A 57671-nucleotide genomic window follows, 5' to 3' on the forward strand; every position below is an offset into this window, starting at 1 on the left:
TGGGAATAATATGGAAAAGAGCATCTTCCGGCTTGGGTTGCTCAATCTCGGAGCCGAGGAAGATGGGGTAATCGTTTTCTGGCTGCATCTGCATATCCTCTGGCGATGGGGCGCTTGCGCGGCCCGCCGCCCGTATCTGTCTGGGTTGGGTTGGACTCAGGAGAGACGATCCTTGAAGTCCTCGTAGCCGAAGCGTTTGATTATCTTCAGGTCGTCAGTATCCGAGTTCCACAGGGCGATGGCGGGCAGGGGGATGCCGTTGAAGGTGTTGGTTTTTACCATGGTGTAGTAGGCCATTTCCTCGAATACCAGGCGTTCCCCCACCTTGAGTGGATTGTGGAAACTGTACTCGCCGATGCTATCGCCGGCCAGGCAGCTCTGGCCGCCCAGGCGATAGGTGTGGGGCAGCTCGCCGGGGCGCGCGGCGCCGGTAATTTGCGGGCGGTAAGGCATTTCCAGTACATCCGGCATATGGCAGGTAGCGGAAGCGTCGAGAATGGCTTGGTTTTCGCCGTTCCAGGCGGTGTCCACCACTTCTGACACGAGAATGCCGGAGAATAGGGAGATAGCCTCGCCGGGCTCCAGGTAGACCTGCACATCGTATTTGCCGGCGAAAGCGCGCACGGCCTGGATCAGTTCTTCCACCTGGTAATCGCGGCGGGTAATGTGGTGGCCGCCACCGAAATTGATCCACTCCATCTGCGGAATCAGGTCGCCGAACTTCTCTTCCACCGCGGCGATGGTGCGCTGTAGCGGTTTGAAGTCCTGTTCACACAGGGTGTGGAAGTGCAGGCCACTGATGCCCTCGAGGGATTCGCCGGCAAACAGTGAGCGCACAATACCGAGGCGCGAGCAGGCTGCGCAGGGATCGTAGAGATCGGTGTGACCCTCGGAGTGCTCGGGGTTGATACGCAGGCCGAAGCGCAGCCCCGGGCGCTGCTTTTGCATCTCCAGGCACAGCGCCCGGTAGCGCTTCCACTGGGCGAAAGAGTTGAAAATCACATGCTGAGCGAATTGCAGAATCTCGCGTAATTCGTCTTCTTTATAGCCGGCGCTGAATACGTGTACTTCTTTGCCCTGATCGCGGCCGCCGTATTCCTCAAAGCCGAGTTTCGCCTCGAAGAGGCCGCTGGCGCAGGTGCCGGACAGGTACTCTGCGACGATATGACCGGTGCTGAACATGGAAAAGGCTTTGAGCGCCGCCAGCACCTTGGCACCAGAGCGCTTTTGCACATCGGCGAGTAGAGCGAGGTTGTCGCGCAGGGCCGTTTCGTCAACTACGAAACAGGGCGAGGGTACGCGGTAGGGGTCGAAGTGGCCGAAGTAGTCAACGCGGGGAGTGAGGTCCATGGGGGGCAATATATCCTGCTGCGCGGGATGGGCGCGGGGCCCATCCCGAGGGGTGGAAAAGTGCGGTGTTTACCGGAAGGGTTTATCCAGCCAGGTTTCCTGCCAAGGCAGGCCGTACTGGTTCAGATCGTCCATAAAGGGATCCGGATCCATCTGCTCCATATTCCATACACCCGGCTTCATCCACTTGCCTTCCAGCATCATCTTGGCGCCGATCATCGCGGGTACGCCGGTGGTGTAGGAGATCGCCTGGGACTGAACTTCTTGGTAACAATCCTGGTGATCGCAAGTGTTGTAGACGTAGTAGATCTTCTCTTCGCCGTCTTTGCTGCCGCGGATAATGTTGCCGATGCAGGTCTTGCCTTTGGTTAGCGGGCCCAGGCTGGCGGGGTCCGGCAGAAGTTCTTTGAGGAACTGAATGGGCACGATCTGCTGGCCCTGGAATTCCACTGGCTCAATGCCGGTCATGCCGACGTTTTGCAGGACCTCCAGGTGCTTCAGGTAACTGTCGCCAAAGGTCATCCAGAAGCGTGCACGCTCGATTTCTGGGAAGTGCTTGGACAGGGATTCCAGCTCCTCGTGGTACAGCAGGTAGATATCCTTGTCGCCGATACCCTCGGGGAAGTTGAAGACGCGCTTTTCTTCCATGGGCTTGGTGGTGATCCACTGGCCGTTTTCCCAGTAGCGACCGTTGGCGGTGATCTCGCGGATATTGATTTCCGGGTTGAAGTTGGTGGCGAACGGCAGGCCGTGGTCACCGGCGTTACAGTCGAGAATATCCAGGGTGTGGATACGATCGAAGTGGTGTTTCTTGGCGTAGGCGGTAAATACGCTGGTGACACCGGGGTCGAAACCGCTGCCGAGCAGGGCCATCAGGCCGGCTTTCTCGAACTTCTCCTGGTAGGCCCACTGCCACTTGTACTCGAACTTGGCCTCTTCCGGCGGCTCGTAGTTGGCGGTGTCCAGGTAGTGCACGCCGGTTTCCAGGCAGGCATCCATGATGTGCAGGTCCTGGTAGGGCAGGGCCACATTAATTACCAGGTCCGGCTTTACTTTCTCGATCAGCTTGACCAGTTCGGGTACGTTGTCCGCATCGACCTCGGCAGTATCGATTTTGCGCGGTAGCATTTCCGCAATTTTGTCGCACTTGCTCTTGGTGCGGCTGGCGAGGGTGATATGTTCAAATACTTCCTCAACCTGGGCGCACTTGTGTGCGACCACCTGGCCGACGCCGCCGGCGCCGATGATCAGTACGTTGGCCATAAAGATCTCCTTAGTCTGCGGCGTTGACCGCCGCTATCGTCTTAAAGGCGCTGGCGCCTAATTTTTAACTTATTTTTCAAAATAGGTGTAACCGCTCATGCTGGCGGTGTAAGTGTGCAGTATTTGCTTGCGCTGGGCCGCGGTAATCAGCCCCTGCTTCACGGCGCGTTCCGCCAGTTGGCGGAAGCGCTCAAACAGCGCTTTAGGTTGGTATTCTACGTAACTCAATACATCGGAAATACTGTCGCCGTGAATTTCACGGCTGAAGTCGATACTGCCGTCTTCCTGTATGCGCACGCTCACCACATTGGTGTCGCCGAACAGGTTGTGCAGATCGCCGAGGGTCTCCTGGTAGGCGCCCACCAGGAAGGTGCCGAGAATATAGTCCTCGCCCTTTTTAAGTTCGTGAAGGGGCAGGGTCTTTTGTTCTTTTTCATGGCCGATAAAACGGTCGATCTTGCCGTCGCAGTCGCAGGTAATGTCGGCAATGATGGCGGAGCGGGTCGGCGCCTCGTCCAGGCGGTGGATCGGCAGTAGTGGGAACACCTGGTCGATAGCCCACATGTCCGGGATCGATTGGAATACGCTCACATTGGCGTAGTAGATATCCGAAAGGACCTCCGGCAGCGCCTGCAGATCCGCGGGTATGGCCTCGGCCTCATCCAGCAGTGCCCGAATTTCCTGAGCGCCCTGCAGGAACAGGTTTTCCGCATTGGCGCGCTCGCGCAGGCTCACCTGGCCGTGCAGGTACAGGGAGCGCAATTCGTCGCGGTAGTAGAGGGCATCGTTATAGCTTTCCTGCAGGTTTTTCGGGGTGATACTGCGCACCGCGTCCTGCAGGTTGAGCAACATCTGGTGGTCGCCATCACTGATCTTGGTGTGCTCCAGCTCTACCGGTTCGAAGCGGGTGGTGTCGAGCACATCGAATAAAAGTACCGAGGAGTAAGCCACGGTGGCGCGACCGGACTCGGTAATAATGACCGGGTGGGCCACGCCCTCGCTGTCGAGGGTGCCCATAATGGCTTCCACCACATCCACGCAATACTCGTCTAAAGAGTAGTTTTTCGAGTGGGTATAGTTGGTTTTGGTGCCGTCGTAGTCCACCGCCAAGCCACCACCCAGGTCCAGGTACCCCATGGGAGCGCCCTCCTCTACCAGGTCGGCGTAGTAACGGCAGGCTTCCAATACGCCTGTGCGGATATCGCGAATATTCGGCACCTGTGAGCCCAGGTGGTAGTGCAGCAGTTTGAGGCAGTCGAGCATATCGTGACTGCGCAGCTGGTCGACCATGGCGATCAGGTCATTACTGCCCAGGCCGAAAATACTGCGGTCGCCACTGGTTGCGTTCCAGTACCCGCCGACTTTGGAGGCGAGCTTTACCCGCGCGCCGATATTGGGGCGCACCTGCTCGCGCTCGGCACAGCGAATAATGGTTTCCACCTCCGAGGGGGTCTCCACCACGAAGAAGATCTGTACACCCAGACGCTGGGCCTGTAGACCGAGGTTAATAAATTCCTCGTCCTTGTAGCCGTTACACACAATCAGGGATTCGGTGTTATCCAGAATGGAGAGTGCCGCGATGAGCTCGGCCTTGCTGCCTGCTTCCAGGCCATGATTAAAGCGTCGACCGGCACTGGCGATCTCTTCGATTACCTGGCACTGCTGGTTCACCTTTATGGGGAAAACCCCGCGAAACACGTTGCCGTAGCCGCAGTCGTCGATGGCGCGGGCAAAGGATTCATTGATGCGGGCGATCTGTTCGTCGAGCAGGTTCTCAATACGCAGTAACAGCGGCATGCCCAGGCCGCGCTCGGTGGCGCCTCGGGCGATTTCCATCAGGGATACGCTGTGGGATTTGCCGTTTGGGCCTTCTACCAGTACTGAGACTTCACCGTTTTCATTCAAGTCGAAATAGCCGGCGCCCCAGTTGCGGATGCCGTACAGTTCGGCTGAATCTTCGCAGGTCCAGTTTTTTACTTGTTGCTGTTTCATGGCGCCTTTCCGTTGATCTGTGGCGGGCGCGAATCTTGGGCCCAGCAGGGCTGGAAAGCAATAACTATAGATAAAAAAACGCTATTTTTTACCGGTTAAAAAACTAAATATTTATTCGGTTTTTTGTGGGTTTCCTCGCCCTTTCCCGCTATTGAGTTTTTGTTCAGATTTTAGCGAAGAAATAAAAAAGCGGTCCGAAGACCGCTGAAGCGAGGGGGGATAAGCGTTACAGCAGGCCGGGATTTGGCACCACCCGGTAGCCGCGTCGCGCCTGGTCCCACTGGTAGTAGGTGTCGTAGGCCACATAGTAGTTGTAGCCGCCGACAACCACAGTCAAGGCAGAAGCCGGTAAGCTGTGCACTATGGCGCCGTGGGGCGGCCGGGTTACCACATAGCCGTGGGACGCTGGGCGGTAAAAAATGCCTTCGCTGTAATAAAAACCTGCCGCGCCGATACTCACGCTGACAATATTTTGCGGTAGGTGACGCCAGCGGTAGCCGTAGCCGTAATGCGCCGGACGCCAGTGGGGTCGGTGCCCGCGGTGGCCGTGGCGATAGTGGGGGCGATGTACCGCGCGGTGTTCGTGCCGATGCCCCTTGCGGTGCCCGCGGTTGTAGCCTTTGGAATAGCCATCTTTATAGGCGTGGCGAACCTCACGACGGTGTTTGCGCTCTTGCCTGCGCTCTTGCCTGCGCTCTTCTCTACGCTCTTGCCGGCGCTCCTGCCTGCGTTCTTCTCTGCGCTCTTGCTTGCGAAGCTGTCTTTCGTGCTCGCGGTTGTGGTGCTTTTTGTGGTGTTTATCGTGACCGCGCTCGAAGTGGCGCTGCTCGCGCTGAGCTCTTCCCTGCCCGTGTTGATCGTGGTCTATTGCACGTTGGTATCCCCGGTGTGCTTCGGAGAGAGCGGGGGTAGCTAGTAATAGCAGGCCCGCGGTGGCGATGGCAGTAGTGAGTTGTCTCATGGCAGCGCTCCCGAGCGCGGATGGCTCTTTGATATTGTTTAAGGGCTTTGTCTATGTTGGCGGGCAGTTTGCCTTGGCGGGCATGAACACTTCCTGAACTCTTTGCGGCGATGGTTCGTGCTGGAAATGTGCCGTGCGGAAGTGATGGGGGTGACCGGCAATCCGGTGTGTGGGTGACCGCTGTGGGCTGCCGCCGGCCTAGGCTGCCGGGGGAAAACCAGGCGATAGTGGCAGTTTCACTATGTTGAGACACCCGGTCTCAGCGAGTATGATGCCGCGCTGATTCATAGTGAGCGGTAGAGCAATGCAAGTCTTCCACCACGTAGTAAGCCTGCGCGAAGCGCTGGCCCAGGCCCGCAAAGACGGCAAGTCGGTCGGTTTTGTGCCTACGATGGGCAATCTGCACGATGCCCATATCGAACTGGTTAAGTTGGCCCAGCAACATTGTGACTTGGTAGTGGTCTCGATTTTCGTCAACCGCCTGCAGTTTGGTTTGAATGAGGACTGGGACAAATACCCGCGCACTATGGAGCGTGACATCGCTAAATTGCGAGAAGCGGACTGTGATTTCCTGTTCCACCCGGACGAAAGTGAGATCTACCCCAATGGTATGGACCAGCAGACCCGTGTAGTTTGCCCTGCCATGACAGATGTACTCTGTGGTGCCAGTCGCCTAGGGCACTTCGAAGGGGTCACTACGGTGGTCTCCAAGCTGTTTAATATTGTGCAGCCGGACAAGGCGATATTCGGTATTAAGGATTTCCAACAGCTGGCGGTAATACGCCGTATGGTGGAAGACCTGTGTATGCCGGTGGATATCATTGCCGCACCTGTGCACCGCGAAGACGATGGCCTGGCCATGAGCTCGCGCAATGGCTACATCAGTGCGGGCGAACGGCCTAAAGTGGCTGTGCTTAATCAGTCGCTGAACTGGGTCAAGGATGAGATCCTAGCGGGGCGTAGGGATTTTTCCGATTTGGAAAAAGAGGCGCGCCGACGCATTGAGGACAGCGGTTTTCGTGTCGACTACTTCTCCATCTGCTACAGCAGGGACTTGCAGCCGGCCGCCGATGATGACAAGCAAATTACGATCCTCGGAGCGATGTACACCAGTGCCGCTCGCCTGATCGACAACGTATCCCTGGAACTTTGAGGGGCATCCAACCATGCAAATTGAAATGTTGAAGTGCAAACTGCATATGGCCGCGGTGACCCAGGCCGAACTTTGGTATGACGGCTCCTGCGCAATTGACGAGGATCTGGTAGAGCTGGCGGGGCTGCGCGAATTCGAGAAAATCGATATTTATAACGTGAGTAACGGCGAGCGCTTTCACACTTATGTGATCCTTGCAGAGCGCGGTTCCGGCATTATTTCTATGAACGGCGCCGCTGCCCGCAGAGTCCAGGTTGGCGATCGTATTATTATTGCGTCCTATGCCCAGATGACCGAGGAGCAGGCCGATAGCCACAAGCCCAAGCTGGTTTATCTGGATGAGAAAAACCAGGTAGAGCGCAGCACGAATACGATTTCGGTGCAGCTCGCTGAAGCTTAATTCCCCGACTACAGGGCTTACGGCCCTGTAGTATTCTGCCCAATCAAAATTTTTTCGCTTGCCCCTGAGCTTTCGCTCTAATGCACAAGCGACGTTTTCAATAGATTATTGATCCGAGAGAAATAGGACTTCCTGCTGGAATCTTTTTTCCAGGTAAGACTCATCCAGCGTGTAGTGCCACAAGCCCTGCTTTTGCCCCTTATGTAATGCGATTTCTCCAACTCTGCCTGGGTTGTATTTGAGCGGTTGGGGGAGCTGGTATTGGGCGATGGGATCCTGATAGGCTTCTTCTAGAGAGATTATCTCCCAGCCTTCCTGTCTTAAGCTTCGCACTAAATCCCCGATAAAAAGCGCGGAAATATCCATCTCGTGCAAGAGCAATATATGTTTGGGCGAACGATCAAGGTGCTTGATTGCCAGCTGGTCATAATAATTGATACTCTGCATCAGTACATCCACATACATTTCAGAAAGCTTTTGTAAGTTAACGGGTTTATCTTCTTTTAAAGCTTTCTGGAATAGTTCTTCGATATACCAGTCGTAATTATTCAGTGTTATGTAGGCATTTAGGTACTTATTTTCTTTTAGCAGATTGCTCATGCCGTCCCGTTTTTCGACGGTTTCCCCCTCTCGTAGATAGGGAAATCGAAAGTAGGGTATAAAATTGTCAAATTGTTGAAGTAATTGGTGTGCCTGTAAAAATTCCTCCTGGTACGTGGATAGCTCTGTTTCAAGGAAGTTTGGATGGCTGTGGGTGTGATTTCCAATAATATGCCCGGCTTCGTCGTAGAGACGCATCCTTTCCAGCCCCTCCTGGTCCAGAAATTGTGTGGTCGAAAAGAAAGCTACCTGGCCAATCTGATGTTTTTCCAGGTTCTCAATGAGTGTTTTAGCTCGGGTTGGCCCATCAAAATAACCATAGGCTTTACGAGGAGCATCATCAAAAGTAATTGCCAGTTGTTTGGCATTAAGTGCGGGGCTGATTATTAGGCAGATGATTAAAAGCAATATTGAATGTCGCATTTTTTCTGTCTCGAATAAATATATTTATGGATTTCTCGGTAAGCCTGAGGGGTTGGCCCAATGATTCCGACTTTCTGACTTAATTCGTTTTTCATGCAAGCCGAAAAATTGTGTCTTGGGAATTTCAATGATCCATGAACTTGTTATCCTATTGTGTCCACTTTAGGTGAAGGTGTATATGGAAAAATATTAGTAAGCTCTTGCCTTCTGGGATGTGCGGTGCGCTATAACGGTAGCGATATTGAGGTTATTAGCAAAGATTTTAATTGGCTCGTGGATACTCAGGGGATTGTTCCTCTCTGTCCGGAAGTGTCGGCAGGTTTATCTGTCCCCAGGGCGCCGGCAGAGATTTGCGGCGGTAGCGGAGCTGAGGTTTTAGTGGGTATGGCCAGAGTTATAGGAAGTGGCGGGGATGATTTGGCTGATCAATTTTTATTGGGGACGGATGTAGCCCTGCGCTTGTGTCGAGATTTGGATATCAAGTTCGCGGTGCTTATAGAAACAACCTATCCTGTGGCTCAAACTTTATTTACGATGGCAGTTTTTCAGGCGTGAAGAAAAAAGGGATTGGAATAGTGGCTACCCGTTTAAGAGAGTCGGGAGTATTGGTTTTTAGCCAGCATAGGGTTGGAAGCTTCAGAAACTTATTTGAGACCTCACGCTCGGTATGGTTTTTAACTTATAAGTGCTTTTTGCTTAGGAAAAAAGGATTAGGTGATGAGTCATAAAGTCATTAATTTTAAAGAGAAGCTGGGAAAGTTCACGGACCATTGGTCTCCTAAGGTCATCGCGGAAATGAATGACTACCAGTTCAAGCTGGTTAAGATTCAAGGAGCGTTTACCTGGCATGATCATCCCGATACGGATGAGGTTTTTATCGTTGTCTCAGGGCAAATGGAAATTGAGTTTCGGGATGATACGATCTGTTTGGGCCCTGGGGAGATGGTTGTGGTGCCCAAAGGCGTGGAGCACAAGCCAAGGGCTGAGCTGGAGTGCGAGATTTTACTGATCGAGCCCAGAGGCGTTGTGAATACTGGTGATGTCGGAGGTAAATTGACCGCGGATAATAATATCTGGATTTAATACCCGGTAAATTGCTCAGCGCTTATTCAATAATTTTCTGTTGTTAATCAATCCTCAGGCCCTTTGTTGTTTCGGCCGTCCCCGGTGGATAAGGGATAGGTGAATTCTCTTGTGCCGGTGTGAACTTTTCCTACTTTTCAACTCTGCCAAATGTGGGGGGATTGTTTCACCCTGGCAATACTATAAAGTGGGTTGAACAAAGCCCTAATAAGCTCAGATTTCTCTAGGCCATCATGCCAAGCTAATAATAAAGGAGAAGAAGATGTCAGAAGTGCATACCCGTCCCATACCTGCTGAGTTTGCCGCCAATGCCCTGATTGGCGCAGAAGATTACGAGAGGATGTATCATCAGTCGGTGCAAAATCCGGAGGCTTTCTGGGCGCAACAAGCAAAGGATTTCCTTCAGTGGGAAAAACCCTTTACCCAGGTGCTGGAAGAGGATATGCACCGAGGGCATTCGGCCTGGTTTGCTGATGGTCAGCTCAATGTCACGGTGAACTGTATCGATCGACACCTGGCTAGCCGAAGTGATCAAACGGCCATTTTATGGGAGGGGGACGACCCGGCGGATAGCGTGGCAATTACCTACCGCACCCTGTACGACAATGTATGTCGCCTGGGAAATCTGCTGAAATCCCGCGGGGTTAAAAAAGGGGATCGCGTTTGTATTTATATGCCTATGATTCCCGAGGCGGCCTACGCCATGCTGGCCTGCGCTCGTATTGGCGCGGTGCACTCGGTGGTGTTCGGTGGTTTCTCGCCAAGTGCCCTGAAGGACCGTATTCTCGATTCCGATTGTCATCTGGTTATTACAGCGGATGAGGCGGTTCGCGGTGGCAAACATATTCCTCTGAAAGCCAATGTGGATCAGGCCCTATCCGAATGTCCCAATGTGCATACAACCATTGTGGTAAAGCATATCGGCGCGCCGGTAGATTGGAATAGCAAGCGGGATATCTGGTATGCGGAATCCATCGCAGAGATGGATAGCGCATGCGCACCGGAAGTTATCAATGCGGAAGACCCGCTATTTATCCTGTACACCTCTGGCTCCACCGGAAAACCCAAGGGGGTGCTGCACACCACCGCCGGTTATTTGCTGATGGCCACCATGAGCTTCAAGTATGTATTTGATTACCGCGAGGGAGAGGTTTTTTGGTGTACCGCCGATGTCGGTTGGATTACCGGCCACAGCTATATTGTCTACGGCCCCCTTGCGGCCGGAGCTACCAGCTTGATGTTTGAGGGTGTCCCGACCTACCCGGATGCCTCGCGTTTTTGGCAAGTTGTGGATAAGCACAGGGTTAACAGTTTCTACACCGCCCCCACGGCGATTCGTGCCCTTATGGGCGCGGGCGATGAATTTGTGACGAGCACAGAGCGCAGTTCTCTGAGGTTACTGGGCACTGTGGGAGAACCGATCAACCCCGAGGCGTGGGAGTGGTACTTCAAGGTGGTCGGGCAGGAGCGCTGCCCCATTGTGGACACCTGGTGGCAGACGGAAACCGGCGCCCATATGATTACCCCTTTGCCGGGTGCGGTGGCACTCAAGCCGGGCTCAGCCACTAAACCTTTCTTTGGTGTACAGCCGGTATTACTGGATGGCGATGGTCGGGAAATTGATGGTCCGGGAGAGGGTGCCCTGGCCATAAAAAGAAGCTGGCCATCGATGATTCGCGATGTCTACGGCGATCGCCAGCGGATGATCGACACCTATTTCTCCACCTATCCCGGTTACTATTTTACCGGCGATGGGGCGCGCAGAGATGCCGATGGTTATTTCTGGATCACCGGGCGTATCGACGATGTGTTGAATGTTTCAGGCCACCGCCTGGGCACAGCCGAAATTGAAAGTGCCCTGGTTCTGCATTCGGATACCGCCGAGGCCGCCGTAGTAGGTTATCCCCACGATATTAAAGGGCAGGGCATTTATGCGTTTGTCACCCTGAAGTCGGGGCACCAACCCAGTGAAGCACTGCTGCGGGAATTAACCGCGCTCTGTGCCAGCGAGATTGGCCCTATAGCCAAGCCGGATAGGATTCAGTGGGCTCCTGGTCTGCCGAAAACCCGCTCGGGCAAAATCATGCGGCGTATCCTGCGCAAAATCGCCTGTAACGACCTGGATAATCTCGGCGATACTTCCACCCTGGCCGATCCCACTGTGGTTGACGATCTGCTGGCACATCGCGAAAATCGCTGACCTGAATTTAGCGAACAACCACTACTACCACGGAAAATTGCTGTTGGTATGGAGAAAAAGCCGGGCTCAGCCCGGCTTTTTTACTCGTGGCGGAAGAGCGGTTTGGCTATTTTCAGGCCTATTTTATCGAATTAAGGAGAATGAATTTGGAGCAGGGACGGTACCTTTGTGAGCACTATCGATTTGCCGCAGATCAGCGCCTCAAGGTGATTAATTTTTTTGTGATACTCACCATGTTTGTGGAGGGGGGGATTTTTACAGCGATGGAGAAAAATTTTCATCCTTTGATTCTCGCCCTGCTCGGTGGCTCTGTGGTGATTCTTGTAACCGTATTCTGGTTAATGGATATCCGCAGCCGGCAGTTGCTTAGGTTGGCGGTTCCGGCATTAAAAAATCTGGAGCAGGACTACCCCGAGGAGGCCAGGATTTTTTCCAATGATGCTATTCAGCGGGGCGGTGTGGCCCGCTATACCTTTGCCTATCGCGTGCTTTTGGTCGGCCAGCTTATTTTTGGGTTTGGCGTGGCGGCTTATGGATTACATCACTGGTATTTCCTGCCCTAATTTTGCCGGCATTGATGTAGTAACCCGGCAATGGATGTTGTGGGGTTGCTGAAGTTTTTTTGTGTCTCTCAGTGCTTATTCGCGCGGTAAAGCCCGTCACGACTTCAGCTCAGTCAAAGCTGAATCCATCCCCCTGAGCTATCTTGCAGACTGGCGGTGAAGCCACCACAAGACAAGGAAGACTTGCCAATGTTGGATCACATCAGAATACCGGTAGGAAATTTTGCCCGCTCCCGCGATTTTTATCGCCAGGCATTGGCGTCGATTGGCTATGAGTTGGTCATGGAATTTGATCAATCGGCGGGCTTTGGTTGGGCGGATAAGCCCGAGTTTTGGATTTGCGAGGGGGTACAGAGCAGTGCCCAGCTGCATATTGCCTTTCGCGCGGAAGAGCGTGAAGTGGTGCGCAATTTTTATCGGGTCGCATTAGAGGCCGGCGCTACCGATAATGGTGTTCCAGGTATCTATGAGCAGTATCACCCGGATTATTATGCCGCCTACGTACTCGACCCCGATGGTAACAACCTGGAAGTGGTCTGCCATTTGCCGGGGGATTTGCAGGAATAATTGAATCTACCGGCCCCTGTTCGATCAGTGAGAGCACCATGGATGATATCGCCCGCGCCAAATACCTACCCATCGCCCTGGTTATCGTTGGGCTGATATTTATTATTGCCATTTACCCAATGATGATGTGGGTATGGCCTTCCGGTTGGGGGTGGACGCCACGACAGCCGGAGTATGAGCAAATGATCCTGGGGATCTACGCTACCCTGGGGGTCTTCCTGATTCGCGCGGCAAAAAATCCCGCCGCCAACGCCAGTTTGATCTGGTTTACTGTGTGGTCTAGCCTGGTGCACGCCACAATTATGTTACTGCAGGCTCTCTACGACCACACTGAGCGCACCAACCTGGTGGGAGATATCCCGGCCCTTTACTTGGTGGCCGGTGTGCTTTGGTATCTTATGCCTAAACATAGTTTTAAAAAGCCTGGGGAAACGTGAGAGAATTTTTCTTTTTCAAAGCAATTGATTGATCCCCGCTATAAGAGCGATAACAAGGTCTAATTTCTCTATTATTACGCTCATCTATAAGCTCTGCCTCTGTGATAGAAATAGTTGTAGGGGCAAACTTACCAATGAAATACCTTCCTTTATTTGCATTAACTATCGGCTTGATAGGCGGTGCCAATGCAGAGACTCTGACCCGCGACAACGGTGCGCCGGTAGGCGATAACCAAAATGCGCAAACCGCGGGAGAAAATGGTGGAAACCTCTTGCAGGACGTACATCTTATCCAAAAATTACAACGCTTTGCCCGTGAGCGTATACCCGAGCGGGTAGTGCATGCACGTGGTACAGGGGTTCATGGTGAATTTGTGGCGACGGCGGACCTTAGTGATTTAACCCGCGCCGCTATTTTTGAACGGGGCTCCAAGACGCCGGTTTTTGTGCGCTTTTCCACCGTCATTCACTCCAAAGGCTCACCAGAAACTCTGCGCGATCCGCGTGGATTTGCTACAAAATTTTACACTGAAGAAGGTAACTGGGATCTGGTCGGCAACAACCTGCCGGTATTTTTTATCCGCGATGCGATTAAATTCCCGGATATGGTTCACTCACTGAAACCATCCCCGGTCACTAACCAGCAGGACCCCAATCGTTTCTTTGACTTCTTCAGCCATGTGCCAGAAGCCACACATATGCTGAGCTGGGTCTACTCCGATTACGGCACACCGGCTAATTTACGCCAGATGGATGGCTGGGGAGTGCATGCGTATAAATTTGTTAATGACAAGGATGAAGTGAGCTATGTGAAGTTTCACTGGAAAACCCGCCAGGGAATTAAGAACCTGACTGCGGAACAAGCGGCGGAAATCCAAAGCCGAGATTTCAGTCACGCGACCCGAGATATGTATGCGGCAATTGAGAAGGGCGATTACCCCAAATGGGATTTATTTATTAAAGTCCTGAAGCCCTCTCAGCTGAGCCGCTTTAATTACAATCCTCTAGACGCTACAAAAATGTGGCTAGATGTGAAGGAAACCCAAGTCGGCACCATGACCCTGAATCGCGTGCCTACGAACTTCTTCCAGGAAACCGAGCAATCTGCATTTGCTCCGGCGAATCTCGTTCCCGGTATTGAACCGTCGGAAGATCGCTTGTTGCAGGGCCGCGTGTTCTCCTACTCCGATACACAGATGTATCGCTTGGGAGCCAACCACCAGCAATTGCCAATCAACCGCCCCCGTGTAGCGGTAAGCAACTGGAACCAGGATGGTGTGGGTAATTACGGCCAACAGACTTCGGATGTGAACTACCAACCGAGCCGTATTGATGCGCGCAATGAAGACCCTAAAGGTCTTTACAGCCGTAAGCCGTTAACAGGCAGTACCCAGCAGAAAGCGATTGAGAAGACATTGCCATTTGCCCAGGCGGGTGTTTTCTACCGCAGCCTGAGTCCAGAAGAGCGCCAGAACCTGGTAGAAAACCTAGCCGGTGACCTGGGTAAAGTGCGCGACAGCAATACTCAGCACATTATGTTGAGCTACTTCTACCAGGCCGATAAAGAGTACGGCCAGCGCCTGACCAAAGCGGTGGGCGGAGATCTTGGACGAGTGAAAAAGCTGGCTCAATAGGTTGAACCAATCTGCGGGGGGCTCGGGCCTCCCGCATTACCTGTACAGGTGAAATCATGAGATTCCTAGTGTACGCGCTACTCTTTCTCAGCGCCGTTGTTCAGGCAGGGGAGCCGGGAGAACGGGACTCCGACGTTGCCGAGCTCGCCCAGTATTATTTCGCTGCCGCGCGAGTGGGTGATACCGAGGTACTGCGTGAATTTTCCGAAGCGGGTTTTCCCTTGGATTTGCGCAACCCTAAAGGCTATACAGCCCTGATGATCGCGACGTATAACGGCAATGCGGGTGCGGTGAACTACCTCTTACAAAAGGGTGCCGACGCCTGTGCGCAGGACCGCCGTGGCAATACAGCGTTGATGGCGGCTATTTTTCGTGGCGAATTTTCCCTCGCCCGAACTCTGCTGAAGCAGGACTGTGATCCGGAGATGGCCAACAAGGCCGGACATTCGGCGGAGGACTTTGCCGAGGTCTTTGGCCGCGACCAAGTGGTCCGGATGCTGCGACAACACCGCGGAAGTAGCGGCTAAAGCCTCCTCTTGGGTGACCTGCATAGGATACCGGCGCCGCTGGGCATAAGGTTTGCCGCTCTAGCCGATCCATGTGGCGGGTCAGTGCGGCTATTCTGTGTTTGTCCCCGCCCCTGCCAGCGCGTTAGCATAGCCAACCGATATTCAGTTGGTACCCGCTATGACTCAGAGCCACCATCCCTACGAAGCCCTCACGCCGGACGTGGTGATTGACTGTGTCGAGAGCAGCGGGCTCCTTTCCGACGCGCGTATATTTCCCTTGAATAGCTACGAAAATCGGGTTTATCAGGTGGGCATCGAGGGTGCCGAGCCATTGATCGCGAAGTTTTATCGCCCGGGTCGCTGGAGCGATGAGCAGATTTTGGAGGAGCACCGCTTCACTCTGGAAATGGCCGAAGCGGAGGTTCCGGTGGTGGCGCCGCTGGCATTCGATGGCCGCACATTAATGGAATCGGCCGGCTTTCGCTTCGCCCTGTTCCCACGCCGCGGTGGACGCCAGCTGGAGCTGGATAATTTCGAGCACCTGGGGCAGGTGGGTACCATGCTAGGGCGTATTCACGCGATTGGCAGCGCCAAACCTTTTACCCACCGCCCGACCCTAACGCTTCAGCATTTCGCGATCGACAGCCGTGAATTTATTCTCGGTGGCGATTTTCTGCCGAGAGAGAATCGCGAGGCCTACGCTTCTGTGACCGGGCATATTATTGAACAGGTCGCGCCATTGTTTGAGCGGCAATGGGATATGCTCAGGCTGCATGGGGATTGTCACAGCGGTAATTTCCTCTGGCGTGACGATACTCCCTGGTTTGTGGATCTGGACGATTGCCTGATGGGCCCGGCAATCCAGGATATCTGGATGCTGATTTCCGGCAATCGCGCGGAGCAGACCGCCTACCTGGAGGCGGTGTTGGAAGGTTATGAAACCTTCTATCGTTTTGATCCACAGCAGTTACAGTTGGTGGAGCCGTTGCGCTGCCTGCGCCAGATGCACCACGCAGCCTGGCTGGCAAGGCGCTGGCAAGACCCGGCTTTCCCCCAGGCATTTCCCTGGTTTAATACCCCCCGTTACTGGGCGGAACATATACTGGCATTGCGCGAGCAGCAATCGGCGCTGCTGGAACCCCCTCTGACACTGGGAGCGGTTTGATATGGAAAAGTCCACCGTGGGCGCTTCGTGCGCCGAGACAAATACGGATTTACTGTGGGAGAGAATTCGCATCGAGGTGACGCAACAGGTTGAGCGAGAACCAATTCTGGCCAGCTTCCTGCACGCGACCATTCTCAATCACAGTTCTCTGGAGGCGGCTCTCAGCTTCCATCTGGCCAATAAACTGGACAATGCGGTGGCACCGGCGCTGTTGATCCGCGAAGTGATTGATGAGGCGTTGGCGGCAGATCCGTGCATTGGCCACGCTGCGCGTGCGGATCTGAATGCCACTTACCTGCGTGATTCGGCCTGTAAGTCGCTGCACGAGCCCTTTCTGTATTTCAAGGGATTCCACGCCTTGCAGGTACACCGGGTAGCCCACTGGCTGTGGAAACAACAGCGCCGTTCTCTGGCTATGTTTTTACAGCACCGGGTGTCGGTGGTGTTCAGCCTGGATATCCACCCGGCGGCAAAAGTGGGCGAGGGTATTTTACTCGACCACGCCACCGGTATTGTTATTGGTGAGACTGCAGTGGTAGAGGACAACGTGTCCATCATGCAATCGGTAACCCTTGGCGGTACCGGTAAGGAGAGCGGCGACCGCCACCCGAAGATCCGCTGTGGGGTTTTGATCGGCGCAGGCAGTAAGGTGCTGGGCAATATCGAAGTGGGGGAGTGTGCCCAGGTGGCTTCTGGTAGTGTCGTGTTAAAGTCGGTGCCGGAAAAAACCCTGGTGGCCGGTGTGCCGGCTAAGGTGGTGGGTCCGGCGACCTGTGCCCAGCCGGCCATGTCTATGGATCAGTGCGCGCTTTCGCAAGTGGAAAAGTAGCGACTACAACCCCGCCGGCTGCGGGGTTTTTCGCCCCCCAGGGCAATGGATAAATGGAACTATCCTTGTACCCATGAAATACAGTCTCAGCGCCAAAAATCTCGTCTGCCGCAATCTTGAGGCCCACGCCAGTTACTGTGCGGGCTTACTCAATCCCAATCACACGAAGGAGATCACTGGTATCGTTCGCAGTGATACCGGATTGCTGACTAGCCGGCTCAATCAGGCGGTTTCCAATACGGTAATGTTGCCGCGCATACTGCAGCGATTTGCCCTGGATTATTTTGCCGAACGCCACAGCCCCTTCACCCTCTGGCACAGTGCCTCAAAGCCCCTCGATGACGACGCCCTGGCGCAGCTGGGATTCCAGCGCAAGCAGTCCCAGGTTGCCATGGCTGCAGAAGTACAGCGCCTTGCTGTGCAGGGCGCCGGGCCTTCCGAGGGGGATCTGACAGGAGGTGAATTGGAGGTGTCGGGGGTCAAAAAAGAGGAGCTGGCCACCTACGGGGAAGTACTGGCGGCAGAATGTAGCAGTGCGCAGGAGGCTGCCGAGCTACAAAAATTCTATACCGCGCTTGTGGCGATTCCCGAGCAGCGGCGCGCGCGGCTCAGATTTTTTTTGGCGCGATTGGAAGGTGTACCCGTAGCGGCTGGTTGTTTATTTGCCTCTGCCGATGCTTTGGGCCTCTATGACCTGACCACTCTGCAAGACTACCGGGGGCGGGGTATTGGGCGCAGGTTATTTCGCCACCTGCTTGAGCAGGCTCAAGCCAGCCATCACCGCAGCCTGGTTGCGCTGGTGCCGGCAGAGCGCCAGCAGCTGCCGTTGGATTGCGGTTTCTTTGCCGTCGGTGAAGTGGCGCGCTATCTTTTCACGCCTTGAGCCCTCATCGAGCGAATCTGATTACGCGCGCTCAATGGGAAAAGCGATGACATCCTCAATGCTTTTATAGCCGCCGGCCAGCATCAATAAACGATCTACCCCCAGGGCGACGCCGGCACACTCCGGCATGCCCGCCTGCAGCGCCATCACCAAGCGCTCTTCAAATGGATGGACAGCGCTACCATTCTTTTTGCGGTAGGCTTGATCCGCCTCGAAGCGACGCAACTGTTCCGCGCTGTCGGTCAGTTCCCAGTAGCCGTTAGCCAGCTCCAGCCCTCCTACATAGGCTTCGAAACGCCGTGCCACCGGGGTGCCGCTCTTATCTGGGATCACCTTGGCGAGTGCGGCTTGATTTGCGGGAAAGTCATATAGCAGGGTAATACCCGCACCCATGGCCCGTTCCAGGCGGTGGCTCATTAGGAGGTCCAGGCACTCACTGCGATCATTGGGCGCAAAAGCCAGGTCCATTTCCCGCTCGACACAGCTTGCCAGGGCTTGGTCACTGGCACTGTGTGGGTCCAGTTGCAACTCGCGCTGAAATAGCTCCCGGTAGCTCAATGACTGCACCTGATGCCTACCCAATATTTGGCAGAGCAGGTCCGCCACTTCATCCATCAGGCGTCGATCATCCCAGCCGCAACGATACCATTCCAGCATGGTGAACTCTGGGTTGTGGCGGCGGCCGGCCTCTCCTTGGCGAAATGCTTTGCCCAGGTAATAGCAGTCGCCGATACCGGCGGCCAGGAGACGCTTCAGGGCAAATTCTGGGCTGGTGGCCAGGTAGGCTGCGGTACCGACGCACTGGGTCGTAATGGACTCGATATGGGGGTCGCTGGTGGCGCGGCGAGAGATTACTGGCACTTCGGTTTCGAGAACCTGGCGCTGGGCAAAAAACTGGCGAATTTCCGCCAGTAGCGCGGCGCGTTGGCGCAGGGCTGCAAGGGTGGCGACGGGGCGCCAGGAATCAGCGGTCATGGAATTGGCTCGGACAGTGGGCGGCCGGGTGGCCGCCCACAGGGGGTGGGAAAACTCAGTCTTCTTTGGCGCGGCCCAGATATTCACCGGTGCGGGTGTCCACCTTGACGGTCTCACCGATCTCGAGGAACAGCGGGACTTTTACCACGGCGCCGGTTGCCAGGGTGGCGGGTTTGGTGCCGCCCTGGGCGGTGTCGCCGCGCAGGCCCGGATCGGTGTCGGTGATTTCCAGGATGACGTGGTTGGGTGGGGTTACCGCCAGTGGGGCACCGTTGTACAGGGTGACGGTGCAAACGTCCTGTTCTTTCAACCACTTGGCCGCGTCGCCCACCGCGCTAGTGCTGGCCTGGTGCTGCTCGAAAGTTTCGGGCTCCATAAAGTGGAAGAACTCTCCGTCGTTGTAGAGATATTCCATCTCGCGGTCCATTACGTCCGCGGATTCCAGGCTCTCACCGGAACGGAAGGTGCGTTCCCATACGCGGCCGGTTTTCAAGTTGCGCAGTTTTACTCGGCTGAAAGCCTGGCCCTTGCCAGGTTTGACGAACTCGTTTTCCACAATAGAGCAGGGGTCGCCATCGAGCATTACCTTGAGGCCGCCCTTGAATTCGTTGGTGGAGTAATTAGCCATAGTAATTAGAGCCCTTTTAAGTCATTTATCTCTTTGATATTTAACGAGTTTTTCCATTGTGTAAAAACCGGCCACGGCCCGCTCCACCCCTGGGATTCCTGTTCGCTCCCGGCAAAAAAGGTAGCTGCAGGCGACTCGTCCGGCCGCGGCGCAGAGACTTTAGCGGCGGCCCTGAAATGTTGGGGCGGGATTATACAGGAGGGTGGCGGCTTGAACGAATCTACACAGCATTTGTATCGCGGTATTGCCTGGCTGCGGAGGATTTCACTGTGTGTTTGCCACGGCGCGGTTGCAGCCCGCGAAGCGCAGACACTGCGGGCTGGCGAACCTCTGTGTATAGCGTATCAGCTGAGGGGAGTGTCATTGGACTTGTCAATGTCCCGCAGCAGGCGCCTAGCATAATAGGCGAAAGTGGCCTGGCTGCGCTTTTCCTGCAAGATCCAGTCGTGGGCTTCACGGCCGAGTTCTGGGGCGATGTCCTGAATGGTCCCGGCAGATTCTGCCAGTATTTGCAGCTGGGCGGCGCGCTCGCATTGAAGGGCCATAGAGCAGGCCTCTTCCACCGAGCGACAGGCGATGATCAGGCCGTGATGCGCGAGCAGGATCGCGCGCTTATCGCCGATCGTCTCAGCGATAATTTCTCCCTCGCTATTCCCGACCGGCACACCGGGCCACTCCTTGAGGAAAGCGATATCGTCGTAGAGCATGCAGGCGTCCATGTGGGAGATTTTTAGCGGGCGCTCCAGCATGGACAGTGCGGAAATATGGATCGGATGAGTGTGTACGATGCACTTTACATCCGGGCGCGCGCGGTAAATCCAGGTGTGGAAGCGGTTGGCGGGATTGGCCATGCCGTCGCCGGAGAGAACCTCCAGGTCCTGGTTGACTTCCAATAGATTTGACGCGGTGATTTCGTCAAAACCCAGACCCAAACGCTGGGTGTAATAGTTACCGGGTGTTTCCGCCCGGGCAGTAATCTGCCCGGCCAGGCCGGAGTCGTGACCATGGGCAAAAAGAATGCGGCAGGTCAGCGCGAGCTTTTCGCGCAGGGACCATTCGGGCACACCCAGGTGCTGCTTCATGGATTCGCTGGCGCGCTCAATCAGCTCGCCTTTATTCATTGATAGTGTTTCAGCCATAGTTAACTCCAACGCTTACGGCACTGGGTTTTTAGCGATTGTGGCTCGATGTGCAGCGGCCGCTAAAAAGCCCATTCAGTTTTTAAATTTCTCGTACAACAGGTGTGGATACTTCGCTGTTGCAAATACTGGTCTATGTTGTGCCCAGCCCGCTTAGTAGGCTGGGCACAAGCGGTTTAGGCGGGTATGGCTTGGGGGTGTGATTGGCGCGAGGTGCGGTAGGCCGTTTCGATGGAATCGAAAAACTGTTGGCGGGCCTGAACCAAGCGGCGCCCGGCATCGAGCATCACATCCAGTTGCGAAGCGTCTTTACTGCCGATCTCTACCATAATATCGCGGATAGTTTCCGCGTGGCCGTCATCACACTCGATGTGCAAGAGGAAGAAAGTCAGCTGTTCATCGGCAACGCCGCAGGCGCGGAAGCCGGCTACGATATCGCTGTACAGATCCGGCACCAGTGCCTCGGCACCCAGGCACAGTGCGCCCAGGCCGGAGCTTGCGCGGAGGTCGCGGCAGTGTTGGAACATGGTGTCGACCAAGTGTTGAGTGCCCGGCAGAATTTCTGCATTTTCCAGGCTAAGGTCAAAGTGTTCGAGCATCTCGCGGTAAATTTCTGCGTGGGGTTTAGGGCTGTCTGGTTCCAGGCCCAGTTCTTCCATCAGGTTTTCTGCCAGTTCATGCACTTCTTTATTGCTGGGGAGATTTGCCATCATTGCACACAGATAGCGCACAAAATAGCGGCTGTAAATTCCCTGTTGGACCAGGAAAATTTTCAGTTCTTCCATGGTTATGGAGCCATCGCGGCAGCGCTTGAGGAATGGATGAGCGCGAGTCTGCTCAATCAGTAAATCTTTATTGGCCTCAAGTAATTCGAGCTGCATTTCCATCGAATTTTTCCTTTTTATAATTCCATTTTTTATTGGGCGGGGGAGATTCCCAGTTTTTATTGAAATTCGAGTGCACTGAATTCAAATAAGACAAAGTTGTTATCGCCTTGTCTTTGGTTAAATTAACATCGTATTAACCCTGTTGTGAATGGGGGGATTGTGAAGAATTTCCTAAGGAAATTGGTACTGAAAGTAATATTTTTATACTGATGGTTTATTTTTTACTAAGTGTGTTGTTTTTCCTCTGAAGGATATTTTCACTCAGGTTTGCACCGAAGTTTCCACTTCGCCTTTAGGCTATGGCGTGCGTATGCACAATAAAGTTTCAGATAGCATCTGCTGGTATTTTGTGCGGGTTGGCGGATATTTAATTGTCGATTTTTTTTTGTTGTTTCTGTGACAAAGTTGAATAAATACGACGAGAGGAATATAGGCACTATGCCCCCAGTTTGGGTGTGCTGATGTAGAAAGTGGTGCTGGGGGCCTGAACAGTCGATGTTTATTGGTTTGCGAGACGGGGTGACCATACGGTTTCGGAGGACTGTCCCATTGGAACGCGATACATTGCGCAGGGACTGCCTTTGTCCGGATCGGCTTCTGGTACAATGACGCTTTCTCGTTTTTGTGTTACTCCTTTCTGTGCGTATTCCTATGGCGAAATCTCCAGCCGTCGACAGCGAACTGATCGATATCCGCGAAACCCGCCGCTGGCAGGATGAACTTTCAGACTTGGTTACAGACCCCGAAGAGTTGATTCAATTATTACAGCTCGATCGGGCCCAACTGCCCTGGGCGTTGCGCGCGAGTGAGAAGTTTGTCCTTCGGGTACCGCGCCCATTTATTCGGCGCATGCGCTCCGCCGATCCCAATGATCCACTATTGCTACAAGTATTGCCCGGTGCCGCGGAGCTGGAGGCAGTACCTGGTTTTAGTGCCGACCCCCTACAGGAAGCTGAGGCCAACCCGCTGCCGGGAGTCGTACACAAATACCACGGCCGCTTGTTGTTCATTACCGCAGGGCAATGCGCGGTTAATTGTCGCTATTGTTTCCGCCGTGAATTCCCCTACGGCGATAATCATTTAAACCGACAGCAGTGGTCGATGGCACTGGATTATGTGCGCGCGCGCACCGAGTTGCGTGAAGTGATATTGAGCGGTGGCGATCCCCTGGTACTCGGCGATCGCCAGCTCGGCTGGCTCGCCGGTGAGCTGGCACAGGTGCCACACCTAAATACACTGCGTATTCACAGTCGCGTACCCATAGTGGCACCGAGCCGTATTACCGATGAATTGCTGTCCTGGTTTAGCCAGTCGCGGCTGAAACCGGTGCTGGTGTTGCATTGCAATCACGCCAATGAAATTGATAAAGAGGTACGTGCGGGCCTGGTGCGATTGCGCGATGCCGGTGTGACTCTGCTCAATCAGGCGGTGTTGCTGCGCGGAGTAAACGATAGCTGCAGTGCTCTGGAAGTATTGAGTGAAACTCTCTTCGATGCGGGGGTATTGCCCTATTACTTACATCAGTTGGATAGGGTCAATGGAGCGGCACACTTTGAGGTGGACGATAGCGAGGCCCTGCAGCTGATTGCGCAGCTGCGCCAGCGTATGCCGGGTTACTTGGTGCCAAAGCTCGTGCGCGAAGTGCCGGGTGTCACCTCCAAATCTCCGCTAGAAAATTGCACTAACGCATCGCGTCACGATAAATAAAAAGCGGGCCTACCCAAACAAAATGGGCGTCGAATTAATCTGGGCTAAATGCGCGGCTGGGTCTATCTATATAGTGTCCGCCGCGCTTTTGGGCTCGGTAATGTCCACCATTTGAAAGATCTTATCGGCTCGATAAGTGATGACTCATTCGCATAGAAATAATTTAGGGCGCATTTTTGTGGCAGGCAGATTTGTGTGACTTGATTCACGTGTACCATTCAGATGTGCTCTTGTATGCCACCACAGGGGCCCCCTAAACTTACCGCACGCGGTTGCGGTGCGCCGCCCTGAATAAATAGAGCAAATAATGAATAGCAACGACACTATCAGACTCCTCCTGATTCACGATACGCCCTCAGAGGCGCAGCGCCTGGTAAGCATGCTGCACAATGCCGGCAGACCCAACCGCGCCAAGCATGTTGCCAGTGAAGCGGTTTTTACCCGCTTGCTACAAGACAAAACCTGGGATCTGGTGATTGCCGCAGAGAGCAGTACCCAAGTTCCCCCGGCAGTGGCCTTGCGCACTATCAGCAAACTGCAAAAAGATGTGCCGGTGATCCTTCTGAGTGAGCGTCGAGGCTCCCAGCCCGTGGTGGAGGGGTTAAAGCAGGGGGCACGGGATGTGGTGACAGTGGATGAGGACCAGCACTTGTTGCTGGTGATTCAGCGAGAAATGACTGCGCTCGACAACCGCCGCCAGGCGCGGATACACGACCGCCGCTATCACGCGACACTCAAACGCGCCAAGGAATTGCTCGACAGCTCTAAAGACGCCATCGCCTATGTGTCTGATGGCCTGTTGGTGTATGCCAACGACTCCTTTGCTGAGCGCTTCGGCTTTGAAAGCGGCGAAGAAGTCGAGTACCAACCGCTGATTGATATGCTCGCGGAAAATGAGCAGGGAGGGGCACGGGAATTCCTCAAGCGCTGCGCCATCGACAACAACGAAGTGGAGGCTAAGGAGTGGCGGTTCACTGCCAGAACTCTCAGTGGCGATCCGCTCCCCACCCGCGCTGAGGTACTCAGTACCTCCTATGATGATGAACGCTGCCTACAGGTGCGTATTGCCACTCGCCGCGGTGACACCGAGCAACTGGAGGCGCAGCTCAGCGATATCAAAAACCGCGATTCTCTCACCGGCCTGTTCAACCGCCAGCACTTCCTACAATTGCTGGATTCCACCATTAAGTCTTCCGCGGAATCCCGCCGCACCGGCGGCCTAATGTTTATTCAGGTGGACCGTTTCGGTGAGGAAGTGCAAAAGACTGTGGGGGTAGCCGGTGCTGACGTGTTGCAAAAAGCCATGGCCGAATTGTTGCAGGGTTGCCAGCGCAGTGGCGATACCCTGGCGCGTTACAGCGACGACAGTTTCTGCCTGCTGAGTCCCGACACTACTCCTGATAGTATCGAGCTGCGCGCCAAAGATATGCTCAAGAGAATTGCCGATACGATCTTCGATGCTGCCGGTAAGACCCAACAGGTGACCGCCTCGATCGGGATCTCCCTGTTGAGCGAGGCCTCCAGTGGTGCTCAGCAGGTATTGGAGCAGGCGCAGATCGCCCATAAACAGGCGCTCGGCGAAGATGGTCGGGGTGGCGCTTTTGCCCTGTATGAACCGGATACGGAGAACAGTGCCGATGCCGGCACCTATCATCGCGCCCGAGTGGTACAGGCCCTGGAGGCGGGCAATCTCAAACTGCTGTATCAGCCGATTTTGAGTCTGCAGGGTACCGGTGAGCAGATGTACGAAGTCTTGGTGCGTATGCTCGACGAAAAAGAGGAGCTGGCACCACTGGCCTTCCTACAGGAACTCGGTGATGCGGGGCTGTCCGCAAAGATGGATCGCTGGGTGATCCTCACCGCGATCAAGGCTGCCGCAGCCGCCCGGGCTGAGGGCAAGGAAGTGTCGCTGCTGTTGCATCTCACCACCGCTTCATTGCTCGACAACAGTTTGCCGGCCTGGTTGGGTGTGGCCTTTAAAGCGGCCAAGTTGGTGCCCGGCTCGGTGATTTTCCAGCTGCGCCAGGAAGATATCACCAGTAACCTCCACGCCGCGCGTGACTTCACCATCCAGGTACAGCAGCTCGGCTGCCAGGTGTCCGTGTGCCACTTCGGCACCGGCCTGAACCCCTTCAAAGCACTGGAACATGTAAAGGTGGACATCGCTAAAATAGACCCGTCGTTTGTGCGCGAAGTGCAGGATGAGGGCGAGAGCAGCGAAACATTAGCGGGTCTGGTGCAGCGCCTGGGCGAGGCGGAGACTAAGGTGATTGTGCCGCATATTGAGCAGGCCAGCATGCTGCCCACCCTGTGGCAGACCGGTACAGATTATATCCAGGGATATTATGTGCAGGCTCCGGCGGAGGAGATGAGTTTCGACTTTAGCCTGGATTGAGAAGGGCCTTTTCAGTTTAAGGCCGAAAAAAACGCGCAGCTCGCTGGGACCGCACGTTTTTTTGCGCTTAAACGCTGTAGCGGCTGCGCAGGGCGGCGATGGCATTACGCGCCAGGGTGGCGTAACCCGGTGCCGGTGCCGGTACCAGGGCGGGACCGGTGCTCTCGCTCCAGGCGCGCTGTACATGGTTTTCGCCAGCCTTTTGCTTGTAAATCCGCGCTAGATTGGCGTTGTAATTCTTACTGGTGACGGTGTCTACATGGTACCAGTGGGCCTTGGTGCGAGAGTGGGAGACGTCCATCAGTAGGTAGCCACGCTGGGTGACATTAACCCACTTCAGGTGTGGAATCAGCCCGTCCATGGCGATAGCGGCCACATCGGTCAGGTGGGATTTATCCAGGAAACTGGAGGTGACGCCGGGGGTTACAAATTCACCGCCCAAGGCACCGCGACCGGTGAGGCGTCCGTATTCGAGAATACTGAACGGGTTGCTGGCCAGGTCCCAGGCCCAGGAGCTGTGGATATCCCCGGTGAGCACGACAAAATTATCGATATTGTTGTTGCTGATGTGCTCGAACAGGCGCTCGCGGGAGGCGGTGTAGCCATCCCATTGATCCATATTTACAGACAGATCTTTGGCCAGGGTCAGCTGGGCCATCATCACCTGCTGGCCCAGTACCCGCCAGCGCACACCATCAGATTGGGATCGGCTGAGCCCGCTGTGTAGCCACTGCTCTTGCTGTGCGCCGAGAATACTGCGCTCGGGGTTATCGGCGGTCTTCTGGTCAAACCAATTGGCCTGCTCGTCGCGGGCGGCGATGCGGGTATCCAGCATCATCAGGTCCATCAGATTGCCGAAACGAAAGCTGCGGTAGATAGCCCTGTCGCCGAAGAGATCAAGAAGGCCGTTATCGCGGATTGGCATCCACTCGAAGTAGGCCCGATTGGCTACGGTGCGACGCACACTCCAGTCGCCTTCGCCCTCCTGTGGATCGTGGTTTTCCGCGCCCCCGGCCCAGGCATTGTTGGTGGTTTCATGGTCGTCCCACACACAGATAAACGGATGCTGGCGGTGGACCTCCTGCAGGTCCGGGTCGGTACGGTATTGGGCGTAGCGCAGGCGGTAGTCCTGGATATCCACCATTTCCTTGGCGGGAATAGGCTCGCGCCCCAGACCGGTTCCGGTGCCGAAACCACCGGGACCGTACTCGTAGATGTAATCCCCCAGGTGCAGCACGACATCCAGGTCGGCGCGCAGGGCGATCTCCCGGTACACATTGAAGTAGCCCATGGGATAGTTGGAGCAGCTGGTGACCGCAAAGCGCAGGCGGTCCACATGGCCGGTGGGTAGTGTGCGGGTGCGGCCGATGGGGGAATCTATGCCGTTGGAATAAAAGCGGTAGTAGTAGGTGGTGCCCGCTTGCAGGCTGGCGGCGTCCACCTTGATGGTGTAGTCCACCTCGGGGCCGGTGACACCGCTGCCGCTGTTTACCACCATGCCCATTTCCGGGTCCAGGGCGATCTGCCAGGTGTAGGGCACTATGGACTGAAAGCTGGGGTCGTCGGAGGGGGTGATACGGGTCCACAGAATTACCCGATCGCTCAATGGATCGCCGCTGGCAACGCCGTGTTGGAAAGGCTGTAAGCCGGCGCCATAGGCTTTTAGCAGTGGCAGGGATGCCAGGCCGGCACCGGAAAATTGTAGGAATCGCCTCCGGGACAGGGACATGGGGTTCTCCTTATCGGTATGTTGTAGAGGACCCGCAGTCTGGATTCAGAAAGTGAAGGCTTTGTTAATTGCCGCAGAAATTTTCGCTCTCGGTGCGGTTTAGTCAGCAAATTCGTCCGTTAGGGGTAAAGTTGAGAAATGAGTCTACTTACGCCTTTCTTAAAAGTATGTTTTGAGGTTTTAGTTGTGAATAGGCGCAACTTGAGTTCGGCCCGGAGCGGGGATCTGAACCCCCGTCGTTCCGCATCCGCGCACTCTCGGGTATCCTGTGGCGCAAATTGAAAAGTTGAACCTAGGGAGTTGACCCATGTTGCCCCGTTTACTGTGCACCAGCCTGATTGTCGGCGGCCTCGCCGTAGTCGCCGGTTGTTCCAAGACAGAACCGTCCAAATCTGAAGCCGATAGTGCAAGCACTCCGGTAAAAGCGGCCGCGGTGATGGAAAAGAAAACCACCGCTGACAAGGCACCGCAGTCCGGTGTGGACTACCACTCTTTTGCCAACAGTAATGATTACCAGGTCCAGCACCTGGATCTGGACCTGACCGTGGACTTTTCACGCAAGGTCCTCGAGGGCGAAGCGAAGCTGGACTTCAAGCGCCTCAACGATAAGAACCTGCCAATGGTGCTGGATACCCGCGAGTTGGAAGTGGTTTCCGTTTCCGCTAATGGCGCGCCGGTGAAGTTCTCCATGGGCGAGAAAGACGGCCACCTGGGTACACCGCTGAACGTTGAGCTGCCAGAAGATGCCGAGAGCATCACTATCCGCTATCGCACAGCCCCGGGCGCCTCCGGTGTGCAGTGGCTGGAGCCACAACAGACTGCCGGCAAGAAGCACCCGTTCCTGTTTACCCAGGCCCAGGCGATCCATGCGCGCAGCTTTATCCCGCTGCAGGATTCCCCCAAAGTTCGTATCACCTATAACGCCACCGTTCACACACCGAAAGAACTGCGCGCGGTGATGAGTGCGAATAACGACCCGCAGGCGACCAAAGATGGCGTCTACGAGTTCGAGATGCCCCAGCGTATCCCCTCCTACCTGATCGCCCTGGCGGTGGGTGACCTGCAGTTCAAGCCTATGGGGGAGCGCACCGGTGTCTACGCCGAGCCCTCCATGCTGGAATCTGCAGCGGCGGAGTTTGCCGATACCGAATCCATGCTGGAAGTAACCGAAAAGGCCTACGGCCCCTACCACTGGGATCGTTACGACCTGCTCATCCTGCCACCGAGCTTCCCCTTCGGCGGTATGGAAAACCCGCGCCTGAGCTTTATCACCCCGACCGTGATCGCCGGCGACAAGAGCCTGGTGGCTTTGATTGCCCACGAACTGGCGCACTCTTGGTCCGGCAACCTGGTGACCAATGCCAGCTGGCGCGACCTGTGGTTGAACGAAGGCTTCACCACTTACCTGACCAACCGCATCATGCAGTTTGTTTACGGTGATGAGCGCTACCAGATGGAAATGGCGCTGGGTTTCGACGACCTACAGGCGGATCTGGCCGATAAAGAGCCCCGCGACGAGATTATGGCTATCGACCTGCGCGGCCGTGATCCCGATGAAGTGTTCTCCAATATCCCCTACGAGAAAGGCTCTCTGTTCCTGTATGAGCTGGAACAGAAAGTGGGCCGCAAGGCGTTCGACCGCTTCCTGATGGAGTACTTCAACCACTTCTCCTTCCAGAGCATCACCACTGAGGACTTCGTGAAGTACCTCGACGAGACGCTGCTGGTAGAGCACGGTGACAAGCTGGATCGCGAGCGTATTCACCAGTGGATCTTCGAGCCGGGTATCCCCGAAGGCGCGCCGCACCCGCAATCCGATGCCTTCACTAAGCTTGACCCGGTGCGTCAGCAGTGGTTGGACGGTAAGCTGGCGGCCAAAGATATCGACACCAAAGGCTGGACTTTCCACCAGTGGAAGTACTTCCTCGATGGTATGCCGGAGAAACTGAGCGAAGCGCAGTTGAAAGAACTGGACCGCAGCTTTGGCCTGACCGAATCCCGTAATAACGAGGTGGCGTTTAGTTGGTTGATGATTGCGGTGCGCAATGATTACGAGCCTGCCTTCGAGCGCCTGGAGAATTTCCTCACCAGCATCGGTCGCAATAAGTTCCTACGCCCGCTCTATCGCAATATGGTTGAGACGGGTAAGAAAGATGTGGCCGCGCGTATTTTTGAGCGTGCCAAAGTGGGCTACCATCCGCTGACAGTTAAAGTAAACAGCCTGGTAATCTACGGTGAAAAAGAGAGCTGAATCATTCCCTGCTCTTTCAGCAATTTCGGCACTCTGTGCCGAAATTGCGACTCGCCTTACAGGCGCGGGCGAACGCACTATTTGCCACTTTAGCCCTTCACTTTATTCTTCTTCTAGTCCCCCTTTGCCACTCCTTGAGTGGGGAGGGACCCGTCTTGGTTAAATATCTGTAGAGCACCATGTAATAGGTGCAGGGCATGACAAAAAGTTCGTGTAATACGCTGTGTAGCAAAATTGAGCAAATCGGTACAAAAAGAGAGTTTTTACGTCAATTTTCTGGCATAAAAATCATTAAGCCACTGTTCAAACCGGAACCCTTTGCGTAACCTGCGGTTCGAATAAAATTCCAATTAGGCAAAGGGAGGTACCTATGTACAGGCGGATTTTATTATTGGTTGTGCTTAGTTTTTGCGCCGTGAGCTGTGGATATGAGCCCAGCGCCTGTTCGGATAACAGCAAGCCGCGCTCTTTCCCCTTTCCCCATGCAATCATCTGACGTCTTTTCCTGGTGCGCTGTTACGGTTGCCCCAACTTGGCAATTTGCTGGTCATTGAGACCAAACAGGTAAAGCGCGGCGTCGAGCCCGAACCGGGTGATGGATTGTGGCGCCTCCAGGCGTACTTTGGGTTTCGGGTGAATGGCGATACCCAGGGCACCCAGGTTCAGCATGGGGATATCGTTGGCCCCATCCCCGACAGCGACCACTTGTTGCAGTGATAGCCCCATCTCTTTTGCCGTTTCTGCCAACAACAGCCGCTTACGCATTCCGTCGACGATGGGTTCTATGACCTCACCGGTGAGTGTGCCCTCGGCAAACTCCAGTTGATTGGCGTGAATCCAGTCTACGGCTAGGCGTTCTCGCTGCAGGAAATTGGCAAAGTACGTAAAACCACCGGATAGGATCACCGTTTTACAGTCTAGCTCGCGCAGGCAGTGCAGCAGTTCTTGTGCCCCTTCCTTCAACGGCAGCTGTTGAGCGATTTCTGCCAGGCGCTGTTCGGAAAAACCTTTGAGTAGGGCCATACGTTTTTTGAAGCTGTCGCGGAAGTCCAGCTCGCCGCGCATGGCGGCCTCGGTGATGGCGACCACTTGCTCGCCAATTCCGGTGATCTTGGCGAGTTCGTCGATGACCTCGGCATCGATCAAAGTGGAGTCCATATCGAAGCCCGCAAGCGCCGGTACCCGCTGGCTGGGGCCCTCCTGTAAAACCAAATCGACTCCTATTTCCTCGGCCAGTTGCAAACAGGCAAAGCGCGCCGGGGAAAACTCCAATTCCGCGCTGAACTGGAAGCGGATTACCGTGCATTCACGTCGATAGGAAAGTGTATCGATAGTATCGATACACCAATTTTGCTCGGCGCAAAAATGTATTAAGCGCTGTAGCTGATCCAGGCTGGCGGCAGGGCTCAGAAGAGTCAGGCACCAGGGGGACTGCACCATTAAAGGCTTTGAGCTTGGTAAGTTCAGGTCACAATGAAAGGTGTCTGAGAATGGAGTGGCGCCGCTGTATTCAAGACCCAGTCGCGCATGGTCGTTGTGGAAAGTGAGGTAACGCACAGGGCAGTTCAGCGCTGACTGGGTAATTTTTGCCAGGGGCAGGTGAAATTCGTGTGCTTTCGTTTTGTCGCCCATGGCGCAACTCCGCAATAGTATTCAATAAGCGACGCATTATAGCGCTAGCGGAAATCTTCGTTAAAATCGCCGCCGAAAGGCAAGATCTCTTTATTTGCTGAAGATTGAACATTGCTATGGAACTATTTTGTTGTCAGATCCACAAACGGCACAGGAAATTACAGGGTGCATTAATAGACCTGTGTAAGGATTAATATAGCGCCGCGGCCGCGGGCCATCGCGAGCCCAAAACACACCTGCAGGTCTACGCACCTGCGCCAGTGTTTTTTGGGGCGGCGACTTAACAGGTCGGGATGGCTTGTTGAGTCGCAAGGTAATAATAAACAAGGCAAGGTATTTCAGCCGTTTTATGTCTGTATCGATAATTTCTCTACTGCGCAGATTGCCGCAGCAGCTTGCGCTTCTATCCAAGCGCGCCCGCCAGCGCCTGCTGGCTGTCACAATTTGGTTGACCCTGGCCATATTCTGTACTGCCGCCCTGGCGCACTACTATGGGCAGCGGCATGCCGACGCTGTGGATAAAGACCGAGCCTCAGCGCAGGCGGCGGCCAGTTTTCTCGCCGGGCAGAGCCTTGAGCGTATTGTCGCCGCCGATCGTATCAGTATGCAGCTGCTGGCCCGACAGCTACTGGAGCTACCCGCTGTCAGTGGTATCGCCATTGAAGATGTTGAATCGAATAGTTTGGCGGAAGTTGGCGACCTGCAAAATGGCGAAACGATTAGCGTGCCGGTAGTGCTACACGACAGTATCGCCGGCAATGTCACCGTGACTCTGGTACCCGGAGCGGATGTAACCTTTCCCTGGGCCAGCCTGCTGTTGATCCTGGTGTTCGCCCTACCGTTTAGCGCGGTAGCGGCACTGCTGGCGGGTGGGCTTTCCTCTTCCCGAAGCCTGCCAGCCGAAGAGTCGCGGCCCTCGCAGGATCTGCCGGTGGAAAAAGGTGAAAGCATAGGTCTTTATCTGCGCCCCCTGAATTGGGCCCAGCTGACCAATCAACTGAGCCGCAGTGCGCTCGAAGGAATACAGCGGGAATTGGATGGGCGTATGCAGTTACTGCGGCGCATTTACGGAGCTCATCCGCTGAGTTGTGCCGGGCCGCAGATCGGCCTGGGATTCTCCGGTACCGATGCGGCGTTTCGCGCAGTTTGCTGTGGTCTGCTGTTGCGGGAGATGCAAAGTGTGAGTCGCGCCACCGGTCTGAAGCTGGCCCTGGCGGTGGCACCCTGTGAGCCGAGTGCCCCAGATTTTTCCGCCGAGCAATTGTTGAACCAATCACGCGGGTTGTTCTTGCACCCGGAACTGCTGGAAGACACCTCCCTGGCTGGGCGGATTGAGCACCATGGCGCCGGTTGGGCTCTGGAGGTCACGGGTCTGACCCCCTCCTATCAAAAGTTGCTCGACAACCAGTTGCAGCAGCTGCTGGGCGCCTGATAGCCCACTTCTACACTGCGGAGAGTTAATGACTCATTAGCCCTCCGCAGTTATTTTTTGATGCGTGCTTTACGTTTACGTTAACGTAAACTCTTGTTAGGCTTTGCTGTGTCTCGAGGAAGTACTTATGAAAGCCAAAGCCAGCATCGTAGAGCCCCATAGTTACAGTATTTCGGAGTTGGCGCGGGAGTTTGATATCACCACCCGTACCATCCGTTTCTATGAGGACAAGGGGCTGCTCAAACCGGAGCGGCGCGGCCAGACCCGCGTTTACAGCCCCGAGGAGCGGGTGCGCCTGAAACTGATCCTGCGCGGCAAGCGGCTCGGCTTCTCCCTGGATGAGAGCCGCGAAATTATCGATATGTACGATCCGGCGCACGGTAATGTGGAGCAATTAGAGCGTCTGCTGGAGCGCATCGCACAAAAGCGTGCGCAGTTGCAGCAGCAGCTGCGGGATATCGAGAGCCTGATGGGGGAATTAGAGGAAGTCGAGGTCCGCGCGCAAACCGCCCTGTTGAAAAGTCGCGAAGACGAAACCCCCTAAACAATAACGGTAAATATTTCGGCGAGCGCTGTGTGAGTGGCCGATGGCCCTTAAATACAATAAAGACCTTCTGCAGTAATGCACAGGCACAGCGCAGCTAGTTGAATTAAATCCCTTTCATTTTAAGTGGAGTCACTATGAATACCTCCTACCCAACCCTGAATTTCGGTCTCGGTGAAGACATCGATATGCTCCGTGACATGGTGTACAAGTTCTGCCAAGCCGAACTGGCCCCGCGCGCGGCGCAGATCGATGAAGACAACCTGTTTCCGGCCGATATGTGGAAAAAGTTCGGCGAGCTGGGCCTGCTGGGCATGACCGTGGAAGAGGAGTTCGGTGGCTCTAATATGGGTTACCTGGCCCACGCCGTGGTGATGGAAGAGATCTCCCGCGCCTCGGCCTCTGTGGGGCTCTCCTACGGTGCCCACTCCAACCTGTGTGTTAACCAGATTCACAAGAACGGTACCCGCGAGCAGAAGCTCAAATACCTGCCCAAGCTGTGTTCCGGTGAGCATGTAGGTGCGCTGGCCATGAGTGAACCCAATTCCGGTTCCGACGTAGTGAGCCTGCAGCTGCGTGCCGAAAAGCGCGGTGATCGCTTTATTTTGAACGGCAATAAAATGTGGATCACCAACGGTCCCGATGCCAATACCTATGTAATCTACGCGCGCACCGAGCCGGGCATCAGCTCCGGTGGTATCACTGCATTTATCGTCGAGCGCGGTTTCGCCGGATTCTCCCAGGCGCAAAAACTCGACAAGCTGGGTATGCGCGGTTCGAACACCTGTGAACTGGTGTTCGAAGACTGCGAAGTGCCAGAAGAAAATATCCTCGGTGAATTGAACGGCGGCGTGCGCGTATTGATGAGTGGCCTCGACTACGAGCGAACCATTCTCTCCGGTGGCCCGGTGGGCATTATGCAGGCGTGCCTGGATGTGGTTGTGCCCTATATCCACGAGCGCAAGCAATTCGGCAAGGCCATTGGTGAATTTCAACTGATGCAGGGCAAGATTGCGGATATGTACGCCGACCTGAATGCCAGCCGCTCCTATCTCTACGCGGTGGCTCGGGCGTGTGACCGCGGTGAGGATTCGCGCAAGGACGCCGCCGCGGTAATCCTGTTTACTGCTGAGCGCGCAACGCAGATGGCCCTGCAGTCTATCCAGACCCTGGGCGGTAATGGCTACATCAACGAGTACGCCACTGGCCGCCTGTTGCGCGATGCGAAGCTCTACGAAATCGGCGCGGGCACTTCAGAAGTGCGCCGTATGTTGATTGGTCGCGAGCTGTTTAAAGAGACCCGCTAAGGCTGGGCATTTCTCCTCGCCGCCGGCGCCTGCCGGTGGCAGCTGTCTCCAGTCGGGCCCTGCGGTATCAGCCGCGCCCTGTGGAGGTCTTTTCTCCGGGAAAGTGAATCAGATTTTATGAATCAGTTGCAGAGCAAAATAAATACCCGCGATGCCGCCTTTGGCGAAAACCGCGAGCAGATGCAGGCGCTGGTGGCAGACCTGCGTGAAAAAGTGGAAGCCATCGCCCAGGGCGGTGGTGAGCGCGCGCGGGAAAAACACCTGGCGCGTGGCAAGTTATTACCACGGGACCGCATTGATGCGCTGCTCGATCCGGGCAGTCCGTTCCTGGAATTTTCCCAGCTGGCCGCTCACGAGGTTTACGGTGAAGAGGTTCCCGCTGCCGGCATTATTACTGGCATTGGTACTGTTTCCGGCCAGCCCTGTGTGATCGTTGCCAACGATGCCACGGTAAAAGGTGGTACCTACTATCCGCTCACGGTAAAAAAACACCTGCGCGCGCAGACTGTTGCCGAACAGAATAACCTGCCCTGTATTTACCTGGTGGATTCCGGTGGCGCCAACCTGCCGCGCCAGGATGATGTTTTCCCAGACCGGGAACACTTCGGCCGTATTTTCTTCAACCAGGCTAACCTGTCTGCACAGAATATTCCGCAGATCGCAGTAGTGATGGGCAGCTGCACGGCCGGCGGTGCCTATGTACCGGCGATGGCAGATGAATCCATTATGGTGAAGGAACAGGCCACCATCTTCCTGGCGGGTCCGCCCCTGGTAAAAGCGGCCACCGGTGAAGAGGTTTCCGCCGAGGAGCTCGGTGGTGCCGAAGTGCACTGTCGCACTTCCGGGGTTTCCGACCATTACGCCAATAACGATGTACACGCCCTGCAGTTGGCGCGCCGCTCAGTAGCGCGTTTGAACCGTATCAAAAATCCGGGCCTGGATATTCAAAAGCCGGTGGAGCCGATGTATCCACCGGAAGATATTTACGGCGTAGTGCCTAAGGACTCGCGCCAACCATACGATGTGCGCGAGGTTATCGCACGGGTTGTGGACGGCTCTGAGTTCGATGAATTCAAAGCGCTGTACGGCACCACCCTGGTCACTGGTTTTGCCCGTATCCAGGGCTACCCGGTAGGTATTGTTGCCAACAATGGCATCCTGTTTGCGGAGAGTGCGCAAAAGGGCGCGCACTTTATTGAGCTGTGTGCCCAGCGCAAGATTCCACTGGTATTCCTGCAAAACATCACCGGCTTTATGGTGGGCAAGCAGTACGAAGCTGGCGGCATCGCCAAACACGGCGCCAAGATGGTGACCGCTGTAGCCACCGCCAAGGTGCCCAAAATCACCATCCTGATCGGCGGCTCCTTCGGCGCCGGTAACTACGGAATGTGTGGCCGCGCCTACGATCCCAACTTCCTGTTTATGTGGCCTAACGCACGCATCTCGGTAATGGGCGGCGAGCAGGCTGCCGGCGTATTGGCACAGGTGAAGCGCGACCAGAAGGCTGCGCGCGGCGAATCCTGGAGTGATGAGGAAGAGCGCCAGTTTAAACAGCCGATTGTGGATAACTACGAGCACCAGGGGCACCCCTATTACGCCTCCGCGCGCCTGTGGGATGACGGTGTTATCGACCCGGCGGATACCCGCCGGGTACTCGGCCTGTGCCTGGCGGCAGCCAGCCACAAGGAGCCGCAAGAGACCCAGTTCGGCGTGTTCCGCATGTAACCAAACCGTGGTTTGCGGCGAGGGCGATTAAAACCTGCGCCGCAAGAGAGACGCCCCATTCGAGGAATGATAATGAGCGATAAATTGCTGTGCGAAGTGGATAGCGAGGGCGTGGCCACGGTCACCCTGAACCGCCCGGAAATCCACAATGCTTTTGACGATGAACTGATTCACGAACTGGCCACTACCTTTGACACCCTGGCGCAAAACCCCGCTGTACGCGTGCTGGTACTGGCTTCCAACGGCAAGAGCTTTTCTGCTGGAGCCGATCTCAACTGGATGAAGCGCATGGCGACTTATTCAGAAGAGGAAAACCGCCGCGATGCCGCCGCACTCGCCGCCATGCTGTACAAGCTCGATACCTTCCCTGCGCCTACCATCGCGCGGGTACAGGGCGCTGCTTTTGGTGGCGCCGTGGGCCTGGTGAGCTGCTGCGATATGGCGGTGGCCTCTGAGCGCGCCAGCTTCTGCCTGTCCGAAGTGAAAATCGGATTGTTGCCAGCCACCATCAGCCCCTATGTGATCAATGCCATAGGCACCCGCCACGCGCGCCGTTATTTTGTGACTGCGGAGCGCTTCTCCGCCGAACGTGCCGAGCAGATCGGCTTGGTATCCGAAGTCTGTGCCGAGGGTGACCTGGACCTGCATGTACAGAAATTGGTGGCCGCCATTGCCGATAACGGCCCCAAGGCGGTTGCCATGGCCAAGCAACTGGCCATGTCGATGTCCAACCGGGTGATTAACAACGAGCTACAAGGGCAGACCAGTGCGCTGATTGCCGCCGTGCGGGTGTCGCCGGAAGGGCAGGAAGGGTTGACGGCGTTTTTGGAAAAACGCGCGCCCAAGTGGATGAATGGCGGCGAAGGATAATTTTTATGATTCGCAAATTATTAATAGCTAATCGCGGCGAAATCGCCTGCCGTATTATCAAGACCGCCCGCCGCCTGGGGGTGGCCACCGTGGCGGTTTATTCCGATGCGGATGCCGATGCCCTGCACGTGCAGATGGCCGATGAAGCCGTACACCTGGGCCCAGCCCCGGCCAGGGATTCCTACCTGGATATCGGCAAGGTGCTGGGCGCGGCAAAACAGACCGGCGCCGATGCCATTCACCCGGGTTACGGTTTCCTGTCTGAAAATGCGGAATTTTGTCGTGCCTGTGACAGCGCCGGCATAATTTTTGTCGGCCCGCCCACCGGAGCAATCGAGGCGATGGGTTCCAAGTCTGCCGCCAAGCGCATTATGGAAGAGGCCAATGTGCCACTGGTGCCGGGTTACCACGGCACCAACCAAAATGAAGATCTGTTGGAAGGCCACGCCAATCGCATCGGTTACCCGGTATTGCTGAAAGCCGCTGCCGGCGGTGGTGGTAAAGGAATGCGCCGTGTCGACAGTGCCGATGAATTCCACGAAGCACTGGCTGCCGCCAAGCGTGAGGCCATGAACGCCTTCAGTGACGATATTATGTTGCTGGAACGCTACGTGGTGAGCCCGCGCCATGTGGAAATTCAGGTGTTCTGCGATCAGCAGGGCAACGGCGTCTACCTGTTCGAACGAGACTGCTCGGTGCAGCGCCGCCACCAGAAAGTGGTGGAAGAGGCCCCGGCACCGGGAATGAGTCCGGAATTGCGAGCCCGTATGGGTGAAGCGGCCCTGCGCGCGGCCCACGCCATCGGTTACGTGGGCGCCGGCACAGTGGAATTCTTGCTGGATGCCAGCGGTGCTTTCTACTTTATGGAAATGAATACCCGCCTGCAGGTAGAGCACCCGGTGACGGAAATGATCACCGGTCAGGACCTGGTGGCCTGGCAGCTGGCCGTCGCCGCTGGCGACACCCTGCCCATGAGCCAGGATGCGCTGCAGATCAACGGCCACGCCATGGAAGTGCGGATTTACGCCGAAGATCCGGACAATGATTTCCTACCGGCAACAGGTCTGTTAGTGCGTCACCAGCCTCCGGCGGAAGGCGAGGGCGTACGAGTGGATACCGGCGTGCAGACCGGCGATGAAATCAGCGTGTACTACGACCCAATGATTGCTAAGTTGATCTGCCACGGCCGCACCCGCAAAGAGGCCCTGGCCAAACTGGACCGCGCCCTGCGCGATTACCTGATTGCCGGTGTGCGTCACAATATCGAATTCCTGCGCCGGGTGATCAATCACGAGGCTTTCGCCTGTGGTCGTGTTTCCACTCACTTTATCGAAGACTACGAAGCGGAAGTCCTGCACCAGGAGCAGACACTGACGCCGCTCAAGTGCGCCGCTATTGCCGGATACCTGCAGCAGCGTGAAGAGTGTGACCTGCGCAACAGCGCTCCACAGCGGGACCCCTTCTCCCCCTGGCACAGCGGCGATAATTGGCGCAATGCCCTGGCCGGCAGTCGCACCCAGACGGTGGACTACCGTGGCCAGCACGCTCAAATACGCTTTATTGCGGAGGACAATAGCCTGCACTGGACTTGCGATGCCTTGCCTGAGGAACAAAACAGCGGTGAGATTCGCCTGCTGCCGGGTCGCGACTTGATGCTGGTGGATGGCCGCCGCATGAGTTTCTCCGCTGTGGATACCCGCGATGGTGGTGCGGTATTTATCGATGGCACCCAGGTGGAATTCAAACTGCTGCCACCGGATATCGGCGAGAGCAATGACCAAGCCCACGGCCTCGATGCCCCCATGAACGGCACCATAATTTCCCTGCTGGTTGAGCCCGGCTCCACAGTGGAAAAAGACCAGCCACTGCTGGTGATGGAAGCCATGAAAATGGAGCACACCCTGCGTGCCCCGGCCGCCGGCACCGTGCAGCAGTTTTTCTGCGCCGAAGGCGAGCTGGTGGATGGCGGCAGCCTGCTGGTGGATTTCGCCGGGGAGGAGCAATAATGGATTTGCTCAAGCAAGTTAAAATCGTAGAAGTGGGCCCCCGCGATGGTCTGCAAAATGAAAAGCAGCCTATCTCCGTGGAAACCCGTATCGCCCTGGTGAACAAGCTCAGTGCCAGCGGCCTGGCGGTGATTGAAGCCGGCAGTTTTGTCAGCCCCAAGTGGGTACCGCAAATGGCTGCCAGCGAGGAAGTCCTGGCGGGTATTCAGCGCAAAGACGGTGTTATCTACAGCGCGCTCACGCCAAATTTAAAAGGCTATGAGCGCGCGTTAGAGGCAAAAGCAGATGAGGTTGCCGTATTTGGCGCGGCCTCAGAAGCCTTTACCCAGAAAAATATTAATTGCAGCATTGCCGAGAGCCTGGAGCGCTTCCGCCCGCTGGTGGAAAAAGCCAAGCAGGATGGTATTCCCGTGCGCGGTTATGTGTCCTGCGTACTCGGCTGCCCCTACGAGGGCGATATTGACCCGTCCAAGGTGGCCGAAGTCAGTGCCGCACTGTTGGAAATGGGCTGCTACGAAATTTCTCTAGGAGACACCATCGGTGTCGGCACCCCGGAAGCCGCCAAGCGCATGCTGGAGCAGGTGATGGCCCGTGTACCTGTGGAAAAACTTGCGGTGCATTTCCACGATACCTACGGCCAGGCGCTGGCCAATATCTACGCGGCCTTGCAAATGGGGGTCGCCGTAGTAGATTCCGCTGTAGCCGGCCTCGGCGGTTGCCCCTATGCTCGTGGCGCTTCAGGAAATGTTGCCAGTGAGGATGTGCTCTACATGCTCAATGGTATGGGTATTGAAAGCGGCGTGGATTTACAGTTACTCGCTGAGGCTGGGAACTTTATTTCTGAACAGTTGGGACGGGAGACCAACTCCCGTGTGGCTAAGGCTTTGGCGCCCTGCTGAGTGAGTAGTGAGTCCTCTCCAAAGAGTGTTTTTTTTGGAGAGGACCTTTTAGAGAGTTTTAGTATCATTTTTGTCAGTGCTAAAATAAACAGGGTTGCCTGTTCTAAAATTTTCTGCCTCACCCCTTCTCTGTTGCCTTTTACTGATACATGATACTTACGCCTTTCTCAGTTAATTCCATAAACTTCAACCTTTAAGCGTCTGATCAGCTTCCCGCTTAGAGAAATAATATCCCCTCTTGTTTGTTGATTTTTATTGACAGAAATTAACGATATGTAGAGTGGTAGATTGAGAGACGTGTATAGAGCACTATAATCTAATATTTCATTAAATACCTATTTCCAGTATTCAATAATCCTAGAAATCTGATCTCCCTCAAATTCAAATACCGTTAAGTGGTTAGAGGTAACGCCTCGATAGGTTTGTTGTCGCTCAAGGGAGACTGCTTTGTAACCGGCGATTATTGATATGATTTTATATCTGGCACCAGTCATTTGATATTCTCCCTTCTTTAAATATTTTATAGAATTGTTATATAGGTGTTCTCTGGTGTAGGTGCCGCCATAAACTTCATGGATATAGATAAAGTCATCGGTATAGTGAGAAAATAGTTTTTCGATATCTTCGGCTGTAGATCCCTTCATCAGCATTTTGTTTTGTAGCTCATTGACAAGGGCAGCTTTTTTCTTCAGGTCCTCCTTTGTTAATTCCGGTGTTTCAGTGGCAATTGCCACTGATGCCAGTGTGAAAAATAATAATATTATTAGTGTTTTCATCGTAATTGCTTGTTTTGTACAGCTCAATCCTGAGTTATTTTTGATTTTCTTAGATGGTTGTAACCATTGATAATGTTATTTGGTTCTATTCTTGTTCTTGCTGTCTTATTTATTGTTCGGCTTGTCGATTAGTTTTTAGGTGTTTACATTTCATCTGAGATTAGAGGTTAAAGATTAATAAATTATTGGTTTTTTGTTGTTTTTGGCGCCAGCACCCTAAACGGCCGCATCATATCGTAATCCTCATGGGAGAGCAGATGGCAGTGCCATACATAGAGGCCTTCGCGGTCGAAACGCGCTATCACTCGGGTAACCTGGCCGGGAAGGGCGATGACCGTATCTTTGGGGCCGCTTTCTTCCAGTTGAGGTGGAAGGGGTTTTCCCTGCAGGGATTCTATTTCCAGGCGTGCCCCCTGGAATGTCTTATCAGTGTGCATAAACTTCTGCGGCTTGGGAATCAGTTTTCCCTTAAAAGGCTGGCGGTCCAGTACCTGAAATTCCACTAAATGAATATGAATGGGATGAGCCGATACCGTGGGGTTGTAGATTTCCCAGATCTCTACGGCGTTGTGCTGGATAATTTCCGTGGTAGGGTCTTCGAAGAATAGGGAGCCTTCTTTTACTGGACCTAACATCAATAGATTGCGGCCGTAGGGATCGTCCAGGCGGTAGGTGGCAAGTTGTCGTATTTTGCTCGCTTGACTAAGCCTATTAAGCGGAGGGCGCAGGGGGGTATTTAAAGTTAGCTTTAAATCTCCAATCGTGTCTATAGCCGCTGTTTTCTGTCTATCCGGAGAAGCTTCTGTAGGTGCCGAAGCAATATGGAATTGCAAAATTTGGCCAGTGGTATTGGGGTCGGTGGCTGGTGTGGTGCCACCGCGCCCATCGCTTAATACGCGTTTACCATCCGGGTTGTAGACAAGTGGAATTGAACTCTTTGGATCATTGGCCTCCACAAATCCTTTGAATGGGATATCCGGACCAAAATTTCTCAATGTCAGTTGTCGCCCTTCATAACCACTGAAATCCACTAAGACATCTGCTCGTTCTGCGGGGGCCAATACTAACTCATTCAGTTGTACTGGGTGATCGAGAAAACCACCGTCGCCGCCAATCTGCACAAAAGGAACATCTTCGTTGATCCTGAGGATCAGTGTGCGGGTATCGGACGCGTTGAGTAGCCGCAGTCGATAGACGTGTGGGGTGACACTGACTTTGGGCCAGGCCATACCGTTTGCCAGGATAAAATTACCGAAAAATTCATCCAGATGGGAGGGGTTGGGCCAATTGGCTTTTACCACCTCATGGGAAACTGGTGATGGAGGCTGGTTCCGCCAGCCGGGAAAATAGAGTTGCCCATCAGAGGTAAATAAGCTGTCTGTGATAGCGACAACCCTGGTGTGTTCTTCACTGGGGAGCAGCTTTTCCTGAATCAGGCGATCTTCATTTTTATCGCCAACCAAGTAGAAACCAAATAGACCTGCATAGACATTAAGACGGGTCATTCCCAGGGTATGGTCGTGATACCAGATAGTGGCGGCATCCTGGGAGTTATCGTACTCGTAGATTTTTTTATCAAACTGTGGACCTATCTCGCGGTAATTACGGGTGTACCAGGCGAGGGGATTGCCGTCACTCTTCCACTCGGTGTGGCCACCGTGAAGATGGATAACGATAGGTACGGCTTTGGGATCCTTTACGTCGGCGAGGTGAATGGAACGATCAACGGGGAAGAGGTGTGGTCCGGGCAGTCCATTTGCCCAGTGTACAAATACTGGCTGGCCCTCTCGGGCGCGAATAGTTGGGCCGGGAGAATGGATACGCCCTGCGTACTCAAACCCCCAGACCTTGGTCATCAAACGTTTGCCTTCCCTATCTCTTAGGCCCATCCAGGTGCGGGTAGGCAGGGCTGGTAATTTCACGGGGGCAGCGCCACGGGGGCGGATTTCGGTGGGGTTTGGCAGCTCGTTAACAAACTTATCCACAGTTGTGGGATCCAGCAGGGTCAGAGGGTTTGTTTTTTTGGTGGAAATCTTTTCCTCACTGGCAGCGAGGGGTGGGGGAAGTAATAGCAGCAAGCAGAAGCAGAAGTGTACCCTTACCATTGGAAGTTCCCAGGGCTTACGGTGATTATGAATTAGAAGCCAATGAGGCCCCGGTATGCACGGATTATTGCTTTGCGCTCAACATCGTTTCAAGCATAAATGAGTAGGGTGTTTATCGGGTAGTTATAGTAGATATTTAGTTGCGCCGGCCTTGAATACTAGTTGATGGTTCTTTGACTAGATCGGTGTCATAGCGATAATGCCCGGTTACCTTATAAGAGAATAAAATATCTTCAAGGACTGGACCAGCGCCAATATTATGTACGATGAAGTAGCGATTCGTATTTTGTGATAGCTTCGCGGAAACAATACCGATATGGGGAAGTCCCCCTGGTAGTACCCAGGTAACGATATCTCCAGGCAGGTAGTCATTCGTTTTATGGGTTATCGGAAGTGACAATTCCTTGCGGGTAAAGAATGCTTGAAGATTAGGTACTCGTCTGTGGTCAATATTTCTGTCAGGTCTGGAGAGCCCCCAGATACGCTTTGATGGATAGGCCTGAAAGTCGTCAGAGATATCTTCATGTACTTCTCTTTGCAGATCAATTCCCAGCTTTCTAAAAGAGCGAATTATTACATCGGTACAGACCCCAGTATCGGCAGGCACATCCCCATTTGGATAGGGGATGGCGACATAGGCTGGTACGTATCGCACTTTATGATGAGTTCGTTCCAGTGCTGCCTCGGCCAATGAGATATTTTGTGCACCACTCACCGGTGAAATTAGGATACTTATTAAAATGGTTATTTTTTTCATTTTGAGTATCTTTTAGTTGCCGCTTCTCGAGCGATATCGATACCTATTGTTGCTTAATGATGTTGCGTATGAGTCTTATTTAACTTGTAGGGGGCTGTGGTACAGACGCTCCCCCTATGTTCGAATAAATAAAAAAGCTGATTAAGCCAATGGTTAACCAAAAGAAAATACTGGCGACTAATATTTCTGCTGTACTCGGCTCTCTTCTTTTGGGAGTGAGGCACTTACTGATATGGTAGCCGGGGAAATAGAATATACAGTCAAGGATTATTCTAGCCACAACCTCGAATAATAAGTGAAAGATAAACCTGAATGCGCCGCCAATGATCTCTTCCATATTTCCTGCTTTCTAATTGGTCAGTTCTCTCAGGTGTTCCCAAACATACCAATAGGTTGCTACCTTACTCCCATCGGCAGCATTCCAGATACTCTCTTGAGCTTTGCGCCCCCCTAATCGTTGGTAGAAGGCCTGAGCTTTGGTGTTATCTTGATTTACCAGAAGGCACATGCCTTTGGATGGCGCCTGTTGATACGCCCAGCGAGCGGCCTCAATAAAGAGTGTGTGCCCGATACCTAGTGAACGGTACGCTTTCCGCACATGTAGATTATCTAAATGTGATCCCCATTCGGGGTGTTTGTCGGCAAAAAGACAGACAAAACCTGCGGTATTGCCGTCGACCTCTGCCACAAGGACTTGCTGATTAGACTGTGGTTTTTCGAAGCGAGTATTCCAAAGTGCAAGCCTGTCGGCCGGGGCTTCTTTCTCTAGGTAGGTTGTGGAGAGTACATTGCTATAGTTTTCCTGCCAGCTTGTACTATGTATATCGGCGATAGCAGATACATCGTGTTTTGATGCCATACGTATGTTCATGAAATGAATCCCCTCCCTGGGTAAAGCTGTACGAAGTGATAAGTTATATACGGTAATAAATTTCGCATTGTAGGTGATTGCAAAATACATGAATTTATCAGGCTGGGAAAGAAAACGCTGTGCTCTTTTCGAGTGATTGATGAAACTAGAACGAAGGCGCGGGCAGAAGCTTAGATGCTGATCCGGGTTGAAGTTTTAGGAGTGACCATTGCCTGGAAAGTGGTACAAAAGGGAGGGGGGATCTCGTTTGAGTTCTACTGGATAAGGCAGTGCTTTCATCGGTCCAGCTTGAACGTAGCAGCAAAAATAAAAAAATTGGATATGAGAGTGTAGGTTTGGTTGGAAGAAGGCAGTGTAAACAAACTGAAAGCCAATTGATTGTAAATAAATTTTCGTAGGTTGGATGCTTCTTTATTCCGAAGAAACCAGGCGGCCAGTAGTGGTTCTATATTTACTGAATACCGGTTTTCTTTTGTGATTCTGTTAGGCTTTGAGTCGGTGTACATGAATGCAGGTGTAGACAAAACAAAGTAAATAGTAGTGGCTTGAATGGATAATAAGGTGGCCTCTGACTTTAAGTGGTTATCTATTATGTTGGTCAGAAATTAAAGTCTATTTTTTTGGGGAGCTATTTTAGCTGAAGGCTTTAAGGCTGGTCGATAAAATATTTTCAGCCAAATTGATAGGTTGTATTAATTTAAGGGTGTTGTTGAACTCATAAAGCGAAGACATTATCAGTGGGTAATGATTTTAGAGGAGAACTTGAAATATTCAGCCGATCTACAAGACTGATAGCCGTCAATGTCGTGGTGAATTTTATAAGCTATTAGACTTTATTTAAGTGATTTATCTAGTGGTGGTATTTAGCTGGGTCGCAGGGATAAAAAACTATTTATAGTTTTACTCAAGTTTGTAATGCCACAGATTCCCCTTTGCTTAGCTTCTAGAGAGTTAGTCCGGCAAGGCGCTGATCGTAGGTAAACCCAAGAACCCTGTGAACTAAGCGGTTTAGCTGTACTTATCTTGGGCAATGTGGTTGCTGTCGCACCAATAACGCCATAATCTGCTACCATCGGCGCAAATTCTGCTGTTAGATTGATTGCTATGAAACTCTTGCGTTGGCTTCTGTTAATACTGCTGGCTTTACTGGTGATCTCCGCCCTGGCGGCGCCGGGTATTATCGGGCCCAAAGTGGAGGAGATCTGGAAGCAGCAATTGGGCCGGCTACAGGGGGGGAACTCCACCAGCTATCAGCGCGGCTGGTTTGGCGCTGAGACCAATACCGAGGTGGCCCTGCAAAATGGCACCACGGAATTGCGTACAGAAATCCATCACGGTCCACTGCTGTTGACCTCCCGCGGGCCTCGCTTCGGGGTGATCTACAGTGAAACCCGCCTGGATCTTGAGCAATTAAATCCCCAGCTGCGCGCGCAGCTTGAATCCCTCTATGGGCGCCTGCAGGACAGCCCTCTGGTTTTAGAGACTCTGGTATCGGCGGATAACCGTGTACTAAATACCCTGCGCCTGGAGCCCTTCAAGAGCACGGGGGACTTTGGTCAGTTGGAATTTAATGGTGGAGAAATTGCCGTCTCGACGGATTACAGCGGTGCAACCCTCGAAGGGGTTGTCGATCTGGGTAGCTTACGCCAGCTGAGAGATGGGGTAGAGGTACTATTTACCGAACCAGTCACAGGAGAGTTCCAGCTGGAACCCCAACGGGGCGGCAAAGCACAATTAAGCCTCTCCTTATTGCGGGCAGAGTCCGATTCCGGCCCGGTGGAGTTGCGGGATATCCGCCTCAACCTGGACCTGGAAATGCTGGCTGCGCAGACTCTAAAGGTAGTGAGCGATTTACATTTGCCCAATGTCCAGTCTGCTACACCCATCACCTCAGCGCGCCAGCAGATGACCCTACCGAAGATTAAGGCCGCTGACCTGGGCCACTATTTACGTTTGTTGCTGCCGGTGGCGGAGCGCAATTGGGCCCTTGATCTGCGCCCACCGCTGCGCCTGCAGCAACAGTTGGTGGTGGAGTCGCGCAATGGCCCAGTACTGGTGGATGCTGATGTTGACTGGAAGGGTATGAAGCGCGCCCCACGCCAGCGCAACGGCAGCGCCTTGAACCAGTGGCTGCAGCCGCTGGTGGGTACCATGACTTTGAGTGCTGCCGAGTCGGCACTGCTGCAATCGCCACTGGTGGGGCAGGCGATGATGCTGCGGGAATACGGTTTGCTGATCGAACACAACGATGAGCTGCAGATGCACCTGGAGGTCAATCGCGGGCGCCTGGAAGTCAATGGCCAGCAGCTGCCGCCGGATTTGTTCCTGATGGCCTTAACTGGGCAATTTTAACTCCCCTTACCTACGGGAGAGGCCGCTCCTCTCCCTGTTTCCTCGGTTTTACGGCAACCTCATAGTAGTAGCTCGACATTACTAACCGGTATTGCGCATTCCCGCGGCGATGCCGGCAATCGTCACCATCAGGGCGCTCTCTAGCACGGCGTCGCTCTCCCTTTCACGCAAGCGTGCCATCAGTTCGGCCTGTAACAGGTGCAGCGGGTCTGTGTAGGGGTCGCGCACGCGGATAGACCAACGCATCACCGGGTTATTATCCAGCAGGCTTTCGCGGCCGGTGAGCTGTTGCAGGGCGCTCACCGTATGGGCCAGGCGTTCGCGCAGGTTCTCGCCCAGTTCGATCAGTTCCCCGCTGTCAGTGAGCCGCTCCTCGTACCAGGAGGCGACACGGGTGTCGGACTTGGCCAGTACCATCTCGAGCATATCCACGACCCCTTGGAAAAAGGGCCATTCACAACTCATCTCTCGTAATGTATCGGCCTCGTCGGCCTGCTTTAGAGCGTGCTCCAGGGCGGTGCCCGTGCCTAGCCAGGCGGGCAGCATCAGGCGGATCTGGGTCCAGGCAAACACCCAGGGAATAGCGCGCAGAGTCTCCACGCCGCCCCCGGGTTTGCGTTTTGCCGGGCGGCTGCCGAGTGCCAGGCGGCGGAGTTCAGTCTCCGGTGTGACAGTGCGCAGGTAGGCTACCAGGGCCGGGTCGTCGCGCACCACTTCGCGATAGCTCTGCACCGAGACCTCGGTGAGTCGCTCCATCTGGTTGCGCCATTCGGGGCGCGGCTGTGCCGGTGGCATCAGGGTGGCTTCCAGAGTGGCTGCCACATACTGTTCCAGGTTATAGGCGGCCACTGTTGGTCGACCGTATTTGAAGCGGATCATTTCCCCCTGTTCTGTCACGCGGATACGCCCGGCTACCGAGCCGGGTGGTTGTGACAGTAGCGCCATGCGTGTGGGCGATCCACCGCGGGAAATGGAACCGCCGCGGCCGTGAAACAGCGTCAGAGGAATGCCGTGGTTGCGGAAGATCTTGGTGAGGGCCTCCTGGGTACTGAACTGCGCCCAGGCCGCACCGAGAAAGCCCGCATCTTTGGCGGAATCGGAGTAGCCAATCATTACTTCTTGGCCTTCCAGTACACGCTGCTTGTACTGGGGAATATTGAGTAGGGTACTCATGGTGTCGGCGGCATTGTTGAGATCGTCGAGGGTCTCAAACAGCGGTACTACGCGCATGGGGTGATGGACCCCGGCAATTTTCTGCAACAGCATCACGGCCAAGACATCGGAGGCTTTCCTGGCCATGGAAATTACATAGGCACCGAGCCCCTCGGGGCCCTGTTCGGCCACCACCTGGCAGGTTTCCAGGACCTCGCGCACATCCGCATCGCAGAAATCGGTGTGGTAGAAATCCTCGTTCACCAGGGGGCGGCGATTTTCCAGCTCGGCCAGTAGAAATGCCAATTTGCTCTGTTCATCCCAGCTGGCGTAGTTACCCAGGCCCAAATAGCGGGTGATGGCATCGAGCGCATCGGCGTGGCGGGTGGACTCCTGGCGGATATCTAGACGCAGTAAGGTGATGCCAAAGCAGTTGAGGCGACGCAGGGTATCCTTAAGCTGGCCATCGGCAATGGCGGCTAGGCCCACAGTGCGCAGGGAGCGGTCGATAAGGCTTAGGGGCTCGAACAGTTCCCGGTTGCTGTTAAACACGGTATCGCTGGAGGGTTCGGCGCCGCCGATGCGCGCCTCCATTTGTGCGCGGGTGTTGCGCAGACGCTGGCGTACACGTCTCAGTATTAGACGATAGGGTTCGTGGCTGGGGCCTGTCTGCTCCAGTAATTCCTCACTGGCTTTGTGCATAGACAGATCCGCCAGCAGGTTTTCCACATCCCGCAGAAAGAGGTCGGCAGCCATCCAGCGAGCCAGTAACAACACCTGGCGGGTTACCTTGGCGGTGACATTGGGGTTGCCGTCGCGATCGCCACCCATCCAGGAAGCAAAGCGGATTGGCACCCAGTCGTCCGGCAGTGGTGGCAGCTCAGCCAGAGCCAGTTCGGCCTCGATGGCACGCATACTCTGCGGGACCGCTTGCCACAGCGACTGCTCGATCGTGGCGAAGCCCCATTTGGCTTCATCCACCGGCGTTGGCCTCTCACGACGGATTTCATCGGTGCTCCAGGCGGAGAGTATCTGCTCGTGTAGATGACGGCGCAGCTCGCGCGCCTCCTCCTGGGTGAGGTCGGGCCGGTCCAGGTCGGCGAGGAGGTCGGCGACGCGGTCGTACTTGCGGATCAGAGTGCGGCGGGTGACCTCTGTGGGGTGTGCGGTGAGCACCAGCTCTACAGAGAGGTCCTTCAGCACTGCGTGGATATCGCCCGGCGCCTGCTTGGCGTTCTTGAGCTCCGCCAGTACCTGGCGCAGACCGCGGTCGGTGTCCGGGTCGCCGGAGAAGCGTTGATGTTGCCGGTGCAGACGCTCGCGGTGGCGCTGCTCGGCGATGTTGGCCAAATTCAGAAACTGACTAAAGGCGCGGGCGACTTCCAACAGCGTGTCATCGTCGAGAGGGTCCAGCAATTGGTGTAGGCGATCGACTTGCATCTCACCGGTGCCGCGACTTTCCACCGCTGCTTGGCGAATGGTTTCCACGGTATCGAAGAGGGTTTCACCGGCCTGCTCGCGCAGTACCGAACCGAGTTCCTCGCCGAGTAGGCGGACGTCCTCCCGTAGCGGGGTATTTTGATCCTGACTCACAACCCTTTTTCTCCCTAGCGATATCCGGTGAAGATTCTGGGCATTATCTTCGCACAATTTTCCGCAAGGGGGTTGCGCCGCCGAGGTTAGGGAAAGTTGAGACTTGAAGTCCCCGTGAAGTTGCGAAATGCAAAGGCGAAGATAGGGCGAATATTAAGCGTTGAATGCAGGAGAGAGTGAATGGCAGTTTTATAGAAAAGATGAAATGTAAAACCGTCTTAACAGGAACGGGTTATTTCGACAGGGTGGTGGTGGCTTGCGCTTGCTTTAAATGGGCAATGCCCGCGCGGATTTTCACGCGGGCGGGCATTTTTTAATAGTGCATCGGATCATAGGCGGGGCGGCGATCGACCAGCATCAGCCAGCCGCGAATGACCCGATAGATGACCCAAATCCAATTGATGGCGAGAATTAAGTAGCCCAGGCCGAGTATCCACCAGGTTAGAGAGCCGACAATCGTCCACAGCAGCCAAAACCAGAAGGTGCGAATCTGCCAGCGGAAGTGAGATTCCGCCAGGGTGCCGCGTACATCGCTGCGCTTAAAATAATTAATCAGTACGCCGACAAAAAAAGGGATTGCGGTAAACAGGCTGATGGCCTGGATCAAGTAGACCATGATGGCCAGATCGCGGCCACTCTGTTCGCGGGCCTCTTGGGAGCGGGTTGGGTACTGCTCAGACATGACTTAATTCTCTTTTGAACTCTGCAAAATATAGTGTGGTCCCCACTGCGCAATTCAACGTATGTGCGTTGGAGTGGTATTTTTGTGCGACAGTCGGTGCCGGCTATGGTTTGTGTTAGCCGGACCTTGAAGGGCTGGAACAGTTGGGGGGGCTGTTAACCTCGCGGGCGCTGGCCCATCCCTGTGTCGTATCATCCCATTAACTTGTCTGTATTTCGGCTAATAACCGTAAGTAATATCATTTCAGGGCCCACTCGGTGTGTACATTGCGTTCGCGCCAGGCTTTTAGCTGGCGTACCGATTCGCGCATTAGCTGCAATAATTCAGTGCGCTGCCGGCGGCAGTGCTCGCGTTCACTATCGATGGAGAGATTAGCGGCCAGGCTGCGCAGACGTGCGGATACATTGTCGAGACCCACTTCCGCCGCAGCTCGGGCAACATCCTGGGCTTGTTTCTCCGCATCCAACCAGTGGCGTCCGGTGAGTGCGCTGGTGAGCGAGGTAATGTGCTTGGGTAGGGTGGCGCTGCGGTCGCTGAGTAGTTCGGCGAATGTGAGATGATCCAAGGTATCTTGTTGGCGCAACAGGGTATTGGTGTTCAGTAGCTGCGCCGGGCGAGGTTTCTGCTGTTGTGGCGCTCCCTGAAGGCGCCGCGTGGCCCATTGCATCAGCTGCATCAACTGCCGGTCGCCAATCGGGTGGGTGAGTACCCCGGTAAATCCACGCGCCTGGTAGCGCTCTTTATCGCCGGTTCTGGCACTTTGCAGTAGGGCGAAAATTGGTAGGTCTGCGCCGCGTTCTCGGCGAATTTCGCGCACGGCTTCCACGCCGTCCATCAGTGGCAGGTGCGTATCGGTCAGTATCAGGTCAAAGTTTTTTTGCAGGGCGGCACTACTGCCGTCGATACCGTTACACTCTCTTTGCACATGATGACCCATGGCTTCCAGTGTTGCCTGCAGGGATTCGTGTTTATTATTTTCCACTAACAGCACGGCGAGGCCGTTGCCGGTATTGCCGAGTACTTCTCTGGGAAGCTTGAGTTCCACAGTTTCGACTTTGCCAATCTGGCGCAGATCGTCTAAGGATTTGAGTGCCGCATTCAACTGGCGTTTGCTAATTTCCACCAGAGCTTTTGTGTTGTTGTCCTCGCTGCGTCCGAGCAGGTTGAGGGTGCCCATGAGTGTATCGAGAGGGTGGTGCAGTTGATGGCGCACGATGGTGAGCAGATCGAATTTTTCCTGGCGCACTAATTCGAGGCTTTCGCGAGTTTCTTCTAATTGTTTTTCCAGGGCGAGGAATTCACTGTTGCGACTGTGCGCCTTTTGAAACAGGTTGCTGTTTTCGGCACTGATATTGTCGATCTGTTGTGCGCTTTGTCGCCTTAATTTTTTCAGGCTGAGCTGTCTATTGAGTGTAAATAGGCAAACGAGTAAAAGTGCAACTAGCGCAGCGGCCAGCCAGTAAATAGACACTTGTCGCGTGAGCGTATTTAATTCAAAGGCTTGCGCGCCACTGCTGATACATGCCGAGCCCCACAGCAGCATACCGGTTTGCAGGGTAGATAAATAAATACGGCTAGAGGGCAGCCCCCCAGAAGAAATGGCTTTTGTCATCCTTGTAATCACTTTTTTGTTAGGGCGGACTAAATCCTGCAGTCCGCGGTGTGATTTTTGCGGTAGGTTTTGATCGATACTCCCGAAAAGATCAGACCGTTTGATACTGCAATATGGCACGGCGTACAAGAGAAATTTTTGCGGGGATGGGCTGCTTAAGGGGGGAGAATTCAGTCATCGACATGACCGCTATCGCCAATACCCAAGTAATATTGCGCCAATTATTGATAATGGTTTTTTAGGTTGGTTTTTGCCGAGAGGAATTGCACGCTATTACAGAGGTAGCTCTGGGCGTAAATTTAATAGAGGGAGAGCGTATTTTCCGAGTTTGGCGGCGGGCTATTCTTCAAAAAATACGCAATTCATGGTCGAAAAAAATGATTTTAATGTCTCAGGCAGCCTGGGGGAGGCGTTCCTGTAATAATTGCAACATACGCTCTGAGGGGAGAAATAAGCGAATACCATCGCAGTGGGCGAGTAGCTCTCGATAAAAATAATCGAAGTGGGTGCAGCCCAGGATAAGAATTTGCACACCGCTTTTCACAAGTGCCGCTACTAGGTCATCCAGAGCGTGCTGTTGCACAATCATTTCTGCGGGGAGACCATCCTCAATGTCTTCGACAATCTGCAGGTTGCCGATGCCGATTACCTTGGCTGTGGTATTGCGCTCGAGGATCTCGCGTTCGATATTGGCGCAGCTCTGGCAGTTGGCGGCGAGCAGGCCAAAATTGCGGTAGCGTTGGGTCAGCTCGGCATAGACTTCAAGTGGGGAGACCACTTCAATGGATGAGGCGGCTTTAACCGCCTGCATATCCACGGCGCCGGAGAGGGAGTTACAGTAGATCATGGCGGCTTCGGCGCCGCCTTGGTGCAGCTGTTCTATCGCGCTGATCAACTGTTGGGTGAGGGCGCCGCGCTCCAGAGCCTGTAATTGGGTCTGTGCTTGGGGGGATGCCGACAGGGACAAGCCGACACCGCGCAGCTGGCGCGCGGCGAGGAAATCCAGGCCAAAGCGGGTGTCAGTCGGGGTGCCGGCGACCACGCCAATGGTCATGGAGCTCTCTTCAATGGCGTTCTGCGTCAACACGGCGATTTTCCTCTCTCGTAATGCTCAGTCGAGTGTCTGTGTCCTCTCAGGAGGCTCTTTTGCTCCGCAAGGGGCTGACGGTATTAATCCACACTCGGCGCACCCAGTCGAGATAAATTCCATAGGGACCGCCGAGGGCGCCGGCAATCAGCATGAAGGTAATACTGGCGGTAGCGATTTCGTCCCAGCTGGCGCCGCCCAGGTGCATATTGCCCATATAGAGTGGGAACTGGAAACTGAGGAAGACAAAGGTATCCACCAGGTAGGCATTGATTGGGCCACCGCCGCCAAAACGGTTCACCACCCAGCTGCGATAGACACTGAAGGGCCGCGCAATCAGAGTGTTGAAGACCAGGGCCATCAGGCGCACTTTCAGATGTTCGTTCCAGCTCATACCGGCCAGCAGCAGCTCGATGGGAATCGCCACCGCCCAGGAAAAGCTGTTCATGGCGAAGATATCCACGAGGAAATCCCAGCGACGCGCGTTGGGCGCGGCTGGTTCGGCGTCGGGGCCGGACGGTGTGAGTGCGGGCGCGGACATGGAGTAAACAACCTCTTGAACATCGAGCCCTCACCTCACGGTGGCGGCAGGCCGGCGATTATATCTCCAAATTGCGCAAATGCTAGCCTTGCATCTCGACTGGTGAGATCTGTCGAGATAATCCTCCTACAAAATATTAGAAAATTAATCTAAATATCTTATTGGCTTTATGTGTCTCCTGGCCACAGTGGCGCCTGAGAGGTTAATATGCAACTCTTTGCATAAGCCAAATCGGAGCCATCATGTCCCTGCGCTACGCCGTCCTCACTCTGTTGGATATCGAGCCCGGCAGTGGTTACGACCTGAAGCGTCGCTTCGAGCGCAGCGTTTCTCATTTCTGGAGTGCGAGTCATCAGCAGATGTACCGGGAGCTGCACAAGCTGTATGACGAGGGTCTGCTGGATTGCGAGGAACAGCCCCAGGAAGGTAAGCCGGACAAGAAGGTTTACAGCCTCACCGAAAAAGGTCGTGCGGAGTTATGCGACTGGGTGACTCAGCCGGCAGCGCCTCAGAAAATTCGCGAGCCTTTTCTCGTGCGCCTGTTTGCCGGCCATCACCTGAGCCAGGAAGAATTGCGCGAGGCGCTCAACGATCAGCTGCGGAGGCATCATGGGTTACTGGAGAACTACCGGGAGCAGAACGAGCGGGTATTGAAGAGTGCCCCAGCCTTGCAGGAACGTTACTGGCTCGCCCATCAGACCCTGCTATTGGGAATTGAGGCGGAAAAGACCTGGATTAGCTGGGCGGAAAAAATGCTCAGTCAGCTTGAGCAGAAACACGGGGAAACCAATTAAAAAAACCGGGCACTGCCCGGTTTTTTTGTATCCGTAGCATTCTTCGACTCAGATGGCGACTTTCTCTATCACCAGACTGCCGATGGAATAGCCGGCGCCGAATGAGCAGATAATACCGCGCTCGCCCACTTGCAGGTCGTCACTGTGCAGGTTGAAGGCGATTAATGAACCGGCGCTGGCGGTGTTGGCGTAGCGATCCAACACTACCGGTGCACGCTCCGCACTGGTCTCGTCACCCATCAGCTTCTTGGCGATCAGGTTGTTCATATTGATATTGGCCTGGTGCAGCCAGTAGCGGCTCACCTCGCGGGGGTCGGTGCCGCAATCGTGCAGGTGTTCTTCAATATGAGCGGCGGCCATGGGGCAGACCTCCTTGAACACCTTGCGGCCGTTCTGGCGGAACAGTTTGCCGGGGCCAAAAGGGTCCACATCCGCCGCGCGCGCAGCGTAGCTGAAGTTCGAACGGATATTGTTGGAGTAGACGGTTTTGGCCTTGGTGCCGAGGATCTCCCAGGCGCTCTCTACCGTGCAGGTCTCGCGGCGCTCGATCACACTGGCTACGGCCACATCGCCAAAGATGAAATGGCTGTCGCGGTCGGTGAAATCCACCTGTGGTGAAGCCAATTCGGCGTTGATGACCAGTACGGTGCGCGCGGCGCCGGAGCAGATAGCATCTACCCCGCGTTGCATAGAAAAAGTGGCGGATGAGCAGGCCACTTCCATATCGAAGGCGAAACCGTCGATGTCGAGTGCGCCCTGGATCTCAATGGCAATGGCCGGGTAGGCGCGCTGCATATAAGAGGCGCCGACAATGACCATATCGACATCGGAGGCCTGTTTACCGGCCTTCTCGAGTGCCAGCTTGGCGGCTTTAAGGCCCATTTCTGCCTGTACACAGAGATCGTCGTCGTTGCGTTCGGGGATAAAGGGGCGCATGCGCGCCGGATCGAGAATACCCTCGCGGGTGACCACATGGCGGCTCTTAATACCGGAGGCCTTCTCGATAAATTCCGCCGAGGACTGCGGCTTGGGCTGCAGAGCGCCGGACTCGATCGCCTGGGCGTGTTCCAGGTTGTATTGTTTGGCGTAGGTATTGTAGGCATCTACCAGCTCTTCGTTGCTGATAGCTTCCGGTGGGGTCCACAGGCCGGTGCCGCTGATGACAATGCCCCGTGGCAACTTGTATTCACTCATCGCTGAATCCCTGGCTCACAGCAAAGAACCTGCGAGCAATTAGTCACTGAATAGAACCTTAGCAGCGCCGGCTTAATTGGGACTTTTGTGCCAGAACGGCAAGGCAGGATATTGTGACCCTTCTGTAACTTCCGGTCTATCTGCGGTCGCGCCGAAGAGTCATGGCGTTCTGGCCAAAACAAAGGCGCTGACCTTGCGCGCGCCGGCTTCCAGGAGTTTTTGCGCCGCCGCTTCCAGGGTGGCGCCGGTGGTGAGTACATCATCCACCAATCCAATATGCATTTCCTGCACCGATCCCCGCAGGGCAAAACTTTGCAGCAGGTTGCGCATGCGTTGCTGCCGCCGTAACTGCGATTGGGTGCGGGTGGCGCTGATTTTGCGCAGCAGGCGTGGCCGCACCGGTAACCGCCACTGCCTGCCCAGCTCGGCTGCAACCAGCTGTGCCTGGTTGTATCCACGTATCCAGTAGCGGCACCAGTGCAGGGGAATCGGAGCGAGGAGATCGGGTGGCTCCCCGCAGGGTTTTATTGCCCCGGCGGCCAGCTGCGCCAAACTATGACCTGCACTCAAATCACCCTGATATTTAAACCGCTGGATCAGCTGGCTCACCGGGTAAGCGTATTGCCAGGCGGCCTGTACCCGCTGGAAGCGCGGCGGTTGTCGCAGGCAGTTGGGGCACTGGCGCGCGCACGAGGCCAAGGGCAGAGCACAGCTCTCGCATGCCCGACCGAGATAGGGTAAGTCCCCAACACAGCCGGGACAGATGCCAGATTCGCTGGCGCGGTCGCCACACAGTAGGCACTGGGCCAGATGATGGGAGAGTAGTGGCGAGATTCGGCTGTAAACCATAATTGATTATCTGAGTTGACAGCGATAGGGGGCTGGCTAAACTGGCCAGTCCGTTTGGTCGAGTTTGTCACTGCCACCGACAGCAGTCACCCCGGCCCCGTAAATAAAAAGAGCACAAACCACTCCAGTAATTAGAGAGAGTAAGCCTGTGACCGCTGACCAGCATACGCCCGCCGCCAATATTCGCCACGACTGGACCCGCCAACAGGTTTTGGGCCTCTTTGCCATGCCGTTTAGTGATCTGCTGTTCACCGCACAGCAGGTGCATCGAGTCTACTTCGACCCCAACCGAGTGCAGGTCAGTACCCTCTGCTCGATCAAGACCGGGGCTTGCCCGGAAGACTGCGCCTATTGCCCGCAGAGTGCTCGCTATGATACTGGGCTGGAGCGGGAAAAGCTGATGAAGGTGGAGAAGGTGTTGGAGGAGGCCCGAGTGGCCAAGGCGAGCGGTGCCACACGCTTCTGCATGGGGGCTGCCTGGCGCTCACCCAAGAAAAAGGATATGCCCTACGTTACCCAGATGGTGCGTGAGGTGAAGGCGCTGGGCATGGAGACCTGCATGACTCTGGGGATGCTCAATGATGACCAGGCCCAGGAGCTGGCCGATGCGGGGCTCGACTACTACAACCACAATCTGGATACCTCGCCCGAGTACTACGGCGAGATTATCACCACCCGCACCTACCAGGATCGCCTGGAGACGCTCGGGCGTGTGCGCACCGCCGGTATGAAAGTCTGCGCCGGCGGAATCGTCGGCATGGGCGAGGGCGACAAGGATCGCGCCGGGCTACTCATGCAGCTGGCCAACCTGCCGGAGCACCCGGAATCGGTGCCCATCAATATGTTGGTGAAGGTTGCCGGTACTCCTCTGGAGCAGGAGAAGGATCTGGACCCCTTCGAGTTTATCCGCTGCATTGCCGTGGCGCGGATCATGATGCCCAAATCCCACGTGCGCCTCTCAGCGGGGCGCGAACAGATGAGCGACGAGATGCAGGCGATGGCCTTCCTAGCCGGCGCCAATTCCATCTTTTACGGTGAGAAACTGCTGACTACGGCCAATCCGGAGTCCAACAAGGATATGCAGCTGTTTTCCCGCCTGGGAATCCAGCCCGAGGAGTATCAGCAATATGCAGATGAATCCGAGGTGGAAGCGGAACTGAGCGCCCAG

Annotated in this window: 50 protein-coding genes (2 of these 50 running past the window's edge); 27 read left to right on the forward strand and 23 right to left on the reverse strand. The window is 54.8% G+C overall.

Features of this window, described 5'->3' with window-relative positions; all coding sequences use genetic code 11:
• From speB to Q1A69_RS05320, 5 genes are all read right to left on the reverse strand, one after another.
• On the reverse strand, positions 1-88 hold the start of the coding sequence (gene speB / locus Q1A69_RS05300) for an agmatinase (protein ID WP_299582189.1). 785 nt of this gene lie to the left of the window's left edge; the window shows 88 of its 873 coding nt (coding positions 1-88); it begins with the start codon at positions 86-88; its stop codon lies beyond the left edge, outside the window.
• Positions 89-156: 68 nt separating this feature from the next.
• Positions 157-1350, reverse strand: a complete 1194-nt coding sequence (gene nspC, locus Q1A69_RS05305) for a carboxynorspermidine decarboxylase (RefSeq protein ID WP_299582192.1) — start codon at positions 1348-1350, stop codon at positions 157-159.
• Positions 1351-1419: 69 nt separating this feature from the next.
• Positions 1420-2613 (reverse strand): saccharopine dehydrogenase family protein, encoded by a 1194-nt coding sequence (locus tag Q1A69_RS05310; RefSeq protein ID WP_299582195.1) that lies wholly within the window; start codon positions 2611-2613, stop codon positions 1420-1422.
• A 69-nt stretch (positions 2614-2682) separates the two neighbouring features.
• Positions 2683-4605, reverse strand: a complete 1923-nt coding sequence (gene speA, locus Q1A69_RS05315) for a biosynthetic arginine decarboxylase (RefSeq protein ID WP_299582198.1) — start codon at positions 4603-4605, stop codon at positions 2683-2685.
• Between the two features lie 226 nt (positions 4606-4831).
• Positions 4832-5566 (reverse strand): DUF6515 family protein, encoded by a 735-nt coding sequence (locus tag Q1A69_RS05320; RefSeq protein WP_299582201.1) that lies wholly within the window; start codon positions 5564-5566, stop codon positions 4832-4834.
• A gap of 304 nt (positions 5567-5870) precedes the next feature.
• Here Q1A69_RS05320 and panC point away from each other — a divergent pair, with 304 nt between their 5' ends.
• Entirely contained in the window at positions 5871-6719 is an 849-nt protein-coding gene (gene panC, locus Q1A69_RS05325; protein ID WP_299582204.1) for a pantoate--beta-alanine ligase, read from the forward strand.
• A 13-nt stretch (positions 6720-6732) separates the two neighbouring features.
• Complete coding sequence (panD, locus tag Q1A69_RS05330; RefSeq protein WP_299582207.1) at positions 6733-7119, forward strand: aspartate 1-decarboxylase; 387 nt, start codon at positions 6733-6735, stop codon at positions 7117-7119.
• A gap of 105 nt (positions 7120-7224) precedes the next feature.
• Here panD and Q1A69_RS05335 read toward each other — a convergent pair whose 3' ends face one another.
• Positions 7225-8142, reverse strand: coding sequence for a polysaccharide deacetylase family protein (locus tag Q1A69_RS05335; RefSeq protein ID WP_299582210.1), 918 nt, complete (start codon positions 8140-8142; stop codon positions 7225-7227).
• Between the two features lie 219 nt (positions 8143-8361).
• Here Q1A69_RS05335 and Q1A69_RS05340 point away from each other — a divergent pair, with 219 nt between their 5' ends.
• The 11 genes from Q1A69_RS05340 to Q1A69_RS05390 all read left to right on the forward strand — a co-directional run bounded on the left by Q1A69_RS05340 (position 8362) and on the right by Q1A69_RS05390 (position 18012).
• Positions 8362-8697, forward strand: coding sequence for a DUF523 domain-containing protein (locus tag Q1A69_RS05340; protein WP_299582213.1), 336 nt, complete (start codon positions 8362-8364; stop codon positions 8695-8697).
• A 162-nt stretch (positions 8698-8859) separates the two neighbouring features.
• Positions 8860-9225, forward strand: coding sequence for a cupin domain-containing protein (locus Q1A69_RS05345; protein WP_299582216.1), 366 nt, complete (start codon positions 8860-8862; stop codon positions 9223-9225).
• Between the two features lie 262 nt (positions 9226-9487).
• Positions 9488-11425 (forward strand): acetate--CoA ligase, encoded by a 1938-nt coding sequence (gene acs / locus Q1A69_RS05350; RefSeq protein WP_299582219.1) that lies wholly within the window; start codon positions 9488-9490, stop codon positions 11423-11425.
• A gap of 140 nt (positions 11426-11565) precedes the next feature.
• A complete protein-coding gene (locus Q1A69_RS05355) occupies positions 11566-11988 on the forward strand; it encodes a hypothetical protein (RefSeq protein ID WP_299582222.1) in 423 nt (140 codons plus the stop codon).
• Between the two features lie 189 nt (positions 11989-12177).
• The gene (locus Q1A69_RS05360; protein ID WP_299582225.1) at positions 12178-12555 is read left to right on the forward strand and encodes a VOC family protein; all 378 of its coding nucleotides are present in this window, start codon (positions 12178-12180) and stop codon (positions 12553-12555) included.
• A gap of 38 nt (positions 12556-12593) precedes the next feature.
• Complete coding sequence (locus Q1A69_RS05365) at positions 12594-12992, forward strand: DUF6632 domain-containing protein (RefSeq protein ID WP_299582228.1); 399 nt, start codon at positions 12594-12596, stop codon at positions 12990-12992.
• Positions 12993-13126: 134 nt separating this feature from the next.
• Positions 13127-14626 (forward strand): catalase, encoded by a 1500-nt coding sequence (locus tag Q1A69_RS05370; RefSeq protein WP_299582231.1) that lies wholly within the window; start codon positions 13127-13129, stop codon positions 14624-14626.
• Between the two features lie 56 nt (positions 14627-14682).
• Complete coding sequence (locus tag Q1A69_RS05375; protein WP_299582234.1) at positions 14683-15153, forward strand: ankyrin repeat domain-containing protein; 471 nt, start codon at positions 14683-14685, stop codon at positions 15151-15153.
• 160 nt (positions 15154-15313) lie between these two features.
• A complete protein-coding gene (locus Q1A69_RS05380) occupies positions 15314-16300 on the forward strand; it encodes a serine/threonine protein kinase (RefSeq protein WP_299582237.1) in 987 nt (328 codons plus the stop codon).
• 1 nt (position 16301) lies between these two features.
• On the forward strand, positions 16302-17129 hold the full coding sequence (cysE, locus tag Q1A69_RS05385; protein ID WP_299582240.1) for a serine O-acetyltransferase: 828 nt from the start codon (positions 16302-16304) through the stop codon (positions 17127-17129).
• Positions 17130-17202: 73 nt separating this feature from the next.
• Positions 17203-18012: a GNAT family N-acetyltransferase gene (locus Q1A69_RS05390; protein WP_299582243.1), complete on the forward strand. Its 810-nt coding sequence runs from the start codon at positions 17203-17205 to the stop codon at positions 18010-18012.
• A 21-nt stretch (positions 18013-18033) separates the two neighbouring features.
• Here the strand turns inward: Q1A69_RS05390 and epmA are convergent, their stop codons facing one another.
• From epmA to Q1A69_RS05410, 4 genes are all read right to left on the reverse strand, one after another.
• Positions 18034-18987: an EF-P lysine aminoacylase EpmA gene (gene epmA / locus Q1A69_RS05395; RefSeq protein ID WP_299582246.1), complete on the reverse strand. Its 954-nt coding sequence runs from the start codon at positions 18985-18987 to the stop codon at positions 18034-18036.
• 55 nt (positions 18988-19042) lie between these two features.
• A complete protein-coding gene (efp, locus tag Q1A69_RS05400) occupies positions 19043-19615 on the reverse strand; it encodes an elongation factor P (protein WP_299582249.1) in 573 nt (190 codons plus the stop codon).
• Between the two features lie 344 nt (positions 19616-19959).
• Positions 19960-20754, reverse strand: coding sequence for an aldolase (locus Q1A69_RS05405; RefSeq protein WP_299582252.1), 795 nt, complete (start codon positions 20752-20754; stop codon positions 19960-19962).
• A gap of 176 nt (positions 20755-20930) precedes the next feature.
• Positions 20931-21641, reverse strand: coding sequence for an iron-containing redox enzyme family protein (locus Q1A69_RS05410; protein WP_299582255.1), 711 nt, complete (start codon positions 21639-21641; stop codon positions 20931-20933).
• Between the two features lie 651 nt (positions 21642-22292).
• On the opposite strand from Q1A69_RS05410, the gene epmB reads away from it, so the two are divergent.
• Complete coding sequence (gene epmB, locus Q1A69_RS05415; RefSeq protein ID WP_299582257.1) at positions 22293-23348, forward strand: EF-P beta-lysylation protein EpmB; 1056 nt, start codon at positions 22293-22295, stop codon at positions 23346-23348.
• A gap of 307 nt (positions 23349-23655) precedes the next feature.
• The gene (locus Q1A69_RS05420) at positions 23656-25743 is read left to right on the forward strand and encodes an EAL domain-containing protein (protein ID WP_299582259.1); all 2088 of its coding nucleotides are present in this window, start codon (positions 23656-23658) and stop codon (positions 25741-25743) included.
• 67 nt (positions 25744-25810) lie between these two features.
• Here Q1A69_RS05420 and Q1A69_RS05425 read toward each other — a convergent pair whose 3' ends face one another.
• Complete coding sequence (locus Q1A69_RS05425) at positions 25811-27472, reverse strand: alkaline phosphatase D family protein (protein WP_299582261.1); 1662 nt, start codon at positions 27470-27472, stop codon at positions 25811-25813.
• A 307-nt stretch (positions 27473-27779) separates the two neighbouring features.
• Between Q1A69_RS05425 and Q1A69_RS05430 the strand changes: the two genes are divergently transcribed.
• The gene (locus Q1A69_RS05430) at positions 27780-29723 is read left to right on the forward strand and encodes a M1 family metallopeptidase (RefSeq protein ID WP_299582263.1); all 1944 of its coding nucleotides are present in this window, start codon (positions 27780-27782) and stop codon (positions 29721-29723) included.
• A gap of 516 nt (positions 29724-30239) precedes the next feature.
• Here the strand turns inward: Q1A69_RS05430 and serB are convergent.
• Positions 30240-31355: a phosphoserine phosphatase SerB gene (gene serB, locus Q1A69_RS05435; protein ID WP_299582265.1), complete on the reverse strand. Its 1116-nt coding sequence runs from the start codon at positions 31353-31355 to the stop codon at positions 30240-30242.
• A 349-nt stretch (positions 31356-31704) separates the two neighbouring features.
• Here serB and Q1A69_RS05440 point away from each other — a divergent pair, with 349 nt between their 5' ends.
• From Q1A69_RS05440 to Q1A69_RS05470, 7 genes are all read left to right on the forward strand, one after another.
• A complete protein-coding gene (locus tag Q1A69_RS05440; RefSeq protein WP_299582267.1) occupies positions 31705-32787 on the forward strand; it encodes a hypothetical protein in 1083 nt (360 codons plus the stop codon).
• A 127-nt stretch (positions 32788-32914) separates the two neighbouring features.
• The gene (locus Q1A69_RS05445) at positions 32915-33331 is read left to right on the forward strand and encodes a MerR family DNA-binding transcriptional regulator (RefSeq protein ID WP_299582269.1); all 417 of its coding nucleotides are present in this window, start codon (positions 32915-32917) and stop codon (positions 33329-33331) included.
• Between the two features lie 137 nt (positions 33332-33468).
• The gene (locus Q1A69_RS05450; protein ID WP_299582272.1) at positions 33469-34638 is read left to right on the forward strand and encodes an isovaleryl-CoA dehydrogenase; all 1170 of its coding nucleotides are present in this window, start codon (positions 33469-33471) and stop codon (positions 34636-34638) included.
• Between the two features lie 117 nt (positions 34639-34755).
• Complete coding sequence (locus Q1A69_RS05455; RefSeq protein ID WP_299582274.1) at positions 34756-36363, forward strand: carboxyl transferase domain-containing protein; 1608 nt, start codon at positions 34756-34758, stop codon at positions 36361-36363.
• A gap of 72 nt (positions 36364-36435) precedes the next feature.
• Positions 36436-37233, forward strand: a complete 798-nt coding sequence (locus Q1A69_RS05460; RefSeq protein ID WP_299582276.1) for an enoyl-CoA hydratase/isomerase family protein — start codon at positions 36436-36438, stop codon at positions 37231-37233.
• Positions 37234-37238: 5 nt separating this feature from the next.
• The gene (locus tag Q1A69_RS05465) at positions 37239-39239 is read left to right on the forward strand and encodes an acetyl/propionyl/methylcrotonyl-CoA carboxylase subunit alpha (protein WP_299582278.1); all 2001 of its coding nucleotides are present in this window, start codon (positions 37239-37241) and stop codon (positions 39237-39239) included.
• Positions 39239-40138 carry a hydroxymethylglutaryl-CoA lyase gene (locus Q1A69_RS05470; RefSeq protein ID WP_299582280.1) on the forward strand — a complete coding sequence of 300 codons (900 nt, stop codon included), beginning with the start codon at positions 39239-39241 and terminating at the stop codon, positions 40136-40138. The genes Q1A69_RS05465 and Q1A69_RS05470 overlap by 1 nt, the downstream gene beginning before the upstream one ends.
• 335 nt (positions 40139-40473) lie before the next feature.
• Here the strand turns inward: Q1A69_RS05470 and Q1A69_RS05475 are convergent, their stop codons facing one another.
• The 4 genes from Q1A69_RS05475 to Q1A69_RS05490 all read right to left on the reverse strand — a co-directional run bounded on the left by Q1A69_RS05475 (position 40474) and on the right by Q1A69_RS05490 (position 44647).
• On the reverse strand, positions 40474-40914 hold the full coding sequence (locus Q1A69_RS05475; protein WP_299582282.1) for a hypothetical protein: 441 nt from the start codon (positions 40912-40914) through the stop codon (positions 40474-40476).
• Between the two features lie 182 nt (positions 40915-41096).
• Positions 41097-43019: a multicopper oxidase domain-containing protein gene (locus Q1A69_RS05480; protein WP_299582284.1), complete on the reverse strand. Its 1923-nt coding sequence runs from the start codon at positions 43017-43019 to the stop codon at positions 41097-41099.
• 136 nt (positions 43020-43155) lie between these two features.
• Positions 43156-43776 (reverse strand): DUF1287 domain-containing protein, encoded by a 621-nt coding sequence (locus Q1A69_RS05485; protein ID WP_299582286.1) that lies wholly within the window; start codon positions 43774-43776, stop codon positions 43156-43158.
• A gap of 349 nt (positions 43777-44125) precedes the next feature.
• Positions 44126-44647 carry a GNAT family N-acetyltransferase gene (locus tag Q1A69_RS05490; protein WP_299582288.1) on the reverse strand — a complete coding sequence of 174 codons (522 nt, stop codon included), beginning with the start codon at positions 44645-44647 and terminating at the stop codon, positions 44126-44128.
• A gap of 1104 nt (positions 44648-45751) precedes the next feature.
• On the opposite strand from Q1A69_RS05490, the gene Q1A69_RS05495 reads away from it, so the two are divergent.
• Positions 45752-46999, forward strand: a complete 1248-nt coding sequence (locus tag Q1A69_RS05495; RefSeq protein WP_299582290.1) for a DUF945 family protein — start codon at positions 45752-45754, stop codon at positions 46997-46999.
• Between the two features lie 81 nt (positions 47000-47080).
• On the opposite strand, the gene ppc is transcribed toward Q1A69_RS05495, so the two are convergent.
• The 3 genes from ppc to Q1A69_RS05510 form a co-directional block, all read right to left on the reverse strand.
• Positions 47081-49744, reverse strand: coding sequence for a phosphoenolpyruvate carboxylase (gene ppc, locus Q1A69_RS05500; RefSeq protein WP_299582292.1), 2664 nt, complete (start codon positions 49742-49744; stop codon positions 47081-47083).
• Between the two features lie 313 nt (positions 49745-50057).
• Positions 50058-50426 carry a hypothetical protein gene (locus tag Q1A69_RS05505; RefSeq protein WP_299582294.1) on the reverse strand — a complete coding sequence of 123 codons (369 nt, stop codon included), beginning with the start codon at positions 50424-50426 and terminating at the stop codon, positions 50058-50060.
• A gap of 238 nt (positions 50427-50664) precedes the next feature.
• Entirely contained in the window at positions 50665-52038 is a 1374-nt protein-coding gene (locus Q1A69_RS05510; RefSeq protein WP_299582296.1) for a response regulator, read from the reverse strand.
• A gap of 100 nt (positions 52039-52138) precedes the next feature.
• On the opposite strand from Q1A69_RS05510, the gene Q1A69_RS05515 reads away from it, so the two are divergent.
• Positions 52139-52459 (forward strand): hypothetical protein, encoded by a 321-nt coding sequence (locus tag Q1A69_RS05515; RefSeq protein WP_299582298.1) that lies wholly within the window; start codon positions 52139-52141, stop codon positions 52457-52459.
• Here Q1A69_RS05515 and Q1A69_RS05520 read toward each other — a convergent pair.
• Complete coding sequence (locus Q1A69_RS05520; protein WP_299582300.1) at positions 52430-53125, reverse strand: aspartate/glutamate racemase family protein; 696 nt, start codon at positions 53123-53125, stop codon at positions 52430-52432. The genes Q1A69_RS05515 and Q1A69_RS05520 overlap by 30 nt on opposite strands.
• Before the next feature lie 46 nt (positions 53126-53171).
• Positions 53172-53666, reverse strand: a complete 495-nt coding sequence (alaE, locus tag Q1A69_RS05525) for an L-alanine exporter AlaE (protein ID WP_299582303.1) — start codon at positions 53664-53666, stop codon at positions 53172-53174.
• 242 nt (positions 53667-53908) lie between these two features.
• Here alaE and Q1A69_RS05530 point away from each other — a divergent pair, with 242 nt between their 5' ends.
• Positions 53909-54460, forward strand: coding sequence for a PadR family transcriptional regulator (locus tag Q1A69_RS05530; RefSeq protein WP_299582306.1), 552 nt, complete (start codon positions 53909-53911; stop codon positions 54458-54460).
• A gap of 48 nt (positions 54461-54508) precedes the next feature.
• Here Q1A69_RS05530 and Q1A69_RS05535 read toward each other — a convergent pair whose 3' ends face one another.
• Positions 54509-55654, reverse strand: coding sequence for a beta-ketoacyl-ACP synthase III (locus tag Q1A69_RS05535; protein ID WP_299582310.1), 1146 nt, complete (start codon positions 55652-55654; stop codon positions 54509-54511).
• Positions 55655-55813: 159 nt separating this feature from the next.
• Complete coding sequence (locus Q1A69_RS05540; RefSeq protein WP_299582313.1) at positions 55814-56503, reverse strand: ComF family protein; 690 nt, start codon at positions 56501-56503, stop codon at positions 55814-55816.
• Positions 56504-56651: 148 nt separating this feature from the next.
• Between Q1A69_RS05540 and bioB the strand changes: the two genes are divergently transcribed.
• Positions 56652-57671: the 5' portion of a biotin synthase BioB gene (gene bioB, locus Q1A69_RS05545; protein WP_299582315.1), read on the forward strand. 48 nt of this gene lie beyond the right edge of the window; only the first 1020 of its 1068 coding nucleotides appear in the window; its start codon is at positions 56652-56654; the stop codon falls past the right edge of the window.

The organism is uncultured Microbulbifer sp. (assembly GCF_947498635.1).
Lineage (GTDB): Bacteria > Pseudomonadota > Gammaproteobacteria > Pseudomonadales > Cellvibrionaceae > Microbulbifer > Microbulbifer echini.

What these genes read in the sequence shown, in the direction of transcription:
- nspC (WP_299582192.1), bottom strand. Translation starts at nt 1,350, where the DNA reads ATGGACCTCACTCCCCGCGTTGACTACTTCGGCCACTTCGACCCCTAC.
- Q1A69_RS05310 (WP_299582195.1), bottom strand. Translation starts at nt 2,613, where the DNA reads ATGGCCAACGTACTGATCATCGGCGCCGGCGGCGTCGGCCAGGTGGTC.
- speA (WP_299582198.1), bottom strand. Translation starts at nt 4,605, where the DNA reads ATGAAACAGCAACAAGTAAAAAACTGGACCTGCGAAGATTCAGCCGAA.
- Q1A69_RS05320 (WP_299582201.1), bottom strand. Translation starts at nt 5,566, where the DNA reads ATGAGACAACTCACTACTGCCATCGCCACCGCGGGCCTGCTATTACTA.
- panC (WP_299582204.1), top strand. Translation starts at nt 5,871, where the DNA reads ATGCAAGTCTTCCACCACGTAGTAAGCCTGCGCGAAGCGCTGGCCCAG.
- panD (WP_299582207.1), top strand. Translation starts at nt 6,733, where the DNA reads ATGCAAATTGAAATGTTGAAGTGCAAACTGCATATGGCCGCGGTGACC.
- Q1A69_RS05335 (WP_299582210.1), bottom strand. Translation starts at nt 8,142, where the DNA reads ATGCGACATTCAATATTGCTTTTAATCATCTGCCTAATAATCAGCCCC.
- Q1A69_RS05345 (WP_299582216.1), top strand. Translation starts at nt 8,860, where the DNA reads ATGAGTCATAAAGTCATTAATTTTAAAGAGAAGCTGGGAAAGTTCACG.
- acs (WP_299582219.1), top strand. Translation starts at nt 9,488, where the DNA reads ATGTCAGAAGTGCATACCCGTCCCATACCTGCTGAGTTTGCCGCCAAT.
- Q1A69_RS05355 (WP_299582222.1), top strand. Translation starts at nt 11,566, where the DNA reads ATGAATTTGGAGCAGGGACGGTACCTTTGTGAGCACTATCGATTTGCC.
- Q1A69_RS05360 (WP_299582225.1), top strand. Translation starts at nt 12,178, where the DNA reads ATGTTGGATCACATCAGAATACCGGTAGGAAATTTTGCCCGCTCCCGC.
- Q1A69_RS05365 (WP_299582228.1), top strand. Translation starts at nt 12,594, where the DNA reads ATGGATGATATCGCCCGCGCCAAATACCTACCCATCGCCCTGGTTATC.
- Q1A69_RS05370 (WP_299582231.1), top strand. Translation starts at nt 13,127, where the DNA reads ATGAAATACCTTCCTTTATTTGCATTAACTATCGGCTTGATAGGCGGT.
- Q1A69_RS05375 (WP_299582234.1), top strand. Translation starts at nt 14,683, where the DNA reads ATGAGATTCCTAGTGTACGCGCTACTCTTTCTCAGCGCCGTTGTTCAG.
- Q1A69_RS05380 (WP_299582237.1), top strand. Translation starts at nt 15,314, where the DNA reads ATGACTCAGAGCCACCATCCCTACGAAGCCCTCACGCCGGACGTGGTG.
- cysE (WP_299582240.1), top strand. Translation starts at nt 16,302, where the DNA reads ATGGAAAAGTCCACCGTGGGCGCTTCGTGCGCCGAGACAAATACGGAT.
- Q1A69_RS05390 (WP_299582243.1), top strand. Translation starts at nt 17,203, where the DNA reads ATGAAATACAGTCTCAGCGCCAAAAATCTCGTCTGCCGCAATCTTGAG.
- epmA (WP_299582246.1), bottom strand. Translation starts at nt 18,987, where the DNA reads ATGACCGCTGATTCCTGGCGCCCCGTCGCCACCCTTGCAGCCCTGCGC.
- efp (WP_299582249.1), bottom strand. Translation starts at nt 19,615, where the DNA reads ATGGCTAATTACTCCACCAACGAATTCAAGGGCGGCCTCAAGGTAATG.
- Q1A69_RS05405 (WP_299582252.1), bottom strand. Translation starts at nt 20,754, where the DNA reads ATGGCTGAAACACTATCAATGAATAAAGGCGAGCTGATTGAGCGCGCC.
- Q1A69_RS05410 (WP_299582255.1), bottom strand. Translation starts at nt 21,641, where the DNA reads ATGGAAATGCAGCTCGAATTACTTGAGGCCAATAAAGATTTACTGATT.
- epmB (WP_299582257.1), top strand. Translation starts at nt 22,293, where the DNA reads ATGGCGAAATCTCCAGCCGTCGACAGCGAACTGATCGATATCCGCGAA.
- Q1A69_RS05420 (WP_299582259.1), top strand. Translation starts at nt 23,656, where the DNA reads ATGAATAGCAACGACACTATCAGACTCCTCCTGATTCACGATACGCCC.
- Q1A69_RS05425 (WP_299582261.1), bottom strand. Translation starts at nt 27,472, where the DNA reads ATGTCCCTGTCCCGGAGGCGATTCCTACAATTTTCCGGTGCCGGCCTG.
- Q1A69_RS05430 (WP_299582263.1), top strand. Translation starts at nt 27,780, where the DNA reads ATGTTGCCCCGTTTACTGTGCACCAGCCTGATTGTCGGCGGCCTCGCC.
- serB (WP_299582265.1), bottom strand. Translation starts at nt 31,355, where the DNA reads ATGGGCGACAAAACGAAAGCACACGAATTTCACCTGCCCCTGGCAAAA.
- Q1A69_RS05440 (WP_299582267.1), top strand. Translation starts at nt 31,705, where the DNA reads ATGTCTGTATCGATAATTTCTCTACTGCGCAGATTGCCGCAGCAGCTT.
- Q1A69_RS05445 (WP_299582269.1), top strand. Translation starts at nt 32,915, where the DNA reads ATGAAAGCCAAAGCCAGCATCGTAGAGCCCCATAGTTACAGTATTTCG.
- Q1A69_RS05450 (WP_299582272.1), top strand. Translation starts at nt 33,469, where the DNA reads ATGAATACCTCCTACCCAACCCTGAATTTCGGTCTCGGTGAAGACATC.
- Q1A69_RS05455 (WP_299582274.1), top strand. Translation starts at nt 34,756, where the DNA reads ATGAATCAGTTGCAGAGCAAAATAAATACCCGCGATGCCGCCTTTGGC.
- Q1A69_RS05460 (WP_299582276.1), top strand. Translation starts at nt 36,436, where the DNA reads ATGAGCGATAAATTGCTGTGCGAAGTGGATAGCGAGGGCGTGGCCACG.
- Q1A69_RS05465 (WP_299582278.1), top strand. Translation starts at nt 37,239, where the DNA reads ATGATTCGCAAATTATTAATAGCTAATCGCGGCGAAATCGCCTGCCGT.
- Q1A69_RS05470 (WP_299582280.1), top strand. Translation starts at nt 39,239, where the DNA reads ATGGATTTGCTCAAGCAAGTTAAAATCGTAGAAGTGGGCCCCCGCGAT.
- Q1A69_RS05475 (WP_299582282.1), bottom strand. Translation starts at nt 40,914, where the DNA reads ATGAAAACACTAATAATATTATTATTTTTCACACTGGCATCAGTGGCA.
- Q1A69_RS05480 (WP_299582284.1), bottom strand. Translation starts at nt 43,019, where the DNA reads ATGGTAAGGGTACACTTCTGCTTCTGCTTGCTGCTATTACTTCCCCCA.
- Q1A69_RS05485 (WP_299582286.1), bottom strand. Translation starts at nt 43,776, where the DNA reads ATGAAAAAAATAACCATTTTAATAAGTATCCTAATTTCACCGGTGAGT.
- Q1A69_RS05490 (WP_299582288.1), bottom strand. Translation starts at nt 44,647, where the DNA reads ATGAACATACGTATGGCATCAAAACACGATGTATCTGCTATCGCCGAT.
- Q1A69_RS05495 (WP_299582290.1), top strand. Translation starts at nt 45,752, where the DNA reads ATGAAACTCTTGCGTTGGCTTCTGTTAATACTGCTGGCTTTACTGGTG.
- Q1A69_RS05505 (WP_299582294.1), bottom strand. Translation starts at nt 50,426, where the DNA reads ATGTCTGAGCAGTACCCAACCCGCTCCCAAGAGGCCCGCGAACAGAGT.
- Q1A69_RS05510 (WP_299582296.1), bottom strand. Translation starts at nt 52,038, where the DNA reads ATGACAAAAGCCATTTCTTCTGGGGGGCTGCCCTCTAGCCGTATTTAT.
- alaE (WP_299582303.1), bottom strand. Translation starts at nt 53,666, where the DNA reads ATGTCCGCGCCCGCACTCACACCGTCCGGCCCCGACGCCGAACCAGCC.
- Q1A69_RS05530 (WP_299582306.1), top strand. Translation starts at nt 53,909, where the DNA reads ATGTCCCTGCGCTACGCCGTCCTCACTCTGTTGGATATCGAGCCCGGC.
- Q1A69_RS05535 (WP_299582310.1), bottom strand. Translation starts at nt 55,654, where the DNA reads ATGAGTGAATACAAGTTGCCACGGGGCATTGTCATCAGCGGCACCGGC.
- Q1A69_RS05540 (WP_299582313.1), bottom strand. Translation starts at nt 56,503, where the DNA reads ATGGTTTACAGCCGAATCTCGCCACTACTCTCCCATCATCTGGCCCAG.